The sequence below is a fragment of the Dyadobacter sp. LHD-138 genome (genome assembly GCF_030929615.1).
Classification (GTDB): domain Bacteria; phylum Bacteroidota; class Bacteroidia; order Cytophagales; family Spirosomataceae; genus Dyadobacter.
In genome coordinates this window covers 1-57,671 of sequence record NZ_JAVFVU010000028.1, presented here as the reverse complement: position 1 = coordinate 57,671, position 57,671 = coordinate 1, and the positions used below count along the sequence as shown (strand labels likewise).

Annotated in this window: 48 protein-coding genes (1 of these 48 running past the window's edge); 22 read left to right on the top strand and 26 right to left on the bottom strand. The window is 43.3% G+C overall.

Features of this window, described 5'->3' with window-relative positions; genetic code table 11:
* The 7 genes from RB622_RS19830 to RB622_RS19800 form a co-directional block, all read right to left on the bottom strand.
* Positions 1 to 899: the 5' portion of an acyltransferase gene (locus tag RB622_RS19830; protein WP_308048357.1), read on the bottom strand. The gene continues 202 nt to the left of window position 1, outside the view; 899 of the gene's 1,101 nt are visible here — the first part of the coding sequence; it begins with the start codon at positions 897 to 899; its stop codon lies beyond the left edge, outside the window.
* Between the two features lie 217 nt (positions 900 to 1,116).
* Positions 1,117 to 1,887, bottom strand: a complete 771-nt coding sequence (locus RB622_RS19825; protein WP_308048356.1) for an SDR family oxidoreductase — start codon at positions 1,885 to 1,887, stop codon at positions 1,117 to 1,119.
* Between the two features lie 3 nt (positions 1,888 to 1,890).
* Positions 1,891 to 2,748: an SMP-30/gluconolactonase/LRE family protein gene (locus RB622_RS19820; protein ID WP_308048355.1), complete on the bottom strand. Its 858-nt coding sequence runs from the start codon at positions 2,746 to 2,748 to the stop codon at positions 1,891 to 1,893.
* Between the two features lie 48 nt (positions 2,749 to 2,796).
* On the bottom strand, positions 2,797 to 4,230 hold the full coding sequence (locus tag RB622_RS19815) for a sugar porter family MFS transporter (RefSeq protein ID WP_308048354.1): 1,434 nt from the start codon (positions 4,228 to 4,230) through the stop codon (positions 2,797 to 2,799).
* Between the two features lie 157 nt (positions 4,231 to 4,387).
* Positions 4,388 to 5,101, bottom strand: a complete 714-nt coding sequence (locus RB622_RS19810; protein ID WP_308048353.1) for a (Fe-S)-binding protein — start codon at positions 5,099 to 5,101, stop codon at positions 4,388 to 4,390.
* Entirely contained in the window at positions 5,098 to 5,721 is a 624-nt protein-coding gene (locus RB622_RS19805) for a lactate utilization protein (RefSeq protein WP_308048352.1), read from the bottom strand. Before RB622_RS19805 ends, RB622_RS19810 begins: the two co-directional genes overlap by 4 nt.
* A 180-nt stretch (positions 5,722 to 5,901) precedes the next feature.
* Complete coding sequence (locus tag RB622_RS19800) at positions 5,902 to 7,284, bottom strand: LutB/LldF family L-lactate oxidation iron-sulfur protein (RefSeq protein ID WP_308048351.1); 1,383 nt, start codon at positions 7,282 to 7,284, stop codon at positions 5,902 to 5,904.
* A gap of 370 nt (positions 7,285 to 7,654) precedes the next feature.
* Here RB622_RS19800 and RB622_RS19795 point away from each other — a divergent pair, with 370 nt between their 5' ends.
* From RB622_RS19795 to RB622_RS19760, 8 genes are all read left to right on the top strand, one after another.
* Positions 7,655 to 10,456 carry a glycosyl hydrolase 2 galactose-binding domain-containing protein gene (locus tag RB622_RS19795; protein WP_308048350.1) on the top strand — a complete coding sequence of 934 codons (2,802 nt, stop codon included), beginning with the start codon at positions 7,655 to 7,657 and terminating at the stop codon, positions 10,454 to 10,456.
* A 120-nt stretch (positions 10,457 to 10,576) separates the two neighbouring features.
* Entirely contained in the window at positions 10,577 to 11,440 is an 864-nt protein-coding gene (locus RB622_RS19790; protein ID WP_308048349.1) for an AraC family transcriptional regulator, read from the top strand.
* Between the two features lie 265 nt (positions 11,441 to 11,705).
* The gene (locus tag RB622_RS19785) at positions 11,706 to 12,809 is read left to right on the top strand and encodes an SGNH/GDSL hydrolase family protein (protein WP_308048348.1); all 1,104 of its coding nucleotides are present in this window, start codon (positions 11,706 to 11,708) and stop codon (positions 12,807 to 12,809) included.
* A 241-nt stretch (positions 12,810 to 13,050) separates the two neighbouring features.
* Complete coding sequence (locus RB622_RS19780) at positions 13,051 to 13,383, top strand: helix-turn-helix transcriptional regulator (protein WP_308048347.1); 333 nt, start codon at positions 13,051 to 13,053, stop codon at positions 13,381 to 13,383.
* Complete coding sequence (locus RB622_RS19775; protein WP_308048346.1) at positions 13,383 to 16,031, top strand: ABC transporter permease; 2,649 nt, start codon at positions 13,383 to 13,385, stop codon at positions 16,029 to 16,031. The genes RB622_RS19780 and RB622_RS19775 overlap by 1 nt, the downstream gene beginning before the upstream one ends.
* Before the next feature lie 236 nt (positions 16,032 to 16,267).
* Positions 16,268 to 16,564 carry a hypothetical protein gene (locus tag RB622_RS19770; protein ID WP_308048345.1) on the top strand — a complete coding sequence of 99 codons (297 nt, stop codon included), beginning with the start codon at positions 16,268 to 16,270 and terminating at the stop codon, positions 16,562 to 16,564.
* Positions 16,565 to 16,746: 182 nt separating this feature from the next.
* Positions 16,747 to 17,310: a DUF4136 domain-containing protein gene (locus RB622_RS19765; RefSeq protein WP_308048344.1), complete on the top strand. Its 564-nt coding sequence runs from the start codon at positions 16,747 to 16,749 to the stop codon at positions 17,308 to 17,310.
* A 27-nt stretch (positions 17,311 to 17,337) separates the two neighbouring features.
* Positions 17,338 to 17,883 (top strand): DUF4136 domain-containing protein, encoded by a 546-nt coding sequence (locus tag RB622_RS19760; RefSeq protein ID WP_308048343.1) that lies wholly within the window; start codon positions 17,338 to 17,340, stop codon positions 17,881 to 17,883.
* A 75-nt stretch (positions 17,884 to 17,958) separates the two neighbouring features.
* Here the strand turns inward: RB622_RS19760 and RB622_RS19755 are convergent, their stop codons facing one another.
* On the bottom strand, positions 17,959 to 19,422 hold the full coding sequence (locus RB622_RS19755; RefSeq protein WP_308048342.1) for an alpha/beta hydrolase-fold protein: 1,464 nt from the start codon (positions 19,420 to 19,422) through the stop codon (positions 17,959 to 17,961).
* Between the two features lie 290 nt (positions 19,423 to 19,712).
* On the opposite strand from RB622_RS19755, the gene RB622_RS19750 reads away from it, so the two are divergent.
* From RB622_RS19750 to RB622_RS19740, 3 genes are all read left to right on the top strand, one after another.
* Positions 19,713 to 20,711, top strand: a complete 999-nt coding sequence (locus RB622_RS19750) for a helix-turn-helix domain-containing protein (RefSeq protein WP_308048341.1) — start codon at positions 19,713 to 19,715, stop codon at positions 20,709 to 20,711.
* 136 nt (positions 20,712 to 20,847) lie between these two features.
* On the top strand, positions 20,848 to 21,018 hold the full coding sequence (locus tag RB622_RS19745) for a hypothetical protein (RefSeq protein WP_308048340.1): 171 nt from the start codon (positions 20,848 to 20,850) through the stop codon (positions 21,016 to 21,018).
* A gap of 124 nt (positions 21,019 to 21,142) precedes the next feature.
* Entirely contained in the window at positions 21,143 to 22,348 is a 1,206-nt protein-coding gene (locus RB622_RS19740) for a cytochrome-c peroxidase (protein WP_308048339.1), read from the top strand.
* A 19-nt stretch (positions 22,349 to 22,367) separates the two neighbouring features.
* Here the strand turns inward: RB622_RS19740 and RB622_RS19735 are convergent, their stop codons facing one another.
* The 3 genes from RB622_RS19735 to RB622_RS19725 all read right to left on the bottom strand — a co-directional run bounded on the left by RB622_RS19735 (position 22,368) and on the right by RB622_RS19725 (position 23,992).
* The gene (locus RB622_RS19735; RefSeq protein ID WP_308048338.1) at positions 22,368 to 23,015 is read right to left on the bottom strand and encodes an RNA polymerase sigma factor; all 648 of its coding nucleotides are present in this window, start codon (positions 23,013 to 23,015) and stop codon (positions 22,368 to 22,370) included.
* A 93-nt stretch (positions 23,016 to 23,108) separates the two neighbouring features.
* A complete protein-coding gene (locus tag RB622_RS19730; protein ID WP_308048337.1) occupies positions 23,109 to 23,459 on the bottom strand; it encodes a plastocyanin/azurin family copper-binding protein in 351 nt (116 codons plus the stop codon).
* Positions 23,459 to 23,992 (bottom strand): DUF4142 domain-containing protein, encoded by a 534-nt coding sequence (locus RB622_RS19725; RefSeq protein WP_308048336.1) that lies wholly within the window; start codon positions 23,990 to 23,992, stop codon positions 23,459 to 23,461. Before RB622_RS19725 ends, RB622_RS19730 begins: the two co-directional genes overlap by 1 nt.
* A gap of 658 nt (positions 23,993 to 24,650) precedes the next feature.
* On the opposite strand from RB622_RS19725, the gene RB622_RS19720 reads away from it, so the two are divergent.
* Positions 24,651 to 27,746 carry an ATP-binding protein gene (locus RB622_RS19720; protein ID WP_308048335.1) on the top strand — a complete coding sequence of 1,032 codons (3,096 nt, stop codon included), beginning with the start codon at positions 24,651 to 24,653 and terminating at the stop codon, positions 27,744 to 27,746.
* On the opposite strand, the gene RB622_RS19715 is transcribed toward RB622_RS19720, so the two are convergent.
* On the bottom strand, positions 27,697 to 28,344 hold the full coding sequence (locus RB622_RS19715; protein WP_308048334.1) for a response regulator: 648 nt from the start codon (positions 28,342 to 28,344) through the stop codon (positions 27,697 to 27,699). The two genes, RB622_RS19720 and RB622_RS19715, sit on opposite strands and share 50 nt — an antisense overlap.
* A 639-nt stretch (positions 28,345 to 28,983) precedes the next feature.
* Between RB622_RS19715 and RB622_RS19710 the strand changes: the two genes are divergently transcribed.
* The 3 genes from RB622_RS19710 (at position 28,984) to RB622_RS19700 (ending at position 34,497) form a co-directional block, all read left to right on the top strand.
* Positions 28,984 to 29,619 carry a response regulator transcription factor gene (locus RB622_RS19710; RefSeq protein WP_308048333.1) on the top strand — a complete coding sequence of 212 codons (636 nt, stop codon included), beginning with the start codon at positions 28,984 to 28,986 and terminating at the stop codon, positions 29,617 to 29,619.
* A 394-nt stretch (positions 29,620 to 30,013) separates the two neighbouring features.
* The gene (locus tag RB622_RS19705; RefSeq protein WP_308048332.1) at positions 30,014 to 32,911 is read left to right on the top strand and encodes a T9SS type A sorting domain-containing protein; all 2,898 of its coding nucleotides are present in this window, start codon (positions 30,014 to 30,016) and stop codon (positions 32,909 to 32,911) included.
* A 353-nt stretch (positions 32,912 to 33,264) separates the two neighbouring features.
* A complete protein-coding gene (locus RB622_RS19700; protein WP_308048331.1) occupies positions 33,265 to 34,497 on the top strand; it encodes a multidrug effflux MFS transporter in 1,233 nt (410 codons plus the stop codon).
* Between the two features lie 31 nt (positions 34,498 to 34,528).
* On the opposite strand, the gene RB622_RS19695 is transcribed toward RB622_RS19700, so the two are convergent.
* The gene (locus tag RB622_RS19695) at positions 34,529 to 35,152 is read right to left on the bottom strand and encodes a GyrI-like domain-containing protein (protein WP_308048330.1); all 624 of its coding nucleotides are present in this window, start codon (positions 35,150 to 35,152) and stop codon (positions 34,529 to 34,531) included.
* Positions 35,153 to 35,370: 218 nt separating this feature from the next.
* On the opposite strand from RB622_RS19695, the gene RB622_RS19690 reads away from it, so the two are divergent.
* Positions 35,371 to 37,107: a DUF885 domain-containing protein gene (locus tag RB622_RS19690; protein WP_308048329.1), complete on the top strand. Its 1,737-nt coding sequence runs from the start codon at positions 35,371 to 35,373 to the stop codon at positions 37,105 to 37,107.
* A 227-nt stretch (positions 37,108 to 37,334) separates the two neighbouring features.
* Here the strand turns inward: RB622_RS19690 and RB622_RS19685 are convergent, their stop codons facing one another.
* From RB622_RS19685 to RB622_RS19675, 3 genes are all read right to left on the bottom strand, one after another.
* Positions 37,335 to 37,541: a hypothetical protein gene (locus RB622_RS19685; protein WP_308048328.1), complete on the bottom strand. Its 207-nt coding sequence runs from the start codon at positions 37,539 to 37,541 to the stop codon at positions 37,335 to 37,337.
* Between the two features lie 267 nt (positions 37,542 to 37,808).
* Positions 37,809 to 38,990, bottom strand: a complete 1,182-nt coding sequence (locus RB622_RS19680; protein ID WP_308048327.1) for an AGE family epimerase/isomerase — start codon at positions 38,988 to 38,990, stop codon at positions 37,809 to 37,811.
* A gap of 657 nt (positions 38,991 to 39,647) precedes the next feature.
* Entirely contained in the window at positions 39,648 to 39,986 is a 339-nt protein-coding gene (locus tag RB622_RS19675; protein ID WP_308048326.1) for a hypothetical protein, read from the bottom strand.
* Between the two features lie 247 nt (positions 39,987 to 40,233).
* Between RB622_RS19675 and RB622_RS19670 the strand changes: the two genes are divergently transcribed.
* Positions 40,234 to 41,517 carry a PQQ-dependent sugar dehydrogenase gene (locus RB622_RS19670; protein WP_308048325.1) on the top strand — a complete coding sequence of 428 codons (1,284 nt, stop codon included), beginning with the start codon at positions 40,234 to 40,236 and terminating at the stop codon, positions 41,515 to 41,517.
* Positions 41,518 to 41,613: 96 nt separating this feature from the next.
* Here RB622_RS19670 and RB622_RS19665 read toward each other — a convergent pair whose 3' ends face one another.
* The 4 genes from RB622_RS19665 to RB622_RS19650 all read right to left on the bottom strand — a co-directional run bounded on the left by RB622_RS19665 (position 41,614) and on the right by RB622_RS19650 (position 46,312).
* The gene (locus tag RB622_RS19665; protein ID WP_308048324.1) at positions 41,614 to 42,054 is read right to left on the bottom strand and encodes a thioesterase family protein; all 441 of its coding nucleotides are present in this window, start codon (positions 42,052 to 42,054) and stop codon (positions 41,614 to 41,616) included.
* Between the two features lie 104 nt (positions 42,055 to 42,158).
* Entirely contained in the window at positions 42,159 to 42,902 is a 744-nt protein-coding gene (locus RB622_RS19660) for a DUF1080 domain-containing protein (RefSeq protein WP_308048422.1), read from the bottom strand.
* Positions 42,903 to 43,108: 206 nt separating this feature from the next.
* Positions 43,109 to 43,864, bottom strand: coding sequence for an NYN domain-containing protein (locus tag RB622_RS19655; protein WP_308048323.1), 756 nt, complete (start codon positions 43,862 to 43,864; stop codon positions 43,109 to 43,111).
* Positions 43,865 to 43,948: 84 nt separating this feature from the next.
* Complete coding sequence (locus RB622_RS19650) at positions 43,949 to 46,312, bottom strand: prolyl oligopeptidase family serine peptidase (protein ID WP_308048321.1); 2,364 nt, start codon at positions 46,310 to 46,312, stop codon at positions 43,949 to 43,951.
* Between the two features lie 202 nt (positions 46,313 to 46,514).
* Between RB622_RS19650 and RB622_RS19645 the strand changes: the two genes are divergently transcribed.
* The 5 genes from RB622_RS19645 (at position 46,515) to RB622_RS19625 (ending at position 52,873) form a co-directional block, all read left to right on the top strand.
* On the top strand, positions 46,515 to 47,468 hold the full coding sequence (locus RB622_RS19645; protein WP_308048320.1) for an esterase-like activity of phytase family protein: 954 nt from the start codon (positions 46,515 to 46,517) through the stop codon (positions 47,466 to 47,468).
* Between the two features lie 77 nt (positions 47,469 to 47,545).
* A complete protein-coding gene (locus tag RB622_RS19640) occupies positions 47,546 to 50,113 on the top strand; it encodes a M1 family aminopeptidase (protein WP_308048319.1) in 2,568 nt (855 codons plus the stop codon).
* 5 nt (positions 50,114 to 50,118) lie between these two features.
* Entirely contained in the window at positions 50,119 to 50,997 is an 879-nt protein-coding gene (locus RB622_RS19635; protein WP_308048318.1) for a helix-turn-helix domain-containing protein, read from the top strand.
* A 185-nt stretch (positions 50,998 to 51,182) separates the two neighbouring features.
* Positions 51,183 to 51,866, top strand: a complete 684-nt coding sequence (locus RB622_RS19630) for a hypothetical protein (protein WP_308048317.1) — start codon at positions 51,183 to 51,185, stop codon at positions 51,864 to 51,866.
* A gap of 140 nt (positions 51,867 to 52,006) precedes the next feature.
* Positions 52,007 to 52,873, top strand: coding sequence for a hypothetical protein (locus RB622_RS19625; protein ID WP_308048316.1), 867 nt, complete (start codon positions 52,007 to 52,009; stop codon positions 52,871 to 52,873).
* Positions 52,874 to 52,979: 106 nt separating this feature from the next.
* Here RB622_RS19625 and RB622_RS19620 read toward each other — a convergent pair whose 3' ends face one another.
* From RB622_RS19620 to RB622_RS19595, 6 genes are all read right to left on the bottom strand, one after another.
* Positions 52,980 to 53,600, bottom strand: a complete 621-nt coding sequence (locus RB622_RS19620; RefSeq protein WP_308048315.1) for a dienelactone hydrolase family protein — start codon at positions 53,598 to 53,600, stop codon at positions 52,980 to 52,982.
* Between the two features lie 80 nt (positions 53,601 to 53,680).
* Positions 53,681 to 54,616 carry a ring-cleaving dioxygenase gene (locus RB622_RS19615; RefSeq protein WP_308048314.1) on the bottom strand — a complete coding sequence of 312 codons (936 nt, stop codon included), beginning with the start codon at positions 54,614 to 54,616 and terminating at the stop codon, positions 53,681 to 53,683.
* A 74-nt stretch (positions 54,617 to 54,690) separates the two neighbouring features.
* Complete coding sequence (locus RB622_RS19610) at positions 54,691 to 55,026, bottom strand: response regulator receiver protein (RefSeq protein ID WP_308048313.1); 336 nt, start codon at positions 55,024 to 55,026, stop codon at positions 54,691 to 54,693.
* A gap of 3 nt (positions 55,027 to 55,029) precedes the next feature.
* Positions 55,030 to 55,611, bottom strand: coding sequence for a nitroreductase family protein (locus RB622_RS19605; RefSeq protein WP_308048312.1), 582 nt, complete (start codon positions 55,609 to 55,611; stop codon positions 55,030 to 55,032).
* Between the two features lie 175 nt (positions 55,612 to 55,786).
* On the bottom strand, positions 55,787 to 56,662 hold the full coding sequence (locus tag RB622_RS19600) for a pirin family protein (RefSeq protein ID WP_308048311.1): 876 nt from the start codon (positions 56,660 to 56,662) through the stop codon (positions 55,787 to 55,789).
* Between the two features lie 223 nt (positions 56,663 to 56,885).
* Positions 56,886 to 57,464, bottom strand: coding sequence for a Crp/Fnr family transcriptional regulator (locus RB622_RS19595; RefSeq protein ID WP_308048310.1), 579 nt, complete (start codon positions 57,462 to 57,464; stop codon positions 56,886 to 56,888).
* Positions 57,465 to 57,671 lie beyond the last annotated feature (207 nt).

Sequence of the window (57,671 nt, the reverse complement as noted above, 5' to 3'; positions counted from 1 at the left end):
TAAATGCCATAAGAAAGGTCGCCCAAGTGTTTTGCAACACTGCTAATACCATAAACCGGGAGTAGTCCCATGCTCAGCACGATCATTGGAAGCAATGTAACGCTGGCAAAGGAGAAAATGGGTTGTCCGGTGGAAAAGACGAATACGCCCAACGAAAGAATCAATATCATCGTTAAATAACGTGGTGGAATATCAGCCATTCGGGCAGCCGCAAGAAGTGATCCCGCAGCAAAATAAACGCCAAGCTCAATCAGGTACCAGTCAAGTATGAAGAAATTCCATTTCTGGATCTCCTTAAAATTGAGAACGTCCAGCTTGGCAAGAAGCAAATAAATGAAGGCCAAAATCAGTATGACGGGTACGCGTTTGCTTTTTATAAAAAACAGCAGCGACACGGCTATATACATCGTGAACTCGAATGGAATTGTCCATAGCGAACCATTTATGGCAGACTTGTGTGGATTGTGTTCAAATATACCTGGAATCTCGTATTGAAGTGTGTAAAGGCGCAGATTGTTGGGAATATATGTCCTGACCCTTTTATTCAGCAAATAGGCCGTATCATTTTCGTACACAAAAGGGCCGAGCACCACGGTCAGAATAAGTACCACAGCCAGGGCTGGGAAGAGTCTTAAAATCCTTTTCCAGTAAAAATCAGCCAGATCTCTTGATCTTTCCAGGCTTTGAAAAATGAGATAACCGCTGATTACAAAAAAACCTCTCACGGCAATCCACGAGAATGTATATTGCCCCTTGGTGATCTGGCACAACCAATCGCATTCCTGAGAACCCGTCAATGGGTATGCGTGTGTAATGATCACACAGCCAGCAAATAACAACCTGAGAAAATCGAAATTATTTCTTCTATGGGTTTCTATTATTGATAAATTTTTTGTCATACAGTCGGCAAAAGTAGATTAAAAAGTTGATTGCCGATCATAACATTGGGATAAATTAAACGATTGTACATCTCCTGCTCACTTGTCATTGTTGCCGTCATTTTTAGTTGTCAGCAAACTTATTCCTGTATATGACACATCCGTTAAATCAGGAAGACCGTACAAAAAAATGGCATATCCCCTATGAAATATGCCACATAAGTCCACATAAAACCACCTATTCCTGCTTCGATCCCTGAATCATAATACCCAGCCCGCCATCGATACGGAAAGCCTGACCGGTTATGAAAGCGGCTTTGTCACTGGCCAGATAGGATACAAATTCGGCAATTTCCAAAGGATCAGCCACCCTTTTCATCAGGTGCATATCTTCGCATTCTTTGATAACAGCAGCCGGATCCGGCGATTGACTCGCCAGGTCTCTCAGTAAAGGCGTATCTACGCTACCCGGGCAAATGGCTACACAGCGGATGGTTGGCGCGTAATCAATGGCAATACTGCGGGTAAGTGCAACCTGGGCCGCTTTGGTGGTTGCGTAGGCCGCCACCTGCCGCTGGGTTACAAATGCCTGCACACTGGACATATTGATGATCACCCCTTTTCCCTTCGCCTGCATGGAGGGGATCATGTATTTGGCACAAAGAAATCCGCCCCTTACGTTTATAGCAAAGGTTTGGTCCCACGCTTCCAGCGTACTACCCGTAACGGTAGAGAAATATTGAACGGCTGCATTATTCAGCAATATATCAATAGCACCGAAAAGGCTTTTTATTTGTTCAACAGCCGCTATCACATCACTTTCTTTGGACACGTCCGTAAGAATAAAGCAAGCGCGTTCACCCAGTTGATTCGCAAGGGCCGTGCCCTGATCAGCATCTACATCGAGTATAACGACATTCGCTTTTTGGCTATGGAATAATTCGACACAGGCTCTTCCTATGCCTTTTGCTCCACCGGTTATTACGATCGTTTTATTTTCAAAGCTCATTTGTTATATATTTTGGTGAGAAACCAGCGGCAATCCTTTTATCCCTAAATCAATTTTATTAATGTGCCATCTTCCCAGGTTAGCCGTAAAAAGCTGATCCATATTATCACCGCCAAATGCGATATTGGTGGGATTGGACAAGGTATGCGCTTCCCAGTCTTCGACCAGTAAAGTGGATACCCGGTCTTTCGAGACCTTATAAATCGCATTCGGGGTATAGCAGGAAACATATAGATTTTCATCCTGATCGAAGGCGATACCATCGGGCACCGTTCGCGGCATCGTGCAATATACCTCTCTGGCTCCGGCTGAGCCATCGTTGCTGATGTTTATTCTTTCAACACCGGGTAACCAGGAACATACGAGATACAGGTACTTTCCGTCCTTGCCCAGCGCCATCCCGTTGGTAAAACTGAAAGGGCCTGCATGCCAGACTTCGCCCCGGCCATCAGTCGAAAATTTCAGTATTTTCCCGGTAACCTTATTGAATTCGCCACTTTCAGATACATACAGATTTCCTGCTGAATCAAACACAGGGTAATTGGGAATGTTAAACGGGTGGGATGCGCAGCCCTTGCTGAATAGATCCAGCTTAAAGGTTTCAGGATCCATTTTCCACACACATTTGCCGGCCGAATCGCAAACGGCAAGCCATTCGCAACCCGGACTAAATGCTATGCCTAAAATAAATCCGCCGGTATTGGCTACTTCTTCCCATTCGCCTCCATTGGCATGGATGCGATAGACTTGTCCTGCCTCTCCGCCCGCCCATACGGAACCATCGACATGTACGGCAATACACTCAGGATGGTCAAGACCGTCGGCAAACAAAGCAATATTTTTTTTGAATTCCTCCATCATTTAAATCCTCTTGGTTACTGATATGATACTGTATGTATCCATACTTTTCTAGTTTTCAATACCCTCAAAAATTGCTTTCCGGCTATCCTCATTGCTGTTTTTCTTCCAGCCCTTTTCTATTTCTTCCAGCGACCTTCCTTTTGTTTCCGGAATTGCTTTCCATATAAAAACAAGCAGAATGATGGCGTTTACCATGAATAACCAATAAGTGTAGGCCCCGCCAATGGCTTCCAGCAGCATGGGGAAGAATTGCGTGATGGCGACAATCGATAGCCATAAAAGCAGAACGGATGCTGACATGGCTAATCCCCGCGTCCTGTTTGGGAAAATTTCAGACATAATAACCCATGGAATAGGGCCCAGAGAAGCGCCAAAACAGGCAATGAAGCAAAGGATGGATACCAGTAACCATACGCCGCCAGTCCAATTGCAGTGATAAACAAGGCCTATTGCGCATAAGGAAATGGTCATGCCGGATACGCCCCATAGCAGTAATTTGCGCCTTCCTAATTTGTCGATGAGCACAGCCGCAACAAAAGTGAATAAGGTGATGATCATGCCGATGATGATCGTTTGCATGAAAGCGGATTCTGTGCCAAATCCTGCACTCTTGAATATTTCCGGGGCATAATATATGATTGAATTGATTCCTGTGATTTGTGAAAAAATCGCCAGCATCATGCCAATAATCATAGCCTTGCGCAAACCCGGTTTGAAAAGTTCAAAAAATGTTCCCTGCTCTTCATTGAGCGTTTCGTTGATTTCCCGTAAAATGATAGCCCCTTTTCTTTCGCCATTTATTTTATTCAAAATAGAGAGGGCCAATGCTTCATTTCCTTTTTTTGCTAACCAGCGTGGACTTTCCGGGACAAGTAAAAGCAGGAAGAAGAATAAAACGGAAGGAACAATTTCCGAACCAACCATATAACGCCACCCGGTATGGATGTTCCAGGTTTCATCGCCCATGCCGGCTATTAAATAATTGATCGCATAGATCAGGTTTATACCGACCACGATGGCTACCTGATAGAGCGTTACCAATGTGCCGCGTATTTTAGCAGGTGAAATTTCTGAAATGTACAACGGAGATAATATCGAAGCAGCGCCAACACCGAGTCCGCCAATGAATCTGGCGAGTACGAATTCCGTTAAGTTTTCAGGAATGGCTGATCCTATGGACGATACGGCGAATAATACGGCACTGAGTAGCAATATTTTCTTCCGGCCAAACCGGTCACTCAAATGCCCGGCAAAGATCGCTCCGATGACGCATCCCCAAATGGCGCTCGATGCTGCCCACCCGGTCATGGCAGGTGATAAATCAAACTTGATCTGAAGAAATCCAATGGCTCCTGCAATGACGGCCGTGTCATACCCGAATAGCAATCCGCCCACTGCGGCCACGATTGAAATGAAATAAATGTATTGGGTGTTTTCTTCTGATGTGGTTGAATTTTCAGCATTTTGGGGAATGGGCGTCATATGAAAATGATTTTAAGGGTCTAAAAATTAATTCACACGTATACTTGGACTCAATTAAGTAGTATTGAAAAATTAGTTTATATTATTGATTTTTATAATAAGCTATTAATCATTCGGTTACTGAGCTAATCGCATATAGCTAATTGCCAACCGCTACTTACCATCCGCTTGCCAAAACATCGGCAATGTGCGCGGTTTTAATGGGAATTAAGTGTTTTTTGATGTAACCATCTAAGTGTAAAAGACAAGAGTGATCTGTTGAGATAATATACTCTACTCCTTTTTTTTGCGCGTGCTGCACTTTTTGCTCTGCCATACCACTTGATATGAATTCATATTTTACAGCGAAAGTGCCGCCAAAGCCGCAGCAAACTTCGCAATCGTCGGTTTCTATTAACTCTAATCCTTGTACGTTGGTTAAAAGCGCTCGGGGAGGAGCCTTTATGCCACATTCCCGCAAAGCACCACAGGCATCGTGATAGGTTGCCGTGCCGGGAAAAGATGCCCCCATATTATCAATGTGGAGTATTTCTGTCAGAAACTCGGTTAACTCATACATGCGTTTTTGCGTAGTATTTTGTGACATATTTTTATCGGGAAAGAGTTTGTCATAATGATTACGGACAAAACCAACACAGGATCCGCCGGGCGCTACAATATATTCGGGGGCATTGAAGTCGTCCAGAAATTTCCGGGCTACGGGACGGCATTCGTCCCAGTAACCCGCATTGTAGGCAGGTTGCCCACAACAGGTTTGGTTCGGATTGTAGGAGACCTCACATCCGGCTTTCTCTAAAACTTTTATCGTATTCAGCGCAGTCTGCGGATAAATCTGGTCGATAAAACAGGGAACAAAAAGCTGTACTTTCATAGTGTATCCGGGTATTTCGGCTGTTTTAAATCGTTATCCATCAGAAACAAATAAACCTCTTTAGGCCCGTGTACGCCAAGTACCAGTCTTTTTTCGATGTCCGCCGTACGGCTTGGTCCCGAAGCAAAAAAGATGGCGGAAGGCAGTTGGCCGCTGTACTTGTTTTCCACTCGTTTGAGTGCATCGCCAATATCAAACACAAGGTCATCTACCGAAGCAATGATCAAATGAACCGGAGAATAAACCGGGAGCAATCTTCCGGAAGCCTGCGCGGCACTTAGTACGACGGTTCCTGTTCGCGCCACGAGACATTCGCAATCCGTAATTCCTGCCTCGGCTTCTTCATCCGTACTATTATTGACAGAGGGGAGCAGATGGAATTGCATGTCATTTACCAAAGCCGGTGTCTTGCAAATTATGTTGGTCCAGTTTTTCTCAGCAGCCAGTTTGGCGATATTTTCGATCAGTTCTGGTTTTCCTCTGCAAAGAAAAACTTGTCCATCGAGTGCCGTAAATTCTTTTGTAAAGAGTGCCCTAAGATCATGCGCATTATTTTGGAATGAAAACGGGGTTTGCAAATGATCGGGAAAAGGAGCCCCGGTGCTTTTTCCCAATGCCATTTCTATTCTTTTTAAAATGTTATTTCTCGCTGAGGACATAAGTAGTAGTGAAAAATTAGTTCATATTGTTGATTTTTATAATAAGCTATTGATCATCCGGTTATAGCGCTAATCGCATATAGATAATTGCCAACAGCTACTTAGTATAAATTGGGCCAAATATCCGGCTGGAAGTAGCGTTTACTTCGAGTCAGGTTTGTTTTTTGTGAATTGATTAAAGGTCTTATGCGTGAATTCCGGCAGTATTCTTCTGATCCCCCAATGTTGACGGAATAGTTTTCCGACAAGAAACGTCTTCGTCGCTCCTCCGGGCCAGTTCATTAACAGGCGATGTTGATTGATTTTTTTCCATATTTTCCAGCCAATCTGCTCGGAAGCTGAAATAAGATTCTGTTCAACTGCATTGCGCCGGTTATTCAATAAAAGATTATGAAGATTGATATGCACAGGACACACTTCGGTACAGGCACCACAGAGTGAGGAAGCAAAGCTTAAATGTTGGTATTCCGCCGCATCGTTCAGGTAGGGTGAAATAACAGCACCAATAGGTCCGCTATACGTGGTGCCATAAGTATGACCTCCAATGTTTTTATACACGGGACAAACATTCAGACAGGCCCCGCAGCGAATGCAATAAAGACTTTCTCTTGCCGCAGGGTCGGCCAGCAGATGACTACGGCGATTATCCAGCAGGATCACATACATTTCCTCGGGCCCGTCGGTCTCGTCCTGTTTTTTCGGTCCCGTATAAATGCTGTTGTATACCGTTGTACGCTGACCTGAACCATGTGTAGCCAGCAGTGGCCAGAATAAATTAAGGTCGTGAACGGAAGGTAGTATTTTTTCTATGCCGGTAATGGCAATATGTATTTTAGGAGCACTGGCCGAGAGCCATGCATTACCTTCGTTTTCTGTGATGGCAATGCCGCCTATATCTGCCAGAATAAAATTGATGCCGGTTATGCCAATTTCTGCGGCAGCGTATTTCTTTCGCAAAATGTTTCGGGCCACCAATGTGAGTTCCTCCGGACTAAGATCAGGCGGGACATTTAGCTTTTCATGAAACAATTGCGCAACATCCTCTTTGCTTTTATGAAGAGAAGGTGCGACAATATGGTAAGGCGCCTCACCGTCCAGCTGCTGGATATATTCGCCCAGATCCGTCTCTAATATTTCAATATGATGTTTGGTAAGAAATTGATTGAGATGGATTTCCTCCGTGACAATTGATTTACTTTTAACAATACTTTTTGCTTCGTTTTTCCTGCATACATTTAAGATTGCATCCAGCGCCTGCTGGGTATCTTCTGCCCATATCACCCTGCCACCATTTCGGTTAAAATTGGTTTCAAATGCTTCCAGGTAAGTATGCAGGTTTTCGATAGCCTGCCATTTAATATTCTTGGCGATTTTTTTGGTAGTTTCCAGGTCAGAAAACTGCTGTTTGCCCTTTTTGTAGGCGGCATCTGCCTGTTTGAGGGCAAAATTTAATTTTTTGCGATGGTCCAGATCAAAAACTTTTCTGCCGCTTGCTAATAGAAATTCTGTTTGTTTACGCTTCATGCATGTATCGCCCCGTTGGATAAGTCCTAATTAATTAGGTAAATGTAGATGGGACGATAGCTTTGCCCAACCCGTTTTTTTTCCAAGGCAGATACTTTTTTTGCAAAGCTTGCAGAACAAGTGAAAATCTATGCTTGTAAGTATATCTTATGTCAGTATGGGCAGCATGAGCCGATGAAAACCATCGTGTTGAAGTCGTTATTTTTAATGTAGTTGGGAAAAAAAGTATCGACAACGGTCATATTTTTTGTATGCTATCGATTTGCTTTTCAGGTATTTTTGGCATAGTGAGGTGCATGGATATTATTGTTAAAGATAATAGTCTGTGATGTTCCTGTACATTTAAAATACCTATCCAATTGGTAAGCATATGTTCAAAAATTTTAAATTTATTTATAGGAATACCTGCTTCTTAATTCTTCTGTTTTCTATCACTTCATGGAAACAGCAGGAAGATGGTCGCATGCATTATAACCTTAGTGGCGACGATTGGCGGGTTGTTTCTGCCAATGCAGGCGAAGGCGAAAAGAATAAATATTATGCCCATCATTATCCCGTTTCACGTGCGATGCCTGCGAGAGTTCCGGGGGATATCCATTGGGATTTGATGCGTGCCGGTGTGTTGCCGGATATATTTGTTGGCATGAATGCGAAGAAAACTTACCCCTATGCATCGAAAGAATGGTGGTATAGAAAAGCGTTTACAATTGATCATAAAAAATGGGGAGGTAAAAGGATCAGGTTAAATTTTGCTGCGGTGGATTATTCAGTGAAAATCTGGCTTAACGGACATTTCCTGGGCAGCCATGTTGGCCAGTTTACCCCATTCTCCTTCGAAGTCGGGGATGAGATAGATTTTGAAAAGGAAAACGAACTGATCGTTTTGATACAGCCTGCACCCGAAAATATCATGAACGCTTTTGTGAACGGCAACAGATGGGCAACCAACGCTTATGCTGTTATCAACGAAACATTGAAATTCTGGAAGTCTCGTACCATGACAGGCTGGGACTGGGGAACACGTCTGTGGAGCATGGGGATATGGCAGGATGTAGTTTTAACAGGCACTGAGGATATCAATCTTGACAGGCTGCTGATTTATACCGAAATAGAACCGCCTTACCAGCGGGCCAAACTTCATATCAAACTGGATCTGGATTGTAAGGAACTGCGTGATATCAAACTGGTGTATTCCGCAGAAAATATTAACGGAAAAGGACCCAAAGCAAGCAGTGTACAGATTGTAAATGCCGGAAACTCAAAAAAACAAATTGAGCATACGATGGAAGTAAAAAATCCTGCATTGTGGTGGCCTAACGGATATGGCGAGCAAAATTTATACGAGCTGAAAGTCACGGCCATAGACGTAAAAACAGGACAAGTGCTGGATTTGGTCAATAGTCGATTTGGCATTAGAAATATAAAAGTATTGGAAAACCCGGGCGCGGAGGATTATTCTCAGCCGGATAAAACGATCAAATACCTTACTCAAATCAACGGGCAACAGCTATTTTTGCACGGAGGCAATTGGCTCCCAGCCGATTTGTTGTATGGGCGTCCCGGAAAAAAAGAGTATGAGCACCTGATCAGGATGGCTTCTTTGGCAAACTACAATGTTTTGCGAATCTGGAGTGGCGGGCTTATTGATAAGCAATTGTTTTATGATTTATGCGACGAATACGGCATCCTGGTTTATCAGGAGATGCCCAATGTTTTTGCAGCTCCTCTGGATACACCTGAGATATTGAAAAATATGGCGCAGGAGCAGCGTGAAGTAATGCCATTACTGATCAATCATCCGTCCGTTTTTCGATATGGGTTCGGGAATGAACTGGATTTGTTCCGTGAAAACAGTGTTCATGTGAGGCAGTATGAGGCAATTTGTGCAGAACTGGATCCTTATCGTCCGGCACACGGATCGGATCCTAATCCCGTATACCAGCGACACGGGCCTTATTCATTTGCCTTTCCGGCCGGATATGTTACCTATAACACCGGACAACCGAAAGATCACGGTCCGGTCAATGCCATTGAAGTTACGGAATATAGTGTGTCCGGGGCTTCTTCTTTTGAAACCTTACAAAAAATAATGCCGGAAAAAGTCCGTTGGCCCATATCTTCTCTGGACACGCTAAAAAAGTTACTTCCCGACTTTCCAAAAGAGCTGACACCTTTGCCGACTGCGATTGATTCCGTTTGGCTCTGGCATAACGGCTTGGCATCATTTGGTCCTTTAACCTGGTTGGCTCCCGATATTTACCGGTCCTTATTTGGCGAACAGCCTACCCTGGAAGAAGAAATAAGGTCCAGCCAGTTTGCACAGGCTGAGGGGTATCGTTATGCAAACCAGACGCATCGAAGAGCCAACTGGCATCGAAGCGGAAGTTATATGTGGACTTTCAATGAGCCCTGGCCCAATGCGGCCCATGGCTCTATTGTTGAACATTACGGCAGACCGAAAATGGCTTTTTACTATACCCGTAATTCGTATGCCCAGATCAATGTGAGTGCAAAATACAATACGATTTCTCTGCACCCGGGTGATACCTTAGGGCTTCTGTTATTTGTGCACAATGCGCGGCCGCATGGAATAAAACAGGCAACCTTGAAAACCCAGATTCTGGATTTGAACGGTAAGTTGTATTTTACAAAAAGCAGGGTAGTGGAAATAGGGGCAATAGCGTCGCAAAAGGTAGACAGTATCCATTTTAAAGTGCCGAAGGAAGCGAACGATAATGTTTTGCTGGTTCGCCTCGACCTCACGGATCATGCCGGGAAATTACTCTCTTCGGAAACCTATACGTTTGGCGTCAGCGCTTCTCATAGCAAAAGTCTTCCCTATATGGCGCCTATGTTACATGCGCCCAAAGCAAAGCTGGATTTATCTGTTACACAGGGAGGAAAAGAGCGTTGGGGGGCGGAGTCGATGGATGTTTATAGGGTAAGGATAAAAAATACTTCGTCGGTGCCCGCATTATTTGTACAGCTGGGATGTAACGCGAAACCTGATGAAGTTTATTTTAAAGATGGTTACTTTATTATGCTGCCGGGAGAGGAAAAGATGGTAGACGTATTGGTTTCGCCCCGTGTAAAGAAAGTCTTCAATGTTGCTGATATACATTTACTTAGCTGGAATACAGCAAAATCAAATTTCAATTGGAGTAAACATTAAGTGACTTTAATTCAATTTTTCGATTATAAACCGTTGCCGGATGTCTTTTATGTAACGGGTATTATTCTATTTTTTATGGAAATATTCTTACATTGTAAATAGCTTAATAAAATCGGATAAATGAAGTCTCAGCTCATACAGAGGGTTATTGATGTTAACAGTTCACTGGCCATACAAAATTATTCTGCCGAAAGTTTTCTGAAAGTTTGGCATTATCATTCCGAACTCGAGTTGAACGTAATTCATGAAAGTACTGGAACAGCCTTTGTCGGGGACAGCGTCGAGCGGTTTGAGCCGGGTGATGTGGTTCTGGTGGGTAAAAATCTGCCTCATCTTTGGCTAAATGACGAGATTTACTTTGAAAAGGGTTCTGATCTTACGACAAAGGCGCACATTATTCACTTTCTGGATGATTTTGCGGGAGGATTATTCCAGATTCCTGAGATGATGGAAATTAATAAACTGATTGAGCGTGCCAAGCTGGGGATTAAATTTATTGGCATTGGGAACAGTATGATAACAGAGAAAATTGCAAAAATGATTGAATGCTCAGGTTATGAGCGGATTATGTTGTTTATCGACGTATTGAAGCTATTATCCGGTCATAAAAAATACAAGATACTTTCCAGCTTGGGTTATACGGAGTCCATCAGTGGGGTGAATAAAGATAAGTTGCTGCCGGTTTATGAATATGTAATCAATAACTTTAAGCATGACATTAAGCTGGAAACGATCGCCGCCCTGGCGCACATGAATACATCTTCTTTCAGCCGTTACTTTACCAGCATTCACAAGAAAACTTTTACGAAATTTCTCAATGAAATAAGAATTGGCTCCGCATGCAAAATATTGATCAGAAACCGACATATCGCTTCGGCCTGTTATGAATCGGGTTTTAATAATATATCGAATTTCAACAGGCAGTTCAAAGCGATTAAAAAAATTACGCCGTCTGATTATGTCAGGCTGCATTCCATTGTTTAATGTTTTAACCTCAATGAAATCAAAAGAAATGCACGTGGCCCTATTAGAGGAATAGGCAGTACTTATATTTTGTAAGTAGCTGTGGACAATTGGCTATATGCGATTAGTTTAGTAACCGAATGATTAATAGCTTATTATAAAAATCAATAATATAAACTAATTTTTCACCACTACTTATAAAAATTGAACGCTTTGTTAAGTCCGGGTTTTTGAGGTTCTTTTCCGGCGTGCTCCTTTGCAGTTTTCTATCCCTATCGATCGTTTTATGAACTCATTTTTTAAACTGGCCATTTTTATTTCCTTTTTTTCTTCTGCCAATGCGCAGGATCCTGCTTTTGTAAAGGAGTCGTTAAAACCTTTTTGGAAAGGAAAAATGCTGCACAATGAGTCCGTAATGATGATTTCCAGACAGGGCAAACCGGCAGAGGCAACGCTGCTGTTTAAGCCTCGGCGCATTATCTCGATAAAAAACGCGGGGCTCAATATCGAATATAAAAGAGGGGTGGATTGGGACTATAAAGATGGCAAACTTGTGTTGCTGCCTGGCTCCAGCGCCATATTTATGAAGGATACCGAGCTTTATTCGGATACGGCCAAACGTTCGTTTCCAAAGAAAGGCGGCGGGAAAATACTTTTTGCCGAAGGCGCCTTTTTTCATGAGAAACAGCTTTCGGTAACATATAAGCATAAAAAAGGTATCTGGAAAGGTCCTGTACCGGTTTTTCAAGGAGAAAACCTGCCACACACCTACGGGCTTCTGAAGAAAAAGGAGGCGGTTCATATTTTGTTAAATGGTGACAGCATTGCAGCGGGGGCCAACGCAAGCGGACGAAGCAACGCCGCGCCTTATTTGCCTGACTGGGGCATATTGATCCAGGAAAGTCTTAAAAATTATTATAAAACAGAGATCAAATTTACCAATTCTGCCGTTGGGGGAATGGACTCGGAATGGGGCAAAAAAAATGTGGAGGATCTCATTGTTAAACATCATCCGGATTTGTCCATTATTGCCTTTGGTATGAACGACGGCACCGGAAAAGTAAGTCCTGCCAAATTCAAAGCAAATATTTCGGATATGATCAATGGTGTGCGTAAGGACAATCCTAACGCCGAATTTATTCTGGTTGCAACCATGCTGCCTAATCCGGAATCATTTTTCACCGGAACACAGCCCGAATTCAAAAAAGCGCTTGAAGAACTGACAGGCCCGGGCATCGTACTGGTTGACATGACAGAAGTGCATCGGGAACTTTTAAAACGCAAGTCTTACCAGGACCTGACCGGGAACAACATCAATCACCCGAACGATTTCCTGATCAGGTGGTATGCACAGGAAATCGCAGGGGTTTTGATGCAGACCGGTTATTAAGTCTTCGCTTAACTTAAAAAGGAGGTTTTTTATCCCGTAAAAAAGCGAAAACCAGTAATCTTCATGCTGATTTTATAGGGATTTACACGCGTGGCTGAACAGGTAGTCAGTCACGACGGTTTCTTGTTGATACAAGAGCCAGTATGATTGAAATATTTTACATACAAAATGTGAATTGATAAAATGATTATACATACATTTGCGTAATTAATAATCTTTTATAACCGGAAAACCTGACCTGATGAAAGGGACAAACCTGGGAGAATTTGAAGAGCTGGTGCTGCTGACCATTGCAGCATTGGTTCAGGAGGCCTATAGTGTAGCCATTTGTGATGAGCTGGAAAAACATACCGGCAGGGTTTCCAAGCTTGGTGTCGTGCATACTGTGTTAAACAGGCTGGAAGAAAAGGGCCTGGTTAAAAGCAGAATGGGAGAGGCTACCAGTGCCCGGGGTGGAAAACGCAAGCGATATTACGAAGTAACACAGACCGGTAAAATAGGGCTGATGCGGGCTAAAGAAGTACGTGATGGCTTGTGGAACATTATTCCGACATTTAACATCGAGATCGCTTAATGAAAACGAATTCTAAAAAGGAGAGTCAGGAAAATAGTCATCCGCCGCGCTGGGCGCAGCGGTTTCTGGCCTGGTATTGCCGCGCCAGTTTACTGGAAGATCTGGAGGGCGATCTGAATGAGTATTTCGACAGGAATCTGCGGATGAAGGGAGCCCGGTATGCACGCATGATCTACATGATCGACGTGCTTAAATTTTTTAGGTCCTACACGGTCAGAAAGCCTGATTTTCTCAACCTTCAGATACACTACCTGATGATTGGCAGCTACGTGAGAACCTCGCGCCGCAGTTTGGTGCGTAATAAATTGTTTTCGTTTATCAATATTATTGGGCTCGCTGTCAGCATGTCTGTTGGGCTTCTGGTCATCGCGTTTCTTGCCGATGTACATGCCTATGATGATTTTCAGGAGAAGAAGGACCGAATCTATCGGGTGATTACCCACCAGCAGGGAGGCACAGGGGCTGGCATGGATCTCGCCTCTACTTCGGTTAAAGTCGGACGGAAATTACGCGAAACCATTCCGGGCGTGGAGGACTTAACAATCATCAGGGGCGGATTTTCCGGGGATGCGCAGATTGGAGAATCTACTTTTCCTCTTGAAGCCAAGTGGGCCGATCAGTCTTTTTTTAAGGTCTTTACTTTCCCGCTTGTGGCGGGCGATCCGGCGTCCGCGCTCAAAGAACCCTATTCGCTCGTACTGACTCAAGAAACAGCCAAGAAGCTGTTTGCCGATGCCGATCCGATGGGCCAGACCGTCCGTTTCGACACGCTTGACTATATGGTAACCGGTATTGCAAAGGACGTGCCCCATCTTTCTCATTTGCGGTTCGATGCGCTCATTTCTTTCGCTTCGGCAGATGCCACGAACGGAAAAACAGATCAATATTTCTATAACTGGGACAGTGTTTGGTCCAACTACGTGTACCTGACCTTGCCGGAAGGGGAGAGCCCCGCTGGCGTGCAGCGTGCATTGGACAGGCTCAGTGCAGAAGAAAACAAAACCTTGCGGGACCAGCGGGTGAACGTATCGCTGCAGCCGCTCAAAGACGTTACGCTGGGAAATCATATGTCCAATAACATTGGCCCTGCAACAAGTCCGCTCACGGTGTGGACATTGGTCGGACTGGCTTCCGTTATCATTCTTTCGGCCTGTTTCAATTACACCAATCTATCCATTGCCCGTTCGCTCCGCCGCTCCCGTGAGGTGGGGATGCGTAAGGTCATGGGGGCGCAGAAGAGCCATGTACTGGGTCAGTTTATGGCCGAGTCGGTTATCGTCGCCTTGCTGGCGTTGTTGATCTCCTTTGTGCTGTACTACTTGTTTTTACGGAAGGAATTCCTGACACTCGGCCCTGATATTTCCGAACTGGTTACGCTCGATCTATCGGTCCGGTCTGTACTTTGTTTTGTTATATTTGCAGTAGTTACCGGCCTTGCCGCAGGATTTCTTCCCGCTATGTTTTTATCAAAAATCAGTGCCGTGACGGTTATGAAGGATACCTCTGGGCTTAAAATTTTTAAGCGTGTCGGACTGCGAAAAACGCTGATTGTCGTACAATATACCCTCTCGCTGATATTTATAGCCACAACGATGATAGGGTATGGACAGTACAAAGGTTTTTTGAATTTTGACCTTGGCTTCACGACCGAAAACGTATTGAATATTAAATTGCAGGGAAACGACGCTGCGGTATTGAAAAAAGAACTGGCTGAACTTCCTGAGGTAAGGGAAATATCACAATCGATGATGATCACCAGCGTAGGAAGTGCGTACGGAGCCTTGATGAAATACCAGCCTGGCGATTCCGCTATGGTATGGCAGAATATGATCGATGAGCATTACTTGCCTGTTCACAAGCATAACCTGCTGTCGGGCGCGAACTTCACCCTGCGACCGGAAAAAGGAAAGGAAAGTGAAGTCATTGTGAACCAGCAGGTGTTAAAGCGTTTCAACATTGCAGGGCAGGATGCCCAAAAGGCGCTCGGGCATTTTGTAACGATAGACGGACAGAAGCTGGCCATCGTTGGGGTGTTAAAGGATTTCCATTATGGTACTGTTGAAAACAAAATAGAGCCCGTTATCTTCCGTTACGCCGGGAGTCAGCCGCGGGGTTACCTGAATCTCAAAATTGCTTCTCAGGATCAGGATGCTACTTTGGCTAAAATCGAAAATGTCTGGAAGAAATTTGACAAGATACACCCTTTGGATGCCCGTTTTTACGATAACCAGATTGAAGGAGCTTATAGCCAGTTTTCTATTATGCTCAAGATGATCGGTTTTGTAGCTGTTCTGGCAATTTGTATTGCTTCGCTCGGATTGTTAGGCATGGTCGTATTCACAATTGAAACCAGACTGAATGAAATTAGCATACGTAAGGTGCTGGGAGCCAGTGAAACCGAACTCGTTTATCTTCTTTGCAGGGGATTTCTGCTTCTACTGGCCATTGCGGCTGTTATCGCACTGCCTTTAACTTATTTGTTCTTTGATAAGATTATTCTGACCCGTTTCGCCTACCATCAACCCATAGACCTGAGTGACCTGCTCGGCGGATCGGTGCTGGTGATGCTGCTGGCTTTTCTGATGATCGGTTCTCAAACGATGAAAGCGGCCAGAAACAACCCTGCCAAAGTGCTCAAAAGCAATTAACTACTTAAAAATAAGGCTGATTACCGGTGCTTACGCGTGCCGGGAATCAGCCTTGTAATGAAACCCAAAAGTCAGGGGTCCGGCTTCGCTTCTGGTATGGGCGATTGGTTGTAACCACCGAATGTGATGGTCAAACCGATTCTTTGACCATCCCATTTATTTGGTCGTATATAGTTACACGGTATTGTTTAGTTTTTAAATAATACCGTGTAACGTTTAAGGTAAATCATTAGACCATGAAGCAAGATATGATGACCATTTATGCCGCGCAAAGCCCGGATAACCTGGTTAATTTTAATAAAATGATGAATGGAGGCAGTAATTATCATGTGATCAGAAACCACATAACCTTCAAAATGGGATCCTTTAAAAGGCGGGCCTGGTTTCTTATTAAAGCAATCCGGATCTTGAAATGTCTGTTGAAGCAAGTATTTACAACTACACCAGAATGGGGGCATTTAGATATGCTGTCGATGGGATTCCGTGGCAGACGGACAAGTTTTCGAAAACACCCGGATCTGGTTTATCTATAAAATAAAATTAATGTATTGGTATTAATGTCTTTTCGGGATATCGCCCCGTCGTTCCGGGCTAACAAGGCTGATCTGGGATAAGGTACCTTTGTCATGTTAAAATAAATTTAGCCCTGACAAAGGAAACACTGATTTATATCATTCAGTCTGAGGCAGGGCATATTTCTAAATACCTAAGAAACATGAGAAATACATTAATGAAATTGAAGTTTTTGGGAGCCATGGCAATGATCATGGTGGTGACTGCCGCTTGCAGTCGTGCCCCCCAGATTGGTTATGACCGCGATGAATCTGTCAACCTGAAAAGTTTCAGCACATTTAAGGTGGAGGCTGAAAAGGAAATAGCCAAAGATCCCGTGCTGGGAAGTGAACTTAATCAGAGAAGAATGACAGCGGGCGTTACCCAAGCCATGGAAAAGAAAGGTTACGTTGTGGATGAGCTGAATCCCGAGATTGTAGTCCGTTTTACAGTGGATGTTAAAGATCGCCAGGAGGTGCGCGGTGGCAATAACTATTATCCATACAGACGCTGGTGGAATACGCCGGGCAATGATATTTCAACCTACAACTATCAGGAAAGCAGATTAATTGTCAATATCTATCAGAAAGGGACAGATCGTATGATCTGGCAGGGATGGCTATCCGGAGAGGTAAAACCTGCGGGTAAAAAAGACAATGCAGATGAAAAGTTGAAAAACCTGGTACTCGAAATCCTTGAGACATTTCCGGAGTCAGCCAGCATATAAAACAGGTGATTTAAATTGGACAGAAAAATGATCAGACACATAAAATATTCCATTCTTGCATGCGCTTTATTTCTTGCAAGCTGCAGTACAGGATACCATAGCCCGAAAATATCAAAGGAAGCGGATTTCGCGATCGGAGATTATAGTACTTTTGGATTTCAACCCAAGATGGCGGATGGAGACAGTCTCCCCGAACCGTTTTTGAAAAATATAGCGCTTATCAAGAAAGCCATTGCGGATAATTTAGTTTCCAAAGGGCTGCAAGAAAGTCAGGATCCCGCTTTAATTATCAATCTTTCGGCCCTGATGGAAGATAAAGTGCAGACAAGACAAACCGATTTTCGGACAGACGGTTTACCGCGCTACACGGGACAGCGGCGTTATTCCTGGAAAAGTGAGGAAGTGCCTGTTGGTAAATACAAAGCGGGTACACTCTTTTTAGGCATATCGGACACCCGGCAGGACAAGCTGGTCTGGCGTGGAGCAATAGATAATATTCTTCCGGCGAAAGAGGCGAAAATCCAGGCAAGACTGGTGAAAGCCGTAGATGATTTGCTGAATAAGCTTAAATAAAACGTGACAAAATAAAGAATCCTCCCGGAAGCACTGCTGCGGGAGGATTCTTTATGAATGAATACCAAGTCATTACTATTTAATCCCCTTAACATGGTTATTTTTAATATCGACCTGTGTTCTCTCCTTTAACTTTTGCGCAAATAGCCAGTCAAGTAGACCAGGCGTTTTTTTGATACGCTCGTTGATATCGTGTGCTGCATCGGGATACTCTGTATACAGGGGGTGTCCGCCCATTTTCTTTATACCGTCGATCATTAAACGTGAGCCGATCACCGACACGTTCCTGTCTTTTGCGCCATGAAAGGCCCATACCGGGACATCAATACTGTTTTTGGCAAGTGCAGGGTTTCCTCCTCCTGAAATGGGAATTGCAGCAGCAAACATATCGGGCCTTGTATTGATAAAATACCATACGCCATACCCACCCAGCGAATTTCCCGTAATGTAGCGCCTGTCCTTATCAATGGGTAGTTTCTGCTCCAATTCATGCATCGTCTCGAACACCAATGAGTCCACGGCCGGAAGATCAGGTATACCGCCCCAGCTTCTTTCATGGGGACATTGAGGAACCAAAAGAAAAGCTGGGTATTTAATCCTGTTCTTGTACTCAGAGAGTAATTGGACGGTTAAAGACCCGACCACCTGTTTGATGTTATCATTTCCACATCCTGAACTTCCGTGAAGGCAAATGACCAAAGGATATTTTTTTGTTGAATCGTAATGCAACGGTTTTAACAATCGATAGGGCAACCTTTCACCCTTGCTGTTTGAGAAAACATGAGCTTCAAATGGCTGGGCAAGCTCTTTCAGATGCTTATCAATCCGTTCTGGGCCATTGCGCAATGCCATGCTTTCTGTCACCAGTCGCGGACCGAAAAAAAGACCAGCGCATAAAGCGATAAAGGAAACGAATCCCATTACCGCTACCAGAGATTTTTCGCCGATTTTATTCGAATCTTCCGCGGCCGCCTTTTCATGGGCAAAATTGATGGCAAACAAAACATAGGCGAGAATAGCCGATAGCGAAGCCCATCGTTCTACCTTCGCCAAGGCTCCTCCCTGCATGAAAGTGGTTGAATTTAAGCCCCATATCATTGAAAAAAGGAGTATCAATCCTTGTAGCAGCAAGATGATTCCCGCCACCCTTAACCAGGGTCTTTCGCCTGTTTTGGAAACGATCAGGCCTCCCGCATAAAAAACATTTATGGTCATCGAAGCCAATATAGCAACTATAAAGTAATCAGATAGTTGCCTGGTCGATAGAATGCTACTTAACGAAAGCAAAACGAGGAATGAGGCTATGATAGAAGCAATCAGCGTTGCAAACGAAAATCCATAGCCTTTAACATGATAATATTTCAACAGGATCAGCGACCATACCAGTGAAATCAGGAATTCAAAAGTAAGCAATCCGCCCAGTAAGCTTAACTCTCCTGTCCGCGCGCCAAGCACGAAAAAGACGGCGATTTTCAGGAAAGCAACCCCGATATATATGAGCGTAAAAAATAGTGCAGATGAATAGAAGCTTCGGGTCATAATTTTTAATTAAAATGAAACCGGAAATACTTATCATAAAAAAGTAGTGAAACTGAGATCTACTTCGTTTTGTTCAAAAAACTTTTTATGTCATCGTCAGTATGCTTTAAAATTTTGTTAAAAGTTTTAGGATACTAATCCGAATCTTACGAAAACCGGATTTTTGGGGCGCTTAGAAAGTAGAAGTCGGAAACCGATGCTTTTTCATACAGTATGCATGCAAAAAATAGGGCTATGCAGATAATCTTGTATCATACAAAACCTGAATTTAAACGAAAAACATTTAAAAGATGCCCTCTGCAAAGACTTTAACAATCAGTTATAAAAATGATGATAACTGGTTTCCTCAGGTGGCGCCCCAGCTGAAAGCTACTTTTGACGAAGATAGCTTATCATTTGACAATGAAATAGGCAAGGGGAATTTCTACCGGGTGGATATAGATCTCGGTTTGCGGGTCAGAAAAATAGAAGTGGTATTTCATAAGACCGTCATTTTTAAACGTAAAAGCACGAAAAATCCGGGATATTATGTTTTGGTGTCGAACCTGAGTGAGCAGTACCTTGAAACCGAGACCGGGCAGCAGCAGTTCAATCTTGGTTACGGGAGCGAAAATGGTTTGTATTTTAGCTCGCCGCTCCTGACAGCGTCCTATACATTTCAACCGGGTATTCACTACCACCTGATCTTTATCATCCTCTCGCACGAACGTATCAGGAATTTTATTACCCGGCAACCGGAAACACAGCAAGCGCTGCTTTTATCTTTTGTCGATAAAAACCGTCCTGTGTACCATGTAGAATGTCTTGATGTCAATGCGTTGAATCTTTTAAAAGAAATTGACAAACATTTGCATGGTGACCGGGGCAACAATCTGCTGATACATGCCCGCACCCTTGAACTTTGTTACCACACCCTGCAGCGTGTAGAAAAACGCCAGGGCAATACCCAGTCGATAGAAATTCATAGAGACGATGTTTTGAAGCTCAACGAAATACGTCGCTCCCTGCTTGACAGCTATCAGGAGTCCTGTCCGCCTATCAGTGAAGCGGCACAGCGCGCAACGATGTCACCGACTAAATTTAAAACACTTTTCAAACAGATGTTCGGGCATTCCTATTACCAATTCTACAAAAATGTCCGGATGCACAAGGCCAGGGAATTGTTACTGGTAGAAAAAATGAATGTTTCCGAGGTTGGTTATTTGCTGGGTTATAATAATCTCAGCAAGTTTACGCGCGCTTTCAAGCATGTTTTTTCCGTTACTCCCGGCAGATTAAACGGACCTTAAATATTTATTTTTGGCAAATCGATACTGCGCTCATTTTACAATGAAATCCGGGTGAAAAGCATGTTTCAATTTTGGCAATTGTTCATATTATCACTATTTTTAGGAATTAACTTTGATACACCAATTTGCGCTGATCATGAATAAACTTCCTTGGGCAAAATACCTGTTCAGTATTTGGATCGTTGCCCCGGTGGCTGCCATTACGGCGAAATTCGTAACCAACAGCTTGTACGTCCTGGTGCCGCTTTCTATTGGTCTTGATTGGGTTTCCGTAAAAAGTTTAGCCAAAATAAACGGTTATCGGTAGCATGGATTTGATGGATGAGGAAATTTTATATGCAGCAAAAGATGCAAGATATAATCATGCGCTGGTGCTGAAAAGTTATTTGGATGAAACAATTTAAGTCTAACAAAAAAGTAAGTAAGTAGGAATGGGATTTGTTTTTGGAATGGCATTTGAAAAGATGTATTATTTCTCAATGTTGATTTTGATAGCATTGCTGTGCAACGGATGTGGGAACAGGCAAGAGCCCTTGCAAAGCAAAAGGGTTAAAACAACAGAAACGATTGCTGATTTGGGCGCGCTCCCCGTCAAGGTAACGGAGCCGAAGAACAATCCGTCAACACCTGAAAAGGTGCAGCTGGGCAGGTTGTTGTTTTTTGATCCTATCCTTTCCGGCAATAAAGATGTCTCCTGTGCAACCTGTCATCAGCCGGAATTCAACTATGCCGAATTCATGGAAACGTCAATCGGTGTCAACGGGGTAGGGAGCGGCAGTAACAGAAGGTTTATTGCCGCCAACGATATTCCATTCGTAAAACGGAATTCGCAAAGTGTCCTAAACACGGCGTTTAATGGCATAAAAAATGAGGCAGTGTATGACCCGGAAAAGGCTCCGATGTTCTGGGATTTACGAATAAAAAGTCTGGAGTTGCAGGCATTGGAACCCATCAAAACGTTGGAGGAGATGCGCGGCAATGGCTATCACGAGGACAAGATACTGGATGAGGTCATTATGCGGATCCGAAAAATTCCGGCTTATCAAACGTTGTTTTCCAAGGCATTTTCCGGGGAATCGCAGCCGGTGAACCAGGTCAATTTATCCAGGGCGATCGCCGCCTACGAGCGGACGCTGGTCGCCACCAATACCCGGTTTGATCAATACATGCGGGGAGATAGCAACGCTTTGTCTTCCAGTGAAAAGGACGGACTGAATTCATTTTTGGTCACAGGCTGTGCAAAATGCCATTCCGGACCTATGTTTTCCGACTATAAGCTGCATACGCTGGGCGTCCCCGACACGGATAACCGGAAAGAAAGCGATTCCGGGATTGGTAATAAGTATGCATTTCGCACGCCTTCGCTGCGGAATCTTCGGTATACGAGTCCTTACATGCACAGCGGTAAGTTTAAAACGCTCGACCAGGTGCTGCTGTTTTATGAAGATGTTGCGGGTGGTAAGATATTGAATCCAAAAGTAAAAACGGCACAGATGGATACGCTGGCCACGCACATGGATGTGAATTTTAAGGATATTTCGCGGATCGTCGAATTTTTGAATACGCTCAATGATGATTCTTTCGACAAAACCATACCTGCTTCTGTGCCAAGCGGCCTGCAGGTGATGGGTCTTTGAGTTAAACAATTACCCGGGTTTAATAGCTTTCTATTTTGTCAAGGACACGGTTTACAATCCTGTCACAGCGCAGCAGATTGAACTCAAAAAGCTGACTGGATTTGTAATAATGGCTTAGTTCGCTGCGTAACATCTGTTTGGCCCTGTTCAGGCGCACTTTGACATTGGATTCGGCAAGGTCAAGCACCTGCATCGTTTCCTGGATACTCATCTCCTGGATTTCGCGTATCACAAATACAAGCCTGTATTTTTCGGGCAGATTGGAGACCGCCTTTTCGAGCATCATTTTTAATTCATTGTTCATAAGTCCTTTCAATGGCGTTTCGTTGTGAAATTCACTACCGGCATGGACAGTCAGAAACCGCTCCGACCTTATTTTCTGTTTTTTATGTAAAAGACTTTCGTTAATCAGGATTCTGGTCAGCCAGGTGCCGAAACTGGAATTTCCCTGGAAGTTTGGCAACTGAAGATAGGCATTCAGATAAGTCGTCTGCATGATATCTTCTGCTTCCATATCGTTGTTTACGATGGACATGCTGATGCGGAACAGCCGTAAATTGAATTTGCGTATCAGAATCTCATAAAGATTTTTTTCGCCATGTAATATCCTGACCACGATTTCTTCGTCGGAAAGGGAAGCTGGCAAAACTTGACCGGAATATTTCATTTTAACAAAAATTATTTCGTGTGCTATTAAATCTTATCACGATTTCTTTTGCAGTCGGCTGCCGAAAGCAAAAGAAATCGTGATAATGTCTATTTATTTCACAATGATTTTTCCTTTCATAACCGGGTGTATCGAACAATAATACGCCGCCGTTTGGGTAACCGTCATCGACCACGATTTCCCGATCAGCAAAGGCGCTGAGCTCCATGCTTTTTTTGCTTCCGTGATGTCGTGCGTGACCATGTCGTGGTTTACAAATATTATCCGATCACCTTTTTTAACGACTATATTGGCCGGACTGAACGTCATCTGTTTTATCTCAATGGTATGATTCCGACCGGTATATGCTTTTGTTGGCGGCACAATGCGCTTCTGAATATACGGGAAGATAAAGCTTGCGGCAAATAATATCGTTGTGATTAAAATTACCTGTATTTTATTCATTACTTATGATTTTTCTGGATCATTTCAGCATGGCCTAAATGTGCTTTCAGGGCCGGTACGATGTTTTGAAGGAGCTGTTTCAGTTCCGCATTATCCGTTTCAGGAATCAATAGATTTTCCACGGCATTAATGACCGCTTTATGGTAGGCGACCTCGTTGTCAACGTACGCTTTGTCAAAATCTTTCCCGGATTTCTTTGCCAGGGCTTTTTTGGTTGTGGCAGCATCTGCCAGCAGTTTCGCGCTGACGGCATTATCCTTTGGCGTGACACCGAGTTTTTTTGCAAGGGCTACGGCCTGGCCTATAACCGCCGTATGGTCCCGTTTCATGGTTTCGGCAAATTTCAACACTTCGGCATTTTTTGATTTAGCGGCGGCAATTTCTGCATAGCCAATGTCGATCTGATTGGCTACAACCGCTACTGAGGCCACTTCGGGATCGGTCAGGCTTGGATTTTTTTGAGCGCTAACAGAAAGGCAAACCAGTGAGGTCAATGCTGCTGCAAGGCAGGTCAGGGTGTTTGAGTTTTTCATTGTGGATTTATTTTGATTTGCTGTTAGAGAAACAACCGCGCAAAAGGTTACAGCATGGCGGGAAATAAATCTTGTAACCTTTTGGTTCCGCCTTTCTCTAAGGGATAAACAAATTTGAAATAACAATGGAAAACAAATCAGTTAACACATTTATACCAAAAACCATATCCGTGCATTCTTTATCGTTGGATTTACTTTTTAAAAGCTTGTAATGAAGGGCTGCGCCGATTGATACCCCAGGCACTATAAGGGATTGTGTCAGATTGGCGGACGAAAACACAGATCCGCTCAATTTCACGACCTAATCTTTCGTTTCTTATTGTTGCAATGCCGTGTTTTTTTGATATATTCCGCTGTGGGATAGCAGGTAAGTCGTTTAGTCCGCTTCTAAAAGTTTTTGGCGCTTCAACGGATGTATGTAGTAGTGAAGAATTAGTTTATATTATTGATTTTTATAATAAGCTATTAATCATCCGGTTACTGAACTAATCGTATATGGCTAATTGCCAACAGCTACATAACTTTAATTAACCTGAATATGGTCTCATTCTTTTTCCGTGCTGTTTTTTAACTTTTAGTGAAAAATAATTTAATAACCACCCTACCTCAATCCAGCGGCTGTGTTTGATTGGAATGTGATTTTTGATAACTAAATGATATGGTTTTTTCTACCCTCTTTGGAGGTAAGCGCGTTGTGAAAAACAGGTCTGCCTTGCCCTGGAGATATTGTACATCCTCTTTTAATATTTGGAATATATTGCTTTTGCTGGTCGCAGGATATTGTCCGGCGCAAAAGAGCAGTTATGCAATTGCCCACTATAATAATGAAAACGGCTTGCCGCAGAACAGTGTCAAATCGATAAATTTTGATAAAGCGGGGTACTGCTGGTTAGCCACCGAAATGGGGCTGGTCCGGTTTGATGGCAAGCGCTTTAATACATACGGCATTTCGGAAATCCCGGGTATCACCAGTGATCGTATCAAAATGCAGGCCTCCGACCTTTCCGGTGATTTATACGCGCTGACGGCTAAAAATGAAAGGGTAATCATCAATTCCGGTGGACATCGCCGGGGAACTTATCCGGAATTGATCGTTGACAAAAATATATACTTGCCAACCATCGGCTATGTAGGAGCGAAAACGCATGTGGATAGCCTGAATGCACTTTTTTTTCAAAAGCACAAACGCCCACAGGGATCTGAGGGAGGGAGTCCCGGGACAGGCGAGGTTTACTTATCGGCTCTGGAAGATTTATATTATATCACAAAAAAAAGGGTGATCCAGCTCGGTGACCGTGATTTGGATATTGCCAATCGACAGAAGAGCATTATCGGCAGTTATTACGTTCATTTATATCCCGGAAACAGAATTAATGTCTGGAAAAGTGGCGTGTTGATTCCTTCGATCGATAAGATTAGCGGTCCTATTGAGCAGGATCCGGATTACCTTTCAGGTAAATCCAAAGTATTATGGTGCAAGGAAGGGACCTACGTGTACAGTGGAAAAACGCTGTACCGGATCGATCTGAATCAGAACAGAATCATATCTGAAAAGGTACTGGAGAATCTGGATATCATCAATTTAACCTGCATGTATTATGTCAGGGATCAGAATAAATACTACTTTGGATCCGAGACCGAAGGCTTGTATATTGTAGAAACTGGTTCGTTTGAATATCCTACCGTGCCGGCTGAGGCGAGCTCCGAAAGCTTCTACCCACAGTCCCGGACAATAGACGGAAGGATTTTTACGGGAGATGTCCTTTTCTCGCGCGACAAATCATCAAAGTATATCCCTCTCCATAGCAAGGATGGGGCCACACACTTCATTACAGATGATAATCAGCTATATTTTGATAGCGATTTTAAATTTTACCGGCACGACTTAAATACCGGAAAGACCCATTCGTTAATAGCACTTGACAGAAGATTACGGTCTGTTTTTCCAAACGGAAAGGATCTTATTTTTTGTACGAGACGATCGATCGGGATACTGTCCAATGATGTGTTGAAGATGCAGCAGGAGTTTCCGAATTCACTGGAAATTATTACTGCTTTGAGGCTGGACAAAAACAATTTTCTGCTCGCCAGTGAATCAGGCTTGAAATGGTACAATATGCCGCAAAATAAAGTCTACAAATCAATTCTCGATTCTTTACAGATTAGAACAGTACACCAGGACGGGGGGCGGTTGTGGATTGCGAGTTATGGCAAAGGGTTTTATTTGTACGAGAAAGGAAAAATTTACGCCATGCCCCTGGGGCCTCAAAAATCGCTTAAAGCAGTACATGCGTTTATTGATGATGGTGCAGGCAGTTTTTGGCTTCCTACAAACAATGGTTTGTTTAAAGTTTTAAAATCGGAATTGGCCGCTTTCGCCCACGGAAAATCTGAGCATGTTTATTTTTACATGATGACAAAGCAAAATGGGTTGCGGACCAATGAGTTTAATGGCGGCTGCGATCCGGCGTACCTCCGGATGCAGGACGGCATGCTCTCGCTACCGTCCATGAACGGACTGGTGTGGTTTTATCCCAATAAAATGAGCCTGGTTTATCCGGACAAAAAAATATACATCGACGGGTTGTCTGTAAACAACAAGCCGATTGATATTACCTCTCAAAAGGCCATATTGGATCCGAACTTTTCCGAATTGACCATGAAAGTAAGCAGCCCTTTTTTTGGCAACCCGCAAAACATGCAGTTTGAATACCAGATAGCGGGCCTTAGCGAAACTTGGAATGCTGTTCCGGAAAATGGTGAAATCAGATTAAGCCGGACTCCACCGGGGAATTATAAAATCGTCGTTCGCAGCGCATCAGGAAAAGCGGCAAATGCCTACGAAACGCTGGAACTGGCATTTGAGGTGACACCCTGGTTTTACAACACCTGGTGGTTTTATCTGATTTCACTGTTCGCCATGGCTTCCATTGTATATCTGCTCATACGTCGGCGGCTGAATGCTATAAAGGAAAAATCAAAGCAGCTCAAAGTACTGGTTGATGTCAGAACGCATGAACTTAGCGCGGCAGTGCAAGAGCTTGCAGAGTCCGAGTCTGCATTGCTTCGCAGTAATCAGGTGAAGGACAAGGTAATCACGATGGTCTTGCACGATTTACGGTCACCGATCAGTTTTCTTAACACGATCAGTAATTATTTGGTCGCCAGCCATCAGGATATTGAACAAAAGGAACTTAACCAAAAACTTATTGAGCTGCAGCACGGCACCCGGGGGCTTCGTCTTTTTACCGAGAATTTTTTCACCTGGGCTGCAAGCCAGCATGAAGACTTCAAAGTGACTATTAAAACCGTCCATATTCAGGATCTGTTTAACGAAATTGATGCACTTTATACCGACATCGTAAAGAGTAGAAAGAACCAGCTTTTGATAGCGCCAACGAAATTGATCTGTCAGACGGATTATCAGATACTTGCGCTCATTATCCGTAATCTGATTGATAACGCCAACAAACACACCCGGGACGGAAAGATATTTCTTGGCGCGGCAGCTGACGAAAGGGCAACGATTATCTCCGTATCAGATACGGGTCCCGGACTAGACGATGCGCAGTTGAAAAACTACACCAATGAGAGTCGTGGTTTAGGAAATCAAGGCATTGGAAGTGTTTTGATTTTAAAAATGCTGCAAGAAATTAATGGCAAACTGGACATAAAGACCTCTCGCAATGGCAGTTCGTTTAGCGTTACATTGAATCATCACCCAGAAAATGATACTGGCGGGCAAGCTGGCTAAGTTCAATAATATTTTTAATGCCTAATTTATCAAAAATCCGTCCTCTGTAAGTACTGGCCGTTGAGGGGTTTATGGAAAGGGTGGTTGAAACTTCCAGTGCCCCGTTCCCTTTGAGTAATAGCAGTGCTACTTCGAGCTCCCGCGCCGATAAAATATCAAAAGGATTGGAGGGGAAATCGTTTAAAAAAGCATTCGTGAACTGTCTGGTCTGACTGTTGGTAAGGTACCTTCGCCCCATGCTGATCTCATAGATCGCTTTTTTTAATTCTTCGTGAGAATTACCTTTTTGTATGTATCCAAAAACACCGGCCTTCAGATAACGGTGAGCAAACATCAGTTCGGGATTAACGCTGACGAGTAAAATTCGCAGTGTATTTTGCAATTTCAACGCATTCGCGACCATTTCTAATCCTGTAATACCGGGCATATTCAGGTCAGAAATTAAAATCTGATATTCATTCTTTTCCAGTTTTTCGGACAGTTCGGAGCCGTCGGACGCAAAGTCAATCGCGCAGGCCGATCCCAATACCTCCTTAACCAGGAGTTCCATACCTAAACGAACGAGAACGTGGTCATCTGCTATTAGTATTTTGTTCAATTTGTTCATTTTGAATGAAGTGATGTGTAAGGTTTACGCAAAATTTGACAGGGGATTTTACCCGTGATCCAGCCGGTTTTAGAAAACCGTGCAAAAAAGTGATTGATATAAGCTACTACGCAAAAACGCAATTTCTCTTTTGAATGCGGCACTGATAACCAGACCAGCGATTAGGGATGTGTCCATGGTGCCGGATATAAGATCAACGATGATAATTCCCGCCAGAAAAAGGAATAATTGATTTGCTAGGCTTTAAATACACAAAAAATGTATCCGGGAGTAAGTAAGTTAAATTGTAGCTACTAAGCTATTTTTTGTATTCAAATTTCATCGGGGAGTGCTAGTTTTAGCTCTTTTGAGCATGTTTGATACACTTACCTATAAATACTTTTATTGACAATATTTGTAGCTAAATAGCTTCATGCTTTTGGCTGGACAGCTATTTTTTATCGATGCACTTGTATTCAATTTTGTATAGGGATGATTGAGTCAAATTTATGAAATTAATAATTGTAAAAAGTAACCTGTTTTCCAGCTAAAAAAGAACATTTCTCAATTCAAACCATCGCCAATTAGTTCGGCCCTTCCGGTGGTCTCATTTTGCCGGGAAGGGGGATTAAGATAATACAGATATAAACGATGTCAACAATCTTAATTATTGATGATTGGGCGCTTGTGGGGGGAGCCATAGCGGCTTTGCTTGAAACTCATTATAAAGATGAATACCTGATCGAACTTAGGGGTACGAAAGAATTTCTTTCCTCGAAAAAGTTTCAGGAAATTGATCTGGTTGTTCTTGGGTTTTGTGAATTGACTGAAAATGAGAAGTTTGATTTGCTTCGGGTGGTCAAGTTGAAGCTGCCTGCTGCGCGTGTTATTGTGTATGATCGGCAGGCTGATGCCAGTACCACGCTTTCTTATTTAAGATCAGGAGCCAATGGATGTCTCTGCCAAAGCAAGATATTGATAGATCTGATTAAATGTCTTGAAACGGTTTGGCGAGGGGATTATTACGTTGATTCCGAGCTCCTTTATAGTTTGCTTGGTAAATTTCAAAAAGGACAGAGGAGCTATAAGAACAAACATGCTTCACGACGGCTAAGTCCAAGACAGCACGAGGTGGCGCTATGCCTGATCCGGGGGATGAAAACTTCTTTCATTGCGGAAAGTCTGGGACTGCAAAGATCAACCATCAGTACAGTGAAAACCAATATTTTTACGAAGCTTGGTGTAAATAATATATTGAAACTAAAAGAAGTAATGGAATCCCGTTAATCTTCCCGTATAGGTTTATACGCCGATCCATCCAGGCAAATGATGGGCTGGATCCGGATGCGCTTTACTTCACTTCGGCGTAACGGATCTGGTTTTGGTAGAGATTAAATGCATGCTACTATCTGCTTTTTGTTCTCCCTGGTTTATTTGAAAAGTACAATAAGTTGCGTGTGGCTTTATCGCCACAAACCGGTGGCTTATTGGCTATTTTATATTCGTACACCTTCCGGCAACTTTGTGCAAAAGTTGTATAGTATCAGCATAAGGTGTGCAAACTGCTATATGATGGATGTTTCGAAAAGGGCCGGCTTGCTATCCTCCGCCGGACATCTGATCGTTCAAAAATCAAGAATTTACAAATCACTTACAAACACTTTATTAAACAGCAATTGGTATGCATGTACATTTAATCAATCCATTTATGGACAGCCTTCGGGAAAGGCTGCATAAGTTGTTAAGCCCCATTATTTTCGTTTTGTCGCTATTTTTTGTCTGTCTGCTAACAGGCAAAAGTTATGCTCAGGATTGCCTGCCTGTGGATGGTGGTATTGAAGATATTAGTATTCCAGGTGTAACGGGGCATAAGACTTACTATCCTGGTGCAACAAGTGGAACGGATCGTATAGCCAAAGCTACGGCGGGTCAAATCTATTTTTATTATGGTAACACGACCTCAAATTTAGCTCTACGACACTTTACGATCAGGCCGGAGCTTGGCGGAAAAACGGGTAGCGTAGTGCTTACATTTAACAATATTGCACTGGCCAACGATGGAATTATTAAAATATACAACAGTAGTAACAACACAGGAACAGTGGCAATGACGATCAATGCTGCCAACGATCAGGATATTGTTGGAACAGAATTGGTTTTGAAAGGAGATGTGACTATTTCATTTCAGGGTTCAATTGTTCCCACAACCCAACAGCACGACCCGATTGATATCCGGTATGTGACAGGAGACCAGGTATTTACGACCTGTCGTGATCGCAGTAGTGCGGTATGGAAAGCATTTGTCACACCTAATTCTTATCTGGCGGTGGACGATATGCATTTAACATCAACACCCGGAGAAAACCACGCCCCGATTTGTGTAGCCTATTTCGATGAAAATAAGAATTTTACGACCAGTGAGATTGGCTTTTGTCTTAATTCTCACAAAGATGTTTCATCACCTTCCTGGGGGTATTATTATGGACAAACTCCATTTACCTACAAAGCAAATGACAGTTTCGATATAGATGAGAGCGGTGCATATAATAGCACTGACCAGTTAAAAACCGCCCGCATTATGTGGTTACTAAAAAATTCGCCAACAGGCACTGCTATTGAGCGTATAAATGGACAAATAGCCATTTGGCGCACCTTAGACAATCCTATTAACTATGGACATGTGGCCGGGTCATTAGCAAGGCAGGCGCAACTGGCGGTACCGAGTTTGCCAACGCCCCCCGAACCAACATTTTCAATTACTGCACAAAATTCACCGGCATCACCAGGGCAGTATGTTAATTTTCAAATAGCATTCCAAATGGCTTCTCCTAATCCGCAGCGTCTGAAATTATCCATTCCGGCCGATGCAGAATTTGGTACTGTCACGGGTGGCACCTATGATGCCGGTACTGGTTTTCTAACCATTACTTCTAGTCCCGTCACCGTGCAGGTGAAGCGAAATACTTCCGGCGTTGCAAAACTTACCGCCGTTTATGAGGAAGACAATTTTTGGAATATTCATAACCTCAAAGTTTACAATTCATGCGATCCGGCAGTGCAGAGCTTTGTAGGATTGGGCAGAAAGGACATCGTTTATCCTTTCCGGGAAGCATCTGCGGAATGGGGTTTTAGTTTAAGCGGAAATTTATACCATGACAGCAATGGTTTAAACGATGCTGGTGGTGGCAGAGTGAACAATACCGTTTTGGCGGGAGGCGATGCGACGGGTTTCAATCCAAATGGTAATTTGTTTGTACACCTTTATGAAGTATCGTCACAACCCGTTTATTTCGGCACGCAGCAACTGGATGCCAATGGATTTTTTAAATTTACGTCTGTTGGCACGGGAACATACAGAGCCGTGATGACCAATGGGACCATTGACGATGTATCCAGTATCCCAGCATCCTCTTTACCGGAAGGCTGGCTCAATACCGGTGAGGTATTTGGCGCCCCGGTTTCTGTTGGGGCTGATGGTTTGGTTAATGGAATGAATACAGGATCTGGGGCCAATGGAATTGTATTAAATAACGCGGATGTTATTAATGTCAATTTTGGGATACAGACGCCTCCTGTGAGCCATGATTATACCTTTGTGATTGACCAGCCGTCTGGTGGAAGCAAGGTTGTATTAAACAGTTCGTTGGTGGTGAGTGGATCGGGCCATACTGCTCCTTCCCAGCTTACAGGAACGGATTTGGAAGATGTTAATAATGCAGCGAATGGTTATTTGGGTTCCTGCAACAGAACAATTATTATTCAGACTCCCATTGTAGTAAATTCCGGTACAGGTTCGCCTAAGTTGTACTATGATTATGATGGGGCAGGAGGTAGTGATCCGGTGTTATTGAACTTGGGATCGGTTGCTGTACCCACGCCAGTTCGGATCGTGAATTATTGTCAGGATAATTTGAGTATTGTTTTGGATGGCTCAGGATATAACGGGGTAAGTTTCACGTATTCGTTTGTGGATGCAGCTTCCGCAGTATCCGTTCCAACGAATTACATCATTTCCTGGAATACCGCCTTGCCCGTTGTACTCACCAGGTTCAACGTAGCCAAATCGGAAGGTGCTGCGAAATTGTCATGGACTACTACCTCTGAAACCAATAGCGAGCGTTTCGACATTGAACACAGCCTGACAGGTAAGGAATGGGATGTAATGGGTAGCGTATCTGCTGGCAAGGAAAGTGCTGTTTCTGTCAATTATTCATTTACCCATGAAAAGACAGCAGATGGAAAAGCCTTGAATGGTCAAAATTTTTACCGTCTAAAAATGATTGATCTGGATCAAACTTTCACTTATAGCCGTATTCAAAGCTTACAGTTTCCTAAAAAGGCAGTTACGGTCTCGGTCTATCCTAATCCGGTTTCCGATGTGCTTTTTATTAAGGATGTAGCGTTGGAGTCTATTAAAAGTATCATGATCAATGATTTGAATGGTAAAATAATTTATGAGGCAAACAGTATCAAAAATGAAGGAATACCGGTAAAAAATCTGGTTTCTGGGATGTATTTGTTACAGATTTCACAAATGGATGGTACACGAAGCAGCCATAAAGTGATTATCAGTAGATAAAAACCAGCAGTCCTGTTTTAAATCAGCAAAGCATTTGATTCGAACTGCTGATTAACGCAACACACACCCAAAAGTTGAGCCCTCTTTCTAGAAATTAGAAGGAGGGCTTTTTGGTTAAAAATTGAATGAATCTGGGCTCTTTGTCAATTTGGATAAGGCATATTTGTAACAGTAGGCACGGATTCTGCCCGTTGAGCGGCGGACTGTATGTCATGTGGAGCGGAATTAACCCTTACTGCGGGCTGCATTTTATATCATTCTTTGTAATAATTGTAAAATAAGATTATTCTAAGATTTTGGGAACTATACAGTGACTTTTTTTCGTTGGCATTGAGTAAGTTCCGTCAAAACGCATGAGTCGCAAACAATATTCCTTCATGATCCTTATTCTGGGGTCATTGGCTACAATCAGCCCTTTTTCAATTGATATGTATTTGCCTGGATTTCCCAGGATTGCGACCGATTTAAATACGACCATTGACAAAGTTCAGCTTTCATTAACGGGCTATCTGATTGGAATATGTATCGGACAGGTGCTTTACGGGCCTTTGCTGGACAGATTCGGGAGAAAAAACCCGCTTTATGCAGGGTTGGTCATTTATATTCTTGCATCCATCGGTTGTGCCATGACATCGTCTGTTGAGGCTTTGGTGGTTATGCGGTTTTTCCAGGCCATCGGTGGTTGTGTAGGTTTGGTTTCATCACAGGCTTTGGTAAGCGACTTATTTCCAAAAGATAAAAGAGCAGAAGTTTTTTCCATGATCACACTGGTGATCGCCGTTTCACCGATGATTGCGCCAACCGTTGGGGGCTATGTTACGGCCGCTTTTGGCTGGAACTGGGTATTTATTATTCTGGCCGCCATTACGCTGTTGATTATCGTGGCCATTTACTTTTTCCTGCCTACGGGTAAAATGCCTGATACGTCGGTTTCTCTAAAACCACAGGCCGTACTGGGCAGCTTTTTTACCGTGATCAAACAACCTCAGTTTTTGATTTATACCATGGCAGGCGGACTGGCAACAGCTGCTCCTTTTGCATACATTGCTGGCTCTTCTGATGTTTTCATGAACATCTATAAAGTCTCGGAACAGCAGTATGGATGGATATTCGCGTTTTTGGCTTTTGCCATGATTGGCTCGACACAGCTTAACCACTTTTTGCTGAAAAAATTTACCAGCGAAGACATTATTAAAACGACGCTGATGTACCAGAGTGTCGTGGGAACTTTACTGGTTGTTGGGGTATGGAATAATTGGTATAACCTGTACACTTTGATCGGGATGATGTTTATTTTCCTCAGCGGTCAGGGATTGACCGGCCCCAACACGTCCGCGCTTTCACTGGCACCATTTAAAAAACATACTGGAAGTGCCTCTGCGCTGATGGGAAGCTGGCGCATGGGCGCAGGCGCGATTATCTCAATTATTGTCAGTGTTTTGCATAACAATACGGCCATTCCGATGGTGGGGATGATGGCTGCCTGTTCACTGATCAGTCTTGTGATTTTATTTGTGGGCAAGGCAGCCGTCAACAATGCCGCGCGTAACAGGGATGTTGAAAGTGAAATATCGGTTTTACTGTAAAACGGTTTTTGAAAATCAACAAAACGGTACTTTATTTGACAGGTTCTCTCAGGATTGTCCGTAATTTTTCCGGTGCTGTTTTGTTAAAGTCAGATAAATAAATCTCATGGTGAAGACCGTTTTTCATCAGATTATTTTCTGCCACAAATTTTTGAATCTGTAATAAGCTTTCAGGTTCCTTGTCAAATGGTCCGGTATGCAGCATCTGGACACATTTTCCTTCCTCCATTTGCCAAAATACCACATCCTCGGCAAAGCCGGTTTGTTTCTTTTTTGCAAGTATTTCTTTTGCTGTTGCCAATGTTTCTGCCGTCACAAATTCAGGCATCCTGATCAGCAGCCGGTATTCCCAGGCATCTCTTGGTATTTTTAGCGGCGCTTCCGAGATGGAAACATCAGCATAACTTTCGCTGTCGAACCACCATTGGGCTTCGAGTTTTGCCACTACAAAATCTTTGCCCTGCGCTTTTTGATGAAATTTTACCGTGTAGGCAAGCGAATACAGCGCCTGTATCCTTTCCGAATATGCTTGTCCGGAAGGATCTCCTTTGCCTGCTATTGACAGAAAAACAGCCTTGTCAATGATAACCAACGCTGGTTTTTCCGGGGCCGTGTAGTACTGTTTGTATTGCTTTGTTAAATCAAGTTTTTTCATGCGGACAGCATTTAGATTAATGTTTCACAAATGAAAGCGCGATCACTGACAACCTTATGTCAGTCAAAAAGGAAAATTTAACCTGATAGCGAAATAAAAATTAGATTTTTTCGTCTCTTTTCTTAAACTTAGACGAATGGATACATGTATGAACCAACCCGAAACTTTAATTTTTTACAATGTATAAATCCTTAATTCTGGCTATTTTAATATCTCTTATGCAAGCCTGCCAACAAAAAGCATCTAAGGAATTGTTGCCTCCGATAGGAGAGGTTTTTGAAGATTATTACGAAGAAAGATTGCCGCTTTATCCGTTGGAAGCCACAATGAACGGCGACAAGCGGTATAATGATCTTATGCCGAATGATTTGACCAAAGATTTCAAAAAACAGCTGACTGATTTTTATACTAAGTATCAAAAAGAACTTGCCAAGTATGACCGGGAAGAGCTCAATGACGAAGAGAAAACGAGTTATGATCTGTTAGGCTGGGAGTGCAGCATCAATCTGGAATTATTAAGTTTTCCAACGGAGCTGATGCCGATGAACCAGATTTTTTCCACGCATCTGATGATCGCCCAGTTGGCAAGCGGCAGCAGTATGCAGCCATTTAAAACCACCGATGATTATGACGACTGGCTTAAACGTGTGGACGGTTTTACGGTTTGGTGTGATACAGCCATCGTCAATATGAAGGAAGGAATCCGGAAAGGTTATGTTTTACCTGCTCCTTTGATTCAAAAAATGATCCCGCAGCTCGCTGACCTGGATCACGGCCCGACGGAACAGCATTTGTTTTACACGCCGGTTACCAAATTTCCCGATACATTTTCTGCAGATGACAAGGCGCGTTTAACAACGGGCTACAAAGCAATGGTGGAAGAAAAGGTTATTCCTGTGTTTAAGCGTCTGCACGATTTTGCGGCAAACGAATATCTGTCGGCGGGGCGTAAAACCAGTGGTTTTATGGATCTTCCAAATGGGAAGGCGCTGTATGATACCTATATCAAATACTACACAACCACGTCGATGACTTCGGATGAAATTCATAATCTTGGATTAAGTGAGGTGGAACGAATTTCAAAGGAAATGCTGAAAGTGAAAAATGAAGTCGGGTTTAAGGGCGACCTGAAAGCATTTTTTCAAAATGTGAGGACCAACAAAAAGCTGATGCCGTTCACAAAACCTGAGGAGGTTATCGCACATTTTAACGGTATTTATGAAACGATGAAACCGAATTTGAAAGGGCTGTTTGACCTTACGCCAAAGGCTGCTTTTGAAGTGCGCCGGACCGAAGCTTTCCGAGAAGCTTCGGCGTCTGCCGAGTACAATCCGGGTTTGCCAGACGGTTCGAGACCGGGTGTTTTTTATGTACCGATTCCGGATGCGAAGGACTATAATGTGGTATCGGATGAAAGTTTATTTTTGCACGAAGCAATTCCGGGACATCATTATCAGATTTCTTTGCAGCAGGAAAATAAAGCTTTGCCAACATTTAGAAAGAATATCTGGTACAGTGCGTATGGTGAAGGTTGGGCGCTGTATTGTGAGTCACTGGGTAAAGAACTGGGATTGTACTCCGATCCTTATCAATATTTTGGCATGTTAAGTGCCGAAATGCACCGTGCAATACGCCTGGTTGTGGATACGGGAATTCATGCGAAAGGCTGGTCCAGGGAGAAGGCAATCCAGTATTCAATGGATCACGAGGCTGAATCCGAGGAAAGTATTACGGCCGAAGTTGAGCGGTATATGGCCGGAGCTGGCCAGGCTTTGTCCTACAAAATCGGGCAGCTGAAAATCCGTGAACTACGCACCAAAGCAGAAAAGGCAGAAGGTGATAAATTTGACATACGGGTATTTCACAACAAAGTACTTGAATCAGGATGTGTTCCTTTAAATGTTCTGGAAGAAAAAATTAACGCCTGGATGAAGGGAAGCAAGAAAGCAGTGTAATCTGCATAAACTGAAAAATGCGTGTATCAGAGCAGAAATGTCCGGTACGCGCATTTTTATTTAATTCAGACAAAAAATTAACGACTTATACAGCATTTTGCACACAGGCCTTAAAAATAAAGCCATGATAATATCAGGAGGCAAATTTACCTCAGGGCAATATGATAATGAATTTCAATGACATGGCTAGCGGTCAGAAAGGTCCTTCTGACAAAAATCAGGTGAAATTAACTGGCAATTGCAGAGAAAGCAGAAGACTCAGTCAATATCGATCCTTGATTCATTCTTTTTTTCATTACTTCCAATCCGCAGACAACCAGCTCTTTGTATAGCTCTTGAAGCGTAATTCGCGTGTCGTTTTCTTCTAATTCAAGTTGAAGCTGTTTTGCTTTCAGGTGAATTTTGTCAGGTACATCCAGGTTAACTTTTGCCATGGTAGTGGAGATGTTTATATTTTCGGCCAGGTTATATTATTGGTATACGCGAGATTACTTCATACTGATTAAAAATTTTGAAATATTTTTTTGTCAGCTGTTAGAACATTCTCTGGAAATAAAAGATCACCAATATCCGCTGCATCGCAACGGGTATCGAATTGTAGTCTAAATTTACTTTATTAAAATAAATTTAGACTAACCGAACAGTAAATTGTTTGGTTAATTCTTTGAGATATTACATGAGATTCCGTTTTTTTGAAAAGATCAGTGTTTTTGTTCCAGTCGCTTCCACATTTCCATACAGGCACGGGCATTGTGGTATGGACATTTCCAGAATGTTACCTTATCGCCGTGTATTTGGGTTCCGTCTTCTTTGACTGCGCCAAACCATTCACCTCTTTCTTTGTCAATGAATTTGCTGTCGATATAATCCCAGCTTCTTGCCGCCTTTACTTTGAAATCCTTCTTTCCTGTAAGTTGATAGGCATTATAAAAACCGACCAGTTGTTCGGCTGCGACCCACCAGCTGCGTTCAGTTTTGGTATGTTTGGTTTCCGGATCATACTCGTAGTTCAGAGCACCGTCGGCACTTAATCCCGTTGAAGCTGCCCCGGCCATTAAAATACATTGCTTGCGGGCCTTCGCCAACAGGGTTTCGTCTTTAAGTACTTCTGCGGTTTCGAAAAGCAGCCAGGATGCTTCAATGTCGTGTCCATAAGAAATTATCTTTTCCTTTGATTCCCATTTTTTATTGAAAAAGAGCTCCATTCTGTTGGTTTCTTTATTGACAATGTGGTCCAATATCGCATGCAGCATGGCGGCGGTTTGCTTTTTTAACGTTTTGTCGGGCCAGACACGGTATAGATTCGTATAGGCCTCTACAAGGTGCAAATGGGTATTCATGCTCTTGTTCCACGGACTTTTGCTCAGAATATAATCGTCTGTTTCGGACCAGTCTCTTGCAAATGCCTCCATGTAACCGCCATGGACCGGATCAAAAGCATGTTTTTCGATGACGTGAAAAAGCTCTTTGGCGCGTTCCAGAGCGGGAGGGAAGTTGGTCGCGCGGTAGTATTCACTCAGGCCGTATATGGCAAAGGCGTTGCCGTAGATCTGCTTTTTCATTTCGAGGGGTTTGCTGTTTCCGTCTGTCGACCAGAAAACCCCGCCGTATTTGGCATCGATAAAATGAATGGAAAGGTCCTGAAATGCCCGGTCTGCAATCTTCATATATTTCGGATCCTTCAACAGGCGTTGGGCCATGGAAAAGGTCCACAAGATTCTGCTCGTAATAACAACCGCCCTCGGCGCGTCCGCTATTCCTTCATTTTCATAGTTAACTCGGCCATAAAAGCCTCCGTTTTTATTATCTATTGCGTATTTTTCCCAATAACCAAGGATGTTGAGCAGTTCCTTTTTGAAAGATTCCGGAGTAAATTCAGCCATGAAAATTGTCTTTTTATGAAAAAGTAACAACCTGAATAAACTTACTTGCTCCGTTTTTACTTTGACTGGCCTTAGGGCTTTGAATATATTTTACCGCTTAAAGTTTGTGAAGAAAAGAATGGATATTCACATGTCAGTCGTGTCATCAGGACTGTTTCTTTTCCCGGCTTCGGCGATGCATTAAAACCTGTTACAAACCAGCAAGTGTAGTGATTGTTTTGAACTGTATTTTAGCCCGAGTGCAATGCATATTTGCTTTGTGCAAAATAGATGAGCGGCGTGAAATCGCTAAGAGGAGAAAATACGTGGTGGGAGATTTTAATAGAATAAATTTGATGTAAGTAGTAGTGAAAAATTAGTTTATATTATTGATTTTTATAATAAGCTATTAATCATCTGGTTACTGGGTTAATCGCACATAGCTAATTGCCAACAGCTACTTAGAAGTAATCAATACAACAAAAATATTATAGTAAAAAGTAATCAAGAAAAATGATATTGGCTTGATTGAAATTCTTTTGATTGTCCGGTTATTTTCAAAATTGAATTTGAAAATAAATAATCGATTTTGGGTTGTAGTTGAGATGGTCTCAATCATTGTCCCGGCTTTTGGCCGGGATAATGATGCTAGTAAGATCCGATTAAAGTAGAGATGAATTAATCACCCTGGTTCTCTTCAAGATCGTTATGGTTGTCACCACCCAGACTATAATAATTATTCTCTTCGTCTTCGTTACCGTCGATTTCATCATCATCGTCCAGCTCAGACCCCGGCACGTCAAGATCCTCTCCTGTCAAATCATCGTCAAAATCCTTTTCGTTCCAGTCGTCAGCGTCCAGGCCGAGTTCTTTTTTGATTTTGGTGATATCCTCAGGATCAATGTCATCCTCAATCAACCCCTTGCTGTAAACGTCGTCAGAAGCCGGGTAAAGCGGATATCCAGGAAGATCATCATCGTCGTCGTCGTCGAATGAAAAATCATCATCAATTGTCATGTGAATAGTAATTTAAGTTATTGGAATTATAATTTGGTATTTAAATCTGGCTTCAAAAATATTACCGTCAATTGTGTTAAACTAATTTTTTTCAAAATCATTCCATAAGAATTAAATATTTTGAAATAGATACAACCCGGTCAGAGTAATATTGCCACCTTCGTACTTTTATTGTCAATTGATCAGCTTTCCTGATCTTTGAAAGATTTTATAAAGTTAAACTTTTCTAAACCTATTGACGAATCGCATGCAAAGAACATTTTTAAAAAACGCAACAATTTTTACTGCCCTGGTGGGAATGAGCGGGTTATTGGCTTTCAAAAAAAATGATGGCCCGGTAAAAAGCGGTGACAAGATTGTTGTAAATGAAACAGACAAGAAAATTAAACTTCCTCCGGGATTTTCAGCCAGTATATTAGCAACAGACCTTGGCCCGACGCGCCATATTGCCGTTGGAAAAAATGGGGATATTTATGTAAAGTTGTCGAAACTGAAAGACGGTAAGGGGATTTACATTTTACGAGATGCCAATAACGATGGTGTTATTGATGAAAAGAAAATGTTCGGAAATTATCCGGGAACAGGAATTTATATCAAAAACGGTTATTTGTATTCTTCGTCCAATACCGGTGTTTACCGCTATAAACTAAATGAGAAGGAGCAGATCATTGATCCTGAAAATCCGGAGAAAATTATCGACGGGCTGGTAGACAAGGGCAGGGACAACGCCAAGCCTATCACGCTGGACAAAGCGGGGAACTTGTATGTGACTGTTGGCTCGTACAGCGATAACTGCAGAGAAGCAGGAAGCGGAAAAGGGATGTCGCCCTGCGCGATTCTGGATTCGGCCGGTGGTATCTGGCAGTTTAAGGCTGACAAATTAAATCAGACTTTTGCAGATGGAAAGCTTTATAGCACCGGTCTTAAAAATTCGGTCGGAATTGACTGGGATCTGAAAACGAACAGCCTGTTTGCTACGCAGCATGGAAGAGGCAAATTCGATGATTTTTACCCGCAATACTACACGCCGAAACAAAGCGCGGAGCTTCCGGCAGAAACGCTTTACCAGTTAAAAGGCGGAGACGATGCGGGCTGGCCATATATTTACTATGACCACATCCAGAAAAAGAAAATGCTGGCACCGGAATACGGTGGTGACGGGAAAAAAACGGGCGGTGAAAAAGCATTAACTCCGGCGGCGGCCTTTCCTGCACATTTAGGCCCTAACGCATTGATGTTTTACACGGGCAATATGTTTCCGGCAAGATATAAGAACGGCGCATTTATCGCATTTCACGGCCAGTCGGCGGAGCTGCACAAAGGATACATGGTGGCTTTCGTGCCTTTCGTGAATGGCAAGGCGGGGAAATGGGAGATTTTTGCTGATAATTTTGCGGGAACCGATCTGGTGAAACCAACCGGACCGATTGAACACCGTCCCTGCGGATTGGCGCAAGGACCTGATGGTGCCTTGTACGTTACCGATGACCTGAACGGGACAATTTTTAAAATTGATTACAAGAAAAAATAGGCAGTTCGCCTGTATAGGGGTTGTATCGGAAGCGGCGTTTATCCTGCTTTTGGTACAACCTTTTGTTTTAAAGAAGTTCTTGGGAGAACAGTTTCCTTATATTTCGACCGTTTCGTAGGTTTTAATTCTATCGCGTAAAAAGTCAGGTATCACGACACTTTTGCTGGTTGCATAATCATACAAAACCATGGTGGTATACCCGGTAGTTGTCAGTTTTTCAACACCATTGACAATGCTTGTGACCAGATAGCTCATTTCAAAGCTTTTGGTGCCTATTTTACTGGTGCGCAAATAAATGTAAGTCGGGTTGGGGAACGCAACCGGGCGCAGATAATCTACATGAGCGCTGGCCAGTATCACACCGATTTCCTTCCAGTTCCATTCGCACGCTTCCTGGAAATAGTAAACCCGCGCCTGTTCGAAGTAGGTCAGATATACCGCGTTATTTACATGGCGAAGTTCGTCCATATCACTCCATCGAATATCGACTTTCATCGTAAAAACGAACTTTGATTTTTCTTCTTCTAGGTTAAGCATAGCATTTTGTGAAGTCAAATACAACCCTCATAGCCATTTTGCAATTAAATGGTGTGAAATACGAAGTTAAAAGTATAGTCCGTATTTCACATAAAAAACTGATTTTAGAAATCGGTCGACGGTTTTTTCAGGTCCTCCGGTTTGATCCAAACATTGCGGTAATAAACATTGTGTCCTTCGGATTGTAATTTCAAACCGCCCGGTACGTCGGTTATTCCTTTTCCACCATTATTTCCTCCGTCAATCCCGGAATTAGGCCCGCCCCAAACCTGGCTGATCGCATGATTGGTATGTACTTTTTTGCCATTGAAATATAGCGTTACTAGTGGTTTTTCAATCAGTTTTCCATCTTTAAAACGTGCAGCGCGGAAAAGAATGTCATAGGAATTCCACTTGCCTATGCCGTTGTAGGCGTAATAGGGCGACTTGGTTTCGTTGATCACCGCGGCCATTCCGTGTGAAGTGGTGTCACCGTCGAGAACCTGGATTTCGTAACGGTTTTGCAGATAAACACCGCTGTTGCCACCTTCTTTGGTGATGTAAAACTCAACGTGTGCTCTAAAATCGCGGAATTCTTTTTTAGTAACAATATCTGCCGATCCGTACAAGCCGCCGGCTGCGGCCGGGTCAAAACAATTGATAACCGTGCCGGAGCCTGCGGGATCATTGACAACCGTCCATTTGATCGGCAGTTCTGCTTTCAATCTTGGGCCTTTCCAATACGTCCATTTTTCGTCCAGCATTTTTCGCGAGCCGTCCAAAAATACTTCGGCACCTTTCACCGGTTTCGTTCCGACGCCAACCTGTGCGTGTGCAGAAGTTAACAACCCGAAACCGATCATGGCCATAGAAAATGTACGGCCCAGCTTACTCATTTTAATATGTTTGTTCATCTTAAAGTATTTTGATTGGAAAGGAAATGACTCTGTTTGCTAGCATAAGTCAGAATGTTTTTTGAATTACTCAAATGTGGATTTGGTATTTGCAAATAATCCGGCTGGAAGGAAAATAGATACCAATAGGAATTGTGATGATATCTTAGTGATTTCATTCGCTACTTCGTCTTGACATAAAAATGCGAAGTCTTGCCGGAATGCCTTTCTTCAACATCCAAAACCTTGATGGAGCGGATCAGGTCGAGTAATTTTTTATGTCCGTAATTTCTAGGGTCGAAATCGGGTCGTTTTTTCAGGATCATATTTCCCAGGACACCGAGGAAAATCCATCCGTCTTCATCCGCAATGTCGTTGATGCTTTCTGAAATTAATTTGATCAACCCCCTGTCGATTTTCGCAACCGGCGCTATTTCTTCCTTCACTGGTGCCGCCAACTTTGAAGTTTCCAACACCGCAGCTTCCACTTTGATTTCCTTTTTCAGGATCTCGATATAAATGAATTTGTTACAGGCTGCGATGAAAGGCGCCGGTGTCTTTTTTTCGCCGATGCCAAAAACAAGCATTCCTGCTTCCCGAAGTCTGGTTGCCAATCGGGTGAAGTCGCTGTCGCTGGAAACGATGCAAAATCCGTCCACGCGACCCGTGTAAAGGATATCCATGGCATCAATAATCAGTGCGGAATCGGAGGAGTTTTTACCGGTAGTGTAGCTATACTGCTGGATTGGCGTGATCGCGTTTTCAAGCAGAACGGTTTTCCAGCCCGACAGTGTTGGTTTGGTCCAGTCGCCATAAATACGCTTAAAGGTCGGTGTGCCGTATTTGGCAATTTCTTCCAGCATGCCCTTTATGTTTGCATAAGGGACATTATCAGCATCAATCAATACGGCAAGCCTTAATTCTCGGTTGGTTTCCATGGGGGATGGGGTTGGAATGTGGGGCTTGGGCACAGGGGGGCGCGAGCTGTCCTTTGCCCAAACCCCTATGCCCAAACCCTCCACTCATTTCAGCTTTTCTTCAAACAATTTCAAAATTCTCTTGTATTCGTCGGTCCAGGAAGAGGCTTCTACAAAACCGTGATCTTCCATTGGATAAGAAGCCAGTTCCCAGTTGTTTTTACCTAATTCGATCAGACGCTGTGATAAACGGACAACATCCTGGTAATGAACATTCACATCGACCATTCCATGGCAAATAAGCAAATTATTTTTCAATCCGGCAGCGTGATAAATCGGAGAACTTTTGCGGTAAGCCAGGCTGTCTTCCTGTGGTTCATTCAAAATGTTGGCCGTGTAAGGATGATTATAGGCCGCCCAGTCCGTCACAGGGCGTAACGCAGCACCAGCCTTGAAGACATCAGGTGTTGTAAACAATCCCATCAACGTAATGAAACCGCCATAAGAACCGCCATAAATACCTATTTTTTTTGCGTCAATACCATATTTTTTGACCAGCCATTTTGCACCATCCACATTGTCTGTCAGATCTTTTCCGCCCATAAAACGGTAAATGCCCGTCCGCCAGTCGCGGCCATAACCGGCACTTGCACGGTAGTCCATGTCCAGCACAGTATACCCTTTGTCAGTCAGTAGGTTGTGGAACATATATTCACGGGAGTAATTGCTCCACCATTTGTGTGCATTCTGAAGGTACCCGGCACCATGAACAAAAATAACGGCTTTGCCATTGGACTTTTTCGGCTCATAAACACGGGCATAGACGTCGGCTCCATCGGTGGCTTTGAATGTTACGACTTTTGCTTCCCGCCAGGGATATGACCTGAATTCGTCGGTTATCGATTTGGTAATTTGTTCAGGTGTGGACGACCCGTTATTATCCATCAAAAAGAGCTCCCAGGGCGTATTGCTGTTGGAATATCTTACGGCCAGTTTACTCTCGTCAGGTGAGAGTACGACCTCATGTGCGCCGCTGGCTTTGGTCAATCGCACGCGCTCGCCGCCTGTAACAGACATGCGGTAAAAATGCTGTTCTCCGGGATGAACCTCATTGGTGGTCAGATAAAAACTCTTTTTGTCTTTCGATAACTGCACTTTCTGGACCTCAAATTTACCGGAGGTTAATGGCGTTTTTTTGCCGGTCGTTACATTTGTTGTATACAAATGCGCATAGCCGGTCGCTTCACTTTGGTAGTAAATCGTCTGGTCATCAATCCAGCCGATTTCTCCGGCGCTCATGGCATAGCCGCCCATTCCGGGACCGCCGATCCAGGCTTCGTCACGTTGGCGGTCGAGCAAACGGAGCGATAGTGAATCCGGGTTAAGCGCCATAATCCACCGGTCTTTGTTATCCATTGATCTTACAACGATCACTGCATGCTGGCCGCTCTCCGACCAGAACGGTCCATGGATAATCACGGCACGTTCCTTGTTTTTCCGGGCGGTATCTTGTTTTGGATAATCTTTCAGATAATCCGGCTTATCGTTGATGCCTACGATATTTTTAACACTTAGTTTTCTGGTCGTGTCTTTTTTTATGTCGTAAACCCAAAATTCATACGCGCTTCCCGGAGCGCCGACTTTGGTACGGGTGACAATTTCCTCTGTAAAACCCGATTCTGTTACATAATTCGGGACATTTGCGGTTTTCGCGGACTTATCGGACTGAACGAGTTGATAAGTAACAAAACGGTTATCAGGACTAAGTTTTTGGTTTTGTACCCGTTTTTCGCCCAAATATATTTCTTTTGGATATTTCGGTTTTTCAGCCTCGTTTATTTTTTTACCACCATCCCGCTTTTCTTTTCGCTCCTTTAAGATCTGAAACATAGCGAGTTGGTCATCTTGTAGGAATTTTTCCTGAACTCCGGGTTTGGTATCCGCTTTTTTTGTACCCGATTTAAAATCAGTATGCTGGGTGAGCAAGCCGGTAGCCAGTGAAATACTGAAAATATTGTTTTCGCGCTGAAAGATAATACTCTGTTCGTCGCCGCTGAATATGGGTGCTGACTCACGTTCCACGGTTTTCGTAAGTTGTCGGACGGTGAAATTCTGATAACCGATTAAGAATATATCACCGTCTTTTTCATAAACTCTCAGTGTATGCGAACGGTTGTATAGGCCGTCATTCGCAGGGAGTCTTTTTCGGTCGGACTGCGAAACTTTTGCGGTTTTTTTGTCTGCAAGCGAATAGCTATAAAGGGAATCGCCAAGGTTTTTATCAGGATTCCATTTAAAATAAATGGTTTTTGAGTCGTCGGACCAGTTGATGTCCGTCGGGGCGGTTCCCATCCACGTCTTGGGATCCCGCATGATTTTTTCGACGGTAAGTGTGCCTAATTTCTGGGCTTTTGCTGATGAAATTGTAAAGAATAAAAGGAATACTGCCGCCTGGAAAAGGTGTTTCATGGTTTACAGGTAGATAAAATAGTTGTCATAACACGCAATTTAGGCGATTTTGTGGATTGTAAGCTGTATTTTGTCGTGCTAATTGAAAATTGTGTCGGAAACGATCAATCAACACCGGTCATAAAGATCAAAATTGAATGCGGTGATATCTGCGGTATCTGTGCTATTTTTGCCAACTCCTCAACAAACGTGTTTATCAGGAATGAGAAACTTCATCTTTTTAACAATTACACTGTTTTTTTGTCATTTTTCGAATGCGCAAACACTGAAATTTACTTTGTCAGATTATACGCTGCTGCCCAAAAAGCCAGAGGGTATCCTTCATGGGATTTCGGGCATTGAATACATACCGTCCAAAAGCCAGTGGCATCTCGCCAGCGACAGAGGCAATTATTTTATTTTTGACAGCATAAAAACCATTCATGATTTCGAAAAAAGACAGGCTGCCGCCATTTCTAAAAAGACGGGTTATTGGTTTGAGGCGATAAGGTACGATCCCCGGTCAGAAACCTTCCTTTTTGCCGTGGAAAACGAATACAAACCCAATAAAGAAACTTGTGATACAACGACTTATGTCAGTTATTCAGATTCATTCCCTCCGACTTACCTGATCGATCCATTGCCTTTGCCGACTGATAATAAGGGGATTGAGGCGATCGCGGTTACGGAAAACGGATCCGTTTGGGTAGCGCCCGAAGCCGGTTGGGCTGATGAAACAGAGGTGGGGTACGATACGATCCATTTCCGGAAATTCGAGCGGGTTAATTCGGGTTATACTGAAACCGGGGTTTATACCTATCTTATTGACCGGAGCGGTTGTCCGCATAGTTCAACCGAAAAAAGAGGCGGTATTTCAGAGATTTTGTCGCTGGGTGAAGATCAGATGCTGGTGCTGGAAAGATGTTTTGACCAAAAGGTAACCGATAAAATCAAGGCGAAATTATGGCAGGTGACCGTTGAAGGCCAGCATTTGAAAAAAGATGCCATACCGGCTTTTGATTTTAACGACAGTTTTCCGTTGGAGGTTGATAATCTGGAAGGTATGGCTTGGTGGCCCGGTGAAGAAGGAAAACGTGAAGTGCTGCTGATAACCGACGATAATCCGGGGTTGAAGAATAAACAAAGGACACAATTGATATTGTTAAAGGAAAAATAAACGATCATGAATCGTGAAAGACATTGCCTTTATTCATTGTAAAAAAGTATATCAGGATTTTTAAAAGTTATCATTTAATGCCAACCCGACATCTGACCTTATTTTTAATCAGCGTTTTGCTGATCAATTTTAGTTGTAAGAATCCAAAAGATAATCCTCCGGAAAAGGGTGTGTCCTTTGCGCTCAACGAGTATCGGAAAAAAAACATTACTAACATCCAGTATGCGGTAGAACTCGCTATTCCTGCTCAGAAAAGTGAGAAAATACTTGGCAAGCAGACCATCACTTTTGACTTGAAGTCGCTGGATTCTGCGCTTGTGATTGATTTTAATGCCGGTAAAGATCACATCATTTCTGTGAGTTCAGGTAGTAAGGAGATCGCTTATGAGTTTGTCAATGAACATATTGTCGTCAAACCTGATCAGCTTGTCAAGGGTAAAAATGAAATCCGGATAAGGTTTATTGCCGGGGATTTATCACTGAACCGTAATGAAGAATATCTTTACACGCTCTTCGTTCCGGACCGCGCATCGACCTGCTTTCCGCTTTTCGACCAGCCGAACCTGAAAGCTTCCTATGATCTGACCTTGAAAACTCCGCTTGCCTGGGAGGCCGTTTCCAATGGAAGTTTGAAAGAGAAGACCACTTCGGGAGATACAAGTATTTACCATTTTGAGAAAACGAAAGCAATCAGTTCTTATCTGTTTGCTTTTGCCGCTGGAAAATTTTTCAAGAGCACCAAGACAATAGGTGAAAGGGAGATGACGATGTATTACCGGGAAACGGATAGTGCCAAGGTGGTCCGCAACCGGGATGAAGTTTTCAATTTACATGCAAAATCGGTAACCTGGCTTGAAGATTATACCGCGATAAAATATCCGTTCGGCAAATTTGATTTTGTACTGATTCCCTCTTTTCAATACGGAGGTATGGAACATCCGGGCTCGATTTTTTACAATGAGTCGGCACTTTTTCTGGATGAAAATGCACCCGTAAACAAGCAGCTGGCCCGGGCGAGTGTGATTGCCCACGAGTCCGCGCATATGTGGTTTGGGGATCTGGTGACGATGGACTGGTTTAACGATGTCTGGTTAAAAGAGGTATTTGCCAATTTTATGGCTGCCAAAATTGTGCATCCGGCATTTCCGGAGATCAATCATAAACTCCGGTTTTTACTCGCCCATTATCCCGGAGCCTATGAGGTCGACAGGACGGTGGGCACCAATCCTATTCTTCAAAAACTGGATAATCTTAAAAACGCAGGTACTTTGTATGGCGGGATTATTTATCTGAAAGCGCCGATTGTCATGCGTCAGCTGGAAAAGAAAATTGGTGAAAATATGATGCGGGAAAGTTTACGCGAATATCTGAAAACTTATTCCTTTGGTAACGCCCGCTGGGATGATCTGATTGGTATTATTGATAAAAGAACGCCTTTGGATATCGCCGGTTGGAGTAAAGTCTGGGTTAAAACGCCTGGGATGCCCGAATACGAGTTGATTGGAGAAAAGGACGAAATCGGGATCCGTCAGAAAAAGGATTCTGTTTCAAAAAGGATCTGGGAGCAGCCGACTGTTGTTTACTGGAAAGAAAAATTTGCCCAGGGAACTGTGAAAATCAACCTGACTGATTTGTCGCAATTGGTTAGAAAACCTGATTTTCCTGCCATGATTTTCCCGAATTTCAACGGAGAAGGTTATGGATATTTTAAAATGGATTCGGTTTCGGAAGATCATTTTTTTGTGCATTATAACAAGACAGGAGACACTTTGCTGTCTGACCCTGTGTTCAGAGGTGCCGTGCTGGTGAATATCTGGGAAGGATTTCTCCGTGGTGACGGCGAAGCGCCCGTACAATTGCTAAATGACTTGCTGGATATTTTGCCAAAAGAAAATAATGCGTTGATTTCGGATTATTTTCTGGGGAATCTGCAAACTGTCTGGTGGACTTTTCTATCGGAGCAAGAGCGAAAGCAAAATCAGGAGCGTGCGGAAAAAGAATTATGGTCGCTACTCGAAAATACAACGGATAAGGGCATGAAAAACTCCTATTTCAAAGCATTCAGGAGTATCGCGGTTACGGAAAACGGATTAAGAAAACTGGAATTTTTGTGGAACGACCAGATAAAAGTCAAAGAACTGATTTTATCCGAGGATGACAAAATAGCGATTGCCTGCGAACTGGCGCTGAAAGGAAATGCCGACGGCAAGGGGATTTTGGCTAAACAGCTCAGTAATACAAAAAATATGGACCGTAAGGCAAGGTTGCAGTTTGTGATACCGGCGCTAAGTCCCGATCAGGCAGAAAGAGATGCTTTTTTTGAATCCTTGAAAAAAGAAGAAAACCGTGAGCATGAAGCCTGGGTGTTGGAAGCATTAAGTTACCTGCATCATCCACTGCATGCGAAAAGTGCTGTGAAATATCTGCGTCCCTCCCTGGACCTTTTGCGGGAAATTCAGCTTACGGGTGATATTTTCTTTCCCCAGCGCTGGCTGCACAATACCTTTGCGGGGCATTCAGATAAAGAATCGGCTGATGTTGCCAGGGCGTTTTTGAAAGCCAACCCTGAATATCCCTACTTTCTGAAAAACAAGATTTTGCAGTCGACGGATATGGTGGAAAGAGCGGTTAAGATGAAAAAATAGGCGTGATGAACAGGAGAGAAAACAGGGCGGACAATCCATCCATTCCCGTTCATACGCTGACGGACAGGACAAATCTGGGATTGGAAATTCACAGGATTGATGAGATTACCTCGGCTGAGGCCCGGACATTCGGGGTTCACCGGGATGACCATTGTATCCTGCTTTTTCAGCAGACCGGATCCAGCGCTATGATGGTGGATTTCAGGGAAGTAAGTTTTGTTGACTGTGTGGCTTTTTGTGTTTTACCGGGACAGGTTCATCATTCTACAAAGTGGACCAACGTTTCCGGCTGGTTTTTAGCCATCGACCTGGCTTCCATTGACGAGCCGTACCGTGTGGTTTTTGAAGAATACCGGCTGCATGCTGTACCCGTCGCGGTTGATTTTCAAACTGCACAAATGCTGGATAAGTCGGTGGCATTGTTGTTGGAGACTATCGAATTTCAAAAGGAATTGCCCTTCCAGTCGCAGGTGCTTCGTTCCCTGATTCAGGTATGTGTTGGGACGTTTGCAACAATTTTTCAGCAACATAAACAAGAAAATGTTCAGGTCAGTTCGCGTCCTGTTTCTATTTGCGGGGCTTTTAAAAGTCTGGCTATTAAAAATTATAAATCCATAAAAAGTCCTGCTGCTTATGCAGCCATGCTGAATATTACGGCCTCTTATTTAAATGAAGTTGTAAAAGGTGTCACGGGGTTTTCTGTCACGTACTGGATACAGCAGGAGGTTATTTTGGAAGCAAAAAGGCTGCTGTGTTATACAAACCTTACGGTTAAGGAAATTGCTTTTGAACTTGGTTACGAGGATTCTGCTTACTTTTCCAGACTGTTTTACAAAGTGACACAGGATACTCCGTTGACTTTTCGGAAACAATACCGTAAATAGTCCAGTTATTACCCTTCTTTCTCTCTTTCTATTTTGTGTGATCAGTTGTTGCTTTGTCATGTGAACTGACACAGCTTCTGGTGCTATTTTGTTTTTACCGGTTAAAGTAAAAAGCGAAACCCAAACGTCTACCTGCGCAAAGCCAGTCACGATTAACAATCTATTAACTGCTAACATCGCAAGTCATGAATATTTTAAAACAAACCGCCCTTAATTTATTTGAAAATACATTAGCCAAACAAGGAACCGTTCTGGCGATCAGATCCTGGTTTCCCACAACTTTTTATGAAGTGGATTTGCACTTTCCCATGATGGACATGTCGGGATGGAACCGCGTGCAGCATATCAAAATTAAAGTTGCCTCCGGTGTTTACCGGGATTATACGCCAGCCGGCTGGGACGTTGAAACGCGAACCTGTACGCTTTATATTGATGCGGTTCAGGAAGGTCCTGGAAGCGAATGGGTTAAGTCGCTCAGCCAAGGTGATGCCGTTGTGTATGTCGGCGTTGGCGCCACGATGCACCGGCCTGCTGAAAGCGGGAAAATGATTGCGTTTGGGGATATGACCACCATTGGGCATTATCTGGCTTTGCAGCAGCTGGCCGGTGACAGGAGTATCAGCGGCGCTATTTCAATAGAAGAAGAAAACCACCGGATTGAATTCATAGAATATTTTAACTGGGATATCACGCCGGTTGTACAAACGGATCAGGGTGGTTTTCATGGAATTGCCAAATGGGCTAAGGAGAAGGATTTTAATAACGCCACCGTGTATCTGGCCGGGCATATTCCCACCTGTGTCCATTTGAGAAAAGAACTGAAACGGACTGCTGCGAATAGCATCCGGGTGCAGGGATTTTGGTCCTGATTTTTTCGATGGAATAAATCCGCCGATGGAATAAATTCCATCTCTACAAAATCGGTCGTGCCGATGGCACTTTTTGAAAGGAAAATGCCGTAGGCATGACCGATTTTGTAGCCATAGATTTCAATCTATGGCTATTTTTTATGAAGACAATCTCTACCCTTTTCTTATTGATAATCTGTGGAAATATAGCGGCTGCACAGAGCAATGAAGACTATTACAATCCTGAAACGCCGAAGGTGAATACCTTTAAAATAAGAAATTCGGAGATTCTGGTTAACAGAAAACGGCAGGAAAGAATAAGCAACCGCTTGTACTTCGGAGTGGATGGTTTTTTAAGAATGGATAAGAGTTCGATCAGTAATACTTTCAGCGGACTTATTGATACAAGATCAGCAACCAAATCGGGCTGGAGTGTATCGTTGGGATGGATTAATAAAGAAAAATGGGCGATGGAGCTGGAATATGCACGCTCCCCGATTCATAATATGCTCATTATAAATGGAGATCTCCCGGCGGAATACAAAATGGAAAATGACAAAAATTACCTTGCTTTACGAATGAAACGGCGGTTGTTATTTTGGGAATCCAGTTCCATGATGAGACGTTCGGCATTCTGGATTGGAGCTGGGGCGGGCATTGTGCCTAATTCGGGAAAACAAAAGCAATACATTAAATTTGAAGGCTACGCATGGAGAAGACGCGGTACGGTCATGGATACGCTATGGCTGTTTAGTGATACCCGCACAAACGCCCAAATTACCGGTTTTACAGACGTTACCGCCGAATATGTTATCAAAATTGCCAAGGGTGTTGATCTGAATTTTTATGCCCGGAAGCAATGGGGGCTTGGGACTTCGCTGACTACCAATCTGCGTTATTACGTGAACAAAGTGCAAACACAAGAGTCCGTTATTAAGGCCAATGGCAGTGGGATGACTTTCGGCATGTCACTGCGTTATGTGTTCGCCTTTGGCTATGATAGCGGTGACAAATACCGCACGGAATAGCAAATTTCGGCGTTAAAGATATACTTTGCAGAAAAAGGCCGGTGACCACCATATCATCTACATATAGTGGTTACCGGCCCAGTAAACTTTAAAATAGTTTCGGTTACTATCTGTTAAAAACCAGCGCGTTCACCTTTTCTATTTCATCATGACTGATCGTATGTCCCATGTTTGGATATACCTTTTCAGTTACATCAGCACCCATGGCTTGCAAAATGGCGGTGGTTTCATTCACTCTTGACACAGGCACGTGCGGATCGGGATTACTGGTGCCGATAAAAACCGGTGTTCCGGCAAAATCTCCCGAATAATTTTCAGCATAGATTTTATCCCCGATCAAACCACCGGTGAGCGCTACCACTCCGCCATATTTGCTGGCATTTCGGGTCACATATTCCAATGTAAGACAGGCTCCTTGCGAAAAACCGAGGAAGAAAATATTTTCTTTCGAAATTCCCTGAGCCAACACATCATGCACCACTTCGTCGACAATCTGTATCGCTGACGACAGCCAGGGTTCATTTATTGCCGGTGCCGCTAAAAATGAAGTTGGGTACCAGGTATTATTGGTAGCCTGAGGAGCGAGAAGCGCGTAATCTTTGGTATTCAGATGTGCAGCCAGCGATAGAATATCCTGTGCGCTTCCCCCCCGGCCATGAATCATGATCAAAACTTTGTCGGCCTGATCAATGGTTTTTCCTGCGGTTATGACTTTTTTGGTATGCATGATTTCTCGTTTTAGTGGTAGGAAGGACGACGAGTAGGGGATGGGGCGTTTCCTTTGCCCCAAGCCCTTTCCCCGAACCCTTACACCAACTTTGGCAATATTTTTTCGATTTCTTTACGAGATGGCTCGTATTGTTTTGGTAATCTTAAGCTGCTGCCTAAATTCTCTACCGTTTCGTCAATGGCGAATCCCGGATTTTCAGAAGCAAGCTCAAATAAAACCCCGCCTGGTTCTCTGAAATACAAAGAGAAGAAATAATCACGGTCGATTTTTGGCGTGATATTTAAGCCTTTACGGGCAATTTTTTCACGGAACTCCATCAATACCTGATCATTTTTTACACGGAAGGCAACGTGGTGGTTGGTACCGCCTGCATTGTATCCGCGTTCTTCATTAGGCGACTCGATCAGGTCGACGATCGCTGCATTTTCAACGGCATCGGTGATGAAACGATAACGATTTCCGTCCTGTTCCAATAATCTGTAACCGAAAATATCAGTCAGAATTTCGGCAGTAGGTTTTATATTTTTTAATGTCAGTACAATGCTGTGGAATCCCTTGGTCGCTACTTCCGCTTTTACGTCCGCAGTTTCCCATGGCTTCCGGGTATCTTCAGATTTGGATTCAATTAAATTGATTTTCAAACCGTCCGGGTCCTGAAATGGCAAATACAACTCACCGAATTTCTCATCTTTATTACCTTGTTTTACATTGAATTGCGTAAAACGGTCGGCCCAGAAATCAAGACTTCCTTTGGGTACGGAGTAGCCGATGTCGGTTGCCATGCCTGTTCCGGTACGGCCTTGTGCGGTGCCTTCCCATGGAAAAAAGGTCAGGATTGTTCCGGCAGATCCTACTTCGTCGCCGTAGTAAAAGTGATAGGTGCCAGGGTCGTCAAAATTGACTGTTTTTTTAACCAATCTTAAACCCAGTACTTGTGTATAAAAATCGTGATTACGTTTTGCGTTGCCAGCAATGGCAGTGATATGATGCAGACCTAAGATTTGATTTTCCATGATAGCTTTTTTGTTTTTTGTTATACAAATTTCCGAAGATCAGAGGCCCTGTACATTGAACTAGGACAAGAAAATCAGGAATTTGAATTTTGTCTGGCAGTGCGTTGCGACAGTGCATGAATGATTTCATTGCTTAACAGACCGCTTCCTCCGCCATAGTGCTGAATGATTATAATTTCAGGATCCTTTTGTGTGAAAGCAGTACGCAATACGGCCTCGCATTCTTCCTGAATGCCTCCGCATAAAAGGACAATGTCGAATTTTTGTTCATCGAATAAGGCCATCGCCTTTTCATCCGTCAAAGTTCCCTGGGCTATCCAGTTTTCACTTTTGTTGATGATGCGCAGAACGGTTTCAAGAATCTCTTCATGTCTGCCAATGACCAGAATATTTACTTTCACAGGTTCCATACCTTAATTGTTATGTGTGAATACAAAGTCACTTAAAGGCTTACGTACGCGCGGCGTGATCTCCCTTGATTTATAAGGTTCTTCGAGTTTATCGGCCTCGTCCAGATATCCCAGCGCGATGACAATTACCGGTTCCTGGTTTTCTGTCAGGCCAAGCGTTTTTACAATTTTTGCTTTGTCAAAACCGCCCATCATGTGTCCGTAAATACCCATTACAGAAGCTTGCAATAATAAATGCGCATTCGCCATGCCCAGATCGTGCAGCGCCGAGCTGTTTTCTTTTTGGTTTGCCTCGTATGTTTTTCTGGCAACGGCTACCAGCAGCACGTCGGCATGTTGTGCCCAGGGTTTGTTTCCAGGCAACAGACTGTCGGCTATCTCGGCAAATCCGTTATGATTTTTCGAAGCGTAAAAATATTGCCAGGGTTGTTCGTTGTTGGCGCTAGCTGCCCAGCCAGCGGCTTCGAGCATGGTATGTAAATCTTTTTCCGGGATAATCTGGTCAGAAAAAGAACGCGGACTCCATCTGTTTTTAATCAAATCGAGCACATCGTGCTTCGTATTTGCAATTTTAATATGGCTCATTTTTGTTGGCTTTTAGCTTTTAGGCGTTAGCGGTTAGTTTTGTGATTCCGGCTTTTGGGCTGGAATAAGTTATTTTTTATGTTGTTGATTGTATTAGCACTTAGCCAGCTTCGGTTTTAAGAAAAAACCAGATCTAATGATCGAGTTTTTTTAGCTAATAGCCAAACGCTAACAGCTAAACAGACATCGGCACTTCCATCAAAAGCACTTCTGCATCCTGCGAGTTTGCTTTGATGGTGATACTGTTCGTGTCCCAGATACCGAGGCCGTCGCGTTGGTTCAACGCGTTGTCTTCAATGGTGATATCACCTTTTAAAACAAATGCATACACACCATTCGCCGGATTTTTCAGTTTGTACTCCGTTGCGAAATCCTGATCAAATTTTCCCATATGGAACCAGGCATCCTGATTGATCCAAACACCGGCATCGTCCGGGTTGGGAGACAAAATCTGCTGCAAGTTATTGTGTCTGTCTTCCACATTCAATGTCAGCTGATCATATCTTGGCGTTACATTTTTTGTTTTAGGGAATAACCAGATCTGCAAAAACTTCGCATCCTGATCGGCGTTTTTGTTGTATTCGCTGTGGAAGATCCCGGTTCCGGCACTCATCGCTTGAATATCACCATGTTTGATCACCGCTACATTATCCATGCTGTCCTGATGTTCCAGATCTCCTTCCAATGGGATGGAAATAATTTCCATGTTATCATGCGGATGTCTGCCAAATCCTTTCCCGCCCTCTACGCGGTCGTCATTCAAAACCCTTAAAACACCGAAATGCATGCGATCGGGGTTGTAATAGTTGGCAAAACTGAAACTATGATGACTGTCCAGCCAGCCATGGTTCGCATGTCCGCGGGTTTCTGCTTTATGAAGTACCGTATTGGCTTTTACTTTCGACTCGGTAGCCGGTAAATGATTGAAACCGATCAGATCCAGTTCCTTCAATTCATCAATATCGTTTTTGATCACACTACCCACCGAAGCCGAAGCGACGAACATTCCTGTGCCCATCAGGCCTTTACGGATAAAATCTTTTCTTTCCATGATGTATAGTCGTTTACCGATTTTTATAATACAAAGGTCTCTATTCTGAGAGCGGCCGGCATTGAACTAGAACAAGAAAATCAGATTTTGAAAAATTTTCTGATGTGCATTCTTTGCCATAGTCCAGGCGTCCGTTCTTCTTGTCGTTGAATGACAATACAAAGGAACGGCAGCCGCAGGGCGGAAACATTGAACTAGGACAAGAAAGAGGAAATGCGGAAATTTATTTTTTGGCAAGTTTGGTCCTGACCTTACTCAGGAATTCAGCAGAAATTCCCAGATAAGAGGCAATGTAGTGTTGGGGAACGCGCTGTGGGATGGTTGGATAACGTTTGATGAAATCAAGATATTTATCCTGTGCACTGGTTGCAATGGTTTTGAAAAGACGGCCTTGCAGGCTCGAAAGATTTCTTTGTACCAATATCCTGAACATCCTTTCCAGCTGAGGAGCATGGGAAAGAAGCGATTCCTTTGTTTGTGGGGAGAGGATCAAAAGTTCACATTCTTCCAGCGTTTCGATAAACATATTGCTTGGTTTCTGGTCATGGAAGCTGGCAATATCACTTACCCACCAGTCTTCGATCGCAAATTGCAGTGTTACTTCGAAACCGTTTTCATCAATATAATACATCCGGATACAGCCCTTGTTGATGAACGCTTCAAAATTGCAGACTTCCCCTTCATGCAGTAAAATTGTTTTTTTAGGAACCGATTTGAATTGAAGAACGGAGTTGAAGTAAGCAAGTTCTTCGACTGTTAAATTGGCATGACGGATGAGGTAAGTATTGATGCGGTCGAACATGGATTTTAACTCGTTTACTATTGCAATAGTTTGTCTTGTGTAGAGCCTGAATGAAAGAAGTCAAGACTGGGCGTCCCCGTTTTCAAAACTTGACTTCTCCTATGTTTACGGTAGTGATAAATATTGGTTTAATATTTTGTAAATACCAATAAATTTGACTTGTAAAGTGAAAAAGAAGTGAGAGTAGATTGACTTCCAAGCAGCTTT

What these genes read in the sequence shown, in the direction of transcription:
- RB622_RS19825 (WP_308048356.1), bottom strand. Translation starts at nt 1,887, where the DNA reads ATGAGCTTTGAAAATAAAACGATCGTAATAACCGGTGGAGCAAAAGGC.
- RB622_RS19820 (WP_308048355.1), bottom strand. Translation starts at nt 2,748, where the DNA reads ATGATGGAGGAATTCAAAAAAAATATTGCTTTGTTTGCCGACGGTCTT.
- RB622_RS19815 (WP_308048354.1), bottom strand. Translation starts at nt 4,230, where the DNA reads ATGACGCCCATTCCCCAAAATGCTGAAAATTCAACCACATCAGAAGAA.
- RB622_RS19810 (WP_308048353.1), bottom strand. Translation starts at nt 5,101, where the DNA reads ATGAAAGTACAGCTTTTTGTTCCCTGTTTTATCGACCAGATTTATCCG.
- RB622_RS19805 (WP_308048352.1), bottom strand. Translation starts at nt 5,721, where the DNA reads ATGGCATTGGGAAAAAGCACCGGGGCTCCTTTTCCCGATCATTTGCAA.
- RB622_RS19800 (WP_308048351.1), bottom strand. Translation starts at nt 7,284, where the DNA reads ATGAAGCGTAAACAAACAGAATTTCTATTAGCAAGCGGCAGAAAAGTT.
- RB622_RS19795 (WP_308048350.1), top strand. Translation starts at nt 7,655, where the DNA reads ATGTTCAAAAATTTTAAATTTATTTATAGGAATACCTGCTTCTTAATT.
- RB622_RS19790 (WP_308048349.1), top strand. Translation starts at nt 10,577, where the DNA reads ATGAAGTCTCAGCTCATACAGAGGGTTATTGATGTTAACAGTTCACTG.
- RB622_RS19785 (WP_308048348.1), top strand. Translation starts at nt 11,706, where the DNA reads ATGAACTCATTTTTTAAACTGGCCATTTTTATTTCCTTTTTTTCTTCT.
- RB622_RS19780 (WP_308048347.1), top strand. Translation starts at nt 13,051, where the DNA reads ATGAAAGGGACAAACCTGGGAGAATTTGAAGAGCTGGTGCTGCTGACC.
- RB622_RS19775 (WP_308048346.1), top strand. Translation starts at nt 13,383, where the DNA reads ATGAAAACGAATTCTAAAAAGGAGAGTCAGGAAAATAGTCATCCGCCG.
- RB622_RS19770 (WP_308048345.1), top strand. Translation starts at nt 16,268, where the DNA reads ATGAAGCAAGATATGATGACCATTTATGCCGCGCAAAGCCCGGATAAC.
- RB622_RS19765 (WP_308048344.1), top strand. Translation starts at nt 16,747, where the DNA reads ATGAGAAATACATTAATGAAATTGAAGTTTTTGGGAGCCATGGCAATG.
- RB622_RS19760 (WP_308048343.1), top strand. Translation starts at nt 17,338, where the DNA reads ATGATCAGACACATAAAATATTCCATTCTTGCATGCGCTTTATTTCTT.
- RB622_RS19755 (WP_308048342.1), bottom strand. Translation starts at nt 19,422, where the DNA reads ATGACCCGAAGCTTCTATTCATCTGCACTATTTTTTACGCTCATATAT.
- RB622_RS19750 (WP_308048341.1), top strand. Translation starts at nt 19,713, where the DNA reads ATGCCCTCTGCAAAGACTTTAACAATCAGTTATAAAAATGATGATAAC.
- RB622_RS19745 (WP_308048340.1), top strand. Translation starts at nt 20,848, where the DNA reads ATGAATAAACTTCCTTGGGCAAAATACCTGTTCAGTATTTGGATCGTT.
- RB622_RS19740 (WP_308048339.1), top strand. Translation starts at nt 21,143, where the DNA reads ATGGGATTTGTTTTTGGAATGGCATTTGAAAAGATGTATTATTTCTCA.
- RB622_RS19735 (WP_308048338.1), bottom strand. Translation starts at nt 23,015, where the DNA reads ATGAAATATTCCGGTCAAGTTTTGCCAGCTTCCCTTTCCGACGAAGAA.
- RB622_RS19730 (WP_308048337.1), bottom strand. Translation starts at nt 23,459, where the DNA reads ATGAATAAAATACAGGTAATTTTAATCACAACGATATTATTTGCCGCA.
- RB622_RS19725 (WP_308048336.1), bottom strand. Translation starts at nt 23,992, where the DNA reads ATGAAAAACTCAAACACCCTGACCTGCCTTGCAGCAGCATTGACCTCA.
- RB622_RS19720 (WP_308048335.1), top strand. Translation starts at nt 24,651, where the DNA reads ATGGTTTTTTCTACCCTCTTTGGAGGTAAGCGCGTTGTGAAAAACAGG.
- RB622_RS19710 (WP_308048333.1), top strand. Translation starts at nt 28,984, where the DNA reads ATGTCAACAATCTTAATTATTGATGATTGGGCGCTTGTGGGGGGAGCC.
- RB622_RS19705 (WP_308048332.1), top strand. Translation starts at nt 30,014, where the DNA reads ATGCATGTACATTTAATCAATCCATTTATGGACAGCCTTCGGGAAAGG.
- RB622_RS19700 (WP_308048331.1), top strand. Translation starts at nt 33,265, where the DNA reads ATGAGTCGCAAACAATATTCCTTCATGATCCTTATTCTGGGGTCATTG.
- RB622_RS19695 (WP_308048330.1), bottom strand. Translation starts at nt 35,152, where the DNA reads ATGAAAAAACTTGATTTAACAAAGCAATACAAACAGTACTACACGGCC.
- RB622_RS19690 (WP_308048329.1), top strand. Translation starts at nt 35,371, where the DNA reads ATGCAAGCCTGCCAACAAAAAGCATCTAAGGAATTGTTGCCTCCGATA.
- RB622_RS19685 (WP_308048328.1), bottom strand. Translation starts at nt 37,541, where the DNA reads ATGGCAAAAGTTAACCTGGATGTACCTGACAAAATTCACCTGAAAGCA.
- RB622_RS19680 (WP_308048327.1), bottom strand. Translation starts at nt 38,990, where the DNA reads ATGGCTGAATTTACTCCGGAATCTTTCAAAAAGGAACTGCTCAACATC.
- RB622_RS19675 (WP_308048326.1), bottom strand. Translation starts at nt 39,986, where the DNA reads ATGACAATTGATGATGATTTTTCATTCGACGACGACGACGATGATGAT.
- RB622_RS19670 (WP_308048325.1), top strand. Translation starts at nt 40,234, where the DNA reads ATGCAAAGAACATTTTTAAAAAACGCAACAATTTTTACTGCCCTGGTG.
- RB622_RS19665 (WP_308048324.1), bottom strand. Translation starts at nt 42,054, where the DNA reads ATGCTTAACCTAGAAGAAGAAAAATCAAAGTTCGTTTTTACGATGAAA.
- RB622_RS19660 (WP_308048422.1), bottom strand. Translation starts at nt 42,902, where the DNA reads ATGGCCATGATCGGTTTCGGGTTGTTAACTTCTGCACACGCACAGGTT.
- RB622_RS19655 (WP_308048323.1), bottom strand. Translation starts at nt 43,864, where the DNA reads ATGGAAACCAACCGAGAATTAAGGCTTGCCGTATTGATTGATGCTGAT.
- RB622_RS19650 (WP_308048321.1), bottom strand. Translation starts at nt 46,312, where the DNA reads ATGAAACACCTTTTCCAGGCGGCAGTATTCCTTTTATTCTTTACAATT.
- RB622_RS19645 (WP_308048320.1), top strand. Translation starts at nt 46,515, where the DNA reads ATGAGAAACTTCATCTTTTTAACAATTACACTGTTTTTTTGTCATTTT.
- RB622_RS19640 (WP_308048319.1), top strand. Translation starts at nt 47,546, where the DNA reads ATGCCAACCCGACATCTGACCTTATTTTTAATCAGCGTTTTGCTGATC.
- RB622_RS19635 (WP_308048318.1), top strand. Translation starts at nt 50,119, where the DNA reads ATGAACAGGAGAGAAAACAGGGCGGACAATCCATCCATTCCCGTTCAT.
- RB622_RS19630 (WP_308048317.1), top strand. Translation starts at nt 51,183, where the DNA reads ATGAATATTTTAAAACAAACCGCCCTTAATTTATTTGAAAATACATTA.
- RB622_RS19625 (WP_308048316.1), top strand. Translation starts at nt 52,007, where the DNA reads ATGAAGACAATCTCTACCCTTTTCTTATTGATAATCTGTGGAAATATA.
- RB622_RS19620 (WP_308048315.1), bottom strand. Translation starts at nt 53,600, where the DNA reads ATGCATACCAAAAAAGTCATAACCGCAGGAAAAACCATTGATCAGGCC.
- RB622_RS19615 (WP_308048314.1), bottom strand. Translation starts at nt 54,616, where the DNA reads ATGGAAAATCAAATCTTAGGTCTGCATCATATCACTGCCATTGCTGGC.
- RB622_RS19610 (WP_308048313.1), bottom strand. Translation starts at nt 55,026, where the DNA reads ATGGAACCTGTGAAAGTAAATATTCTGGTCATTGGCAGACATGAAGAG.
- RB622_RS19605 (WP_308048312.1), bottom strand. Translation starts at nt 55,611, where the DNA reads ATGAGCCATATTAAAATTGCAAATACGAAGCACGATGTGCTCGATTTG.
- RB622_RS19600 (WP_308048311.1), bottom strand. Translation starts at nt 56,662, where the DNA reads ATGGAAAGAAAAGATTTTATCCGTAAAGGCCTGATGGGCACAGGAATG.
- RB622_RS19595 (WP_308048310.1), bottom strand. Translation starts at nt 57,464, where the DNA reads ATGTTCGACCGCATCAATACTTACCTCATCCGTCATGCCAATTTAACA.